Genomic DNA, 57,671 nt, shown 5'->3' with positions numbered 1-57,671 from the left:
CATGGGTACAATTGCGAGATTTAGTTAGACTTCAAGAGGTCGGCAACACTAAATTAAAGAGAAAGTTGTCTGAAGTAGCAAGAGCTTTGGAAGATGAATACGAGATTGAATTTGAACTGGTTACAACAGGTGCACTAACTGATGCTGCGAAAACCGACTTAGGCACATTTCAAGCACAGCTTGTTGATCTGAGTGAAAATAACGATTTTTTTGCGACGATTAAAGTCGTTGACAATAATGAATTAAAGAGAAGGTATGATATAGCTCTTGAAAAAGATAATCCAACTATTAATCACAATGTAGATTTATCAAATAGCAAGGCCATGGAAATTGAAATAGCTGGAAATAAAGTGGTAGTCGCAACTCTGCCATTAAGAGAATGTATAAGAATGCCAGGTATAAAAGATGGAACATTATTTCAAAAAAACGTTAGACAGAGCTTAGGGATGAGTAACAGAGTAAATAAAGGGATAAAAAGCACTATATATTCACCACAGCATAAGGATTTCTTTTTTTATCATAATGGCATCACAGCAATTTGCAACAAATTATCGTTGAACAATAGTGAGCTAAAACTCCATGGTTTGAGTGTTGTAAATGGATGTCAATCATTAACCACAATATTGAATTGTAGCGAAAAAGTTAAACAACTGGATGAAACATATATTCTATTTCGTTTCTATGAGATACCCCAAAGGGAAAGAGGCGATAAAATAAGCGTAAATACCAATTCACAAAGTGCTGTAAAACCGAGAGACCTCAGAAGTAATGATAAAAGAGTTTTAAATATTAAGAAATCTTATGAACAGAAATATCCTAACGGGTATTTTGTTAGCAAACGCGGTGAGGTCTCCCCAGCGTCTAAAGACAAAGACTATGTATTGGATTTGCTTAATATGGGCAAGTATCTCATTTCGTGGCACTCCCAAAGACCAAACATCGCCTATAGTGAAACAAAGATTTTTGACAAGTATTTTGATCAGCTTTTTAAAAAGGATTATTCTCCAGAAAAGGCACAGGCTTTAAATTTCTGGATGAAAAAAGTTTGGGAAAAATGGAACAAAGATAATCCGTTGGGCCTAAATGAAAGTTTGCTCGCTATGCGTGCTTATGCCCCATATCACCACCTTTATGCGATTTCAGTATGTTTTGGAGTTTCAAACTCCATGCCTATGGAAAGTGTTCCAGATCCAAACCTGGCGATGAATAGAGCGATTGAAGACAGCTTGGCTGATCAGATCGTAGACTTAGCAGGTAGGTCTTTAAGTTTTGCTTTAGAATCTGCGGCAAATGAACCACAGCCATCAAATCGGGTTTTTAGCCCGCAAAACTGGATAAAAACTAAAACATGCTTGGCTGGAATACGCGCTGCGGTAAGCCAGAGCTTGAATATGTTACCTATGATGAATGCTGAGATTGCCAATAAGATAAAACTGGGGCTTAAAATGGAACGTGAACACTTTGAGGCAAGATGGACAGCAGACTGAAAAACATAACAATGGTATTAACTCGGATTTGAAAAAGCTGACGCTTTTTCAAACCGGTTATACCAAGCGTTATATGAATTCCACTAATAAAGGAGTAGCGTGAAAAAATGAATAATCTAAACGAGGCTTTAGTACCGATAGTAGAAAAAATAAAGAAATTTCGTTCTCTTTATGAGCAGAACGAGATGGCGGTGAGGGACCAAATAATAAATCCTATTTTGCGGAATCTCGGATGGGATCCTGAAAACCCCGAGGAAGTACAGCCTAATGTATCCACAGAAGAAGGTGTGCCAGACTACTCCTTGATTAAGAACGGAAAGAAAATCCTCTTCGTTGAAGCAAAAAAGTTGGATGTTGACATTGAACAAAAAGAAGTCGTCCGCCAATTAGCAAAGTATTCTTTTGGCGAGGGCACAAAATACGGTGTATTGACCAACGGCGCAATATGGGTGCTGATTAGGTCATTCGAAGAGGGAACCACTTTAACTGAGCGAATCATTTGGAAAACAGACATAGAAAATGAAGAACTGCCAGCGGTACTCAGAAAGATATCTACAATCTCAAAAACCAACATCGAATATATAGAAGTTTTAGTGAAGAAATCTCAAATATTAGATGAAATATGGCAATCTCTCTTGGATGAGCCTGAAGAGATGATAAAGGGGCTCATGCCAGTAGTTAAATCGATTATCACGCAAGGTTATCTAGACTATCAGTTTGAAGACACAGAAATTGAGGATTTGTTGAAAGAAAGGGTTAAGGAAATAATTTCAGGTGAATTTGGGGAGAAAACTTCCTCTGATACATCCATGGAATCAATACCATTTCGAGGTGAAAGGCCACGAAAGATGAAACTAAAAGGTGAAGTCTTTGAACTCCGCAATTCTTATGAAATTTTAGTCACCACTGCTAACTGGCTCGTAAAGAACGGCAAGCTAAAACCCTCTGACTGTCCAGTAGTAATTGGACGAGGTAAAAGAAACCTTATCAATAAGGAACCGAAGCAAAAGTATGGTGATGATTTTCGTGCTCCCAAAAAACTTTCAAATGGGCTATGGATAGACGCACATAATAACACTGCTGGTTTAATAAACTCTGCTAAACGGCTATTAGAAAAATTTGGAGTTTCATCCGATATACTGACAATTGAGTAATTAAGATGGAGAGAATTCATATAACCTATAAGGATTGAGTCGATCCGCGAGGCGGTCGAACTCAATCCATTGTTCAATAAATATGAAACATGGGGGACACCTCCCCTATTTTACTAAAGAATTTTTGTTGAATGATTGCAAAAATCCGAGAAGGGCAAAACGTTCGCCTCGCCTGCGGCGTGGCGAACGCCGAGTTCAGCTACACTCTCCGATTTGACGCGCCGCAAGCGGCGCGAACAAATCGTTCGAGCGGAAATCCCGCTCTGCGGGACTCCGCCCCTTGATTGACGCGAAAGGAAAGTAAAAATACTTTCCTTTCACGCCAAGTCGGGGTTCCGCTCAACTCGGCGTTAGCTGTAAAAATTAATAGATTTTGGAGTCAAACATGTTTTTTTGGAATCACAGGGTTATCCATAGATATCATGAGGAAAATGATACTCATACATATCATATTCACGAAGTATATTATGATGAAAATGGATCAATTGAAGGATGGACTGAATCAGCAATGGAACCATTTGGAGAAACACCTTCCGAACTTCGTGAGGACATCAGGCATTTTATAAAGGCCTTTCAAAAACCAATATTAATAGCGAAGATAATGGATGGTAAAGAAATCCTGGTCCCGGATGAAGAGGCTCCAGAAATAAATCAAGGCCATTATTCTGAATTCTTGGATCGATCATGGGTGGCCATAGATTATATTTACCAATTTCTTGGATGCCATCCATTACTGAGAAAGGAAAAAAGACTTCAGGATATATATTTTAAAGCAGAAAGCGCTCTATCTGATTTATATCAGGAGGCTGGAAAACTCGAACATGAATCAGAACAAAACCGCAGCTAACAAGGCGGTTGCCTAAAATACCTCTTGACTGCTTGGCCTGGAATGGCTATACTTGGGATATACACAAGGAGGTGGTTACATGCATACGAAGATTCAAAAATGGGGTAATAGTCAGGGACTACGTCTTGCCAAGAACGTGCTAGAAGATGCTCGCCTTGGAGTTGGGGACGAGGTGGAGGTTGCGGTACGAGACGGTATCATCGTTATCGCGCCAATCAGGAAAATCCGCGGACGGTACCGTCTCGAGGACCTCGTGGCGCAAATTCCCGAAGACTACCACACCAGCGAAGTCGATTGGGGGGAGCCGGTCGGTAAGGAGGCATGGTAGATGGCGGTCTATATCCCCAGACAAGGCGACATTATTGCCATCACTTTCGATCCCCAGTCCGGTTACGAACAGAAAGGGCGTCGGCCTGCTCTGGTTGTGAGCAAGGACTTGTTCAACCGTAGCACTGGCTTGGCCATTGTGTGTCCCCTAACGAACACAGAACGCGGGTTTCCCTTCCACGTACCTGTTCCGGAAAATAGTAGCCTGACGGGGTTCATCATGGTTGAGCAGGTCAAGTCAGTCGACTTCCGTACTCGTCAAGCGAAGCGCATCGAACGTGCCTCAGATGAACTGCTGGCAAACGTGCTATCGATATTAGATGCCTGCATCTACTAACCGGTCAATTCAAAGGGGTCAGGTCTTGCTTTTTGCCATCATGTATGATACCTGTTGTTCATGGCACGGCCGATACGCATAGAATACGAAGGTGGTTTTTATCATATAACCTCCCGGGGAAATGCCCGGCAGGATATCTTTGCAGATACTGAAGACTACCGGACGTTTCTCATGATCCTTGCCGATGTGGTTGAACGTTATCGCTGGATTGTCCATGCGTACTGCCTCATGGGCAACCATTATCACCTCCTGGTGGAAACTCCCCAGGCTAATCTATCCCAGGGCATGCGCCAGCTCAATGGCGTTTACACCCAGAAGTATAACAGGCGTCACGATCGTGTAGGCCATCTCTTCCAGGGCCGCTATAAAGCATTTGTCGTCGAAAAGGATGCCTACCTTCTCGAACTCAGCCGATATATTGCGTTGAATCCTGTACGGGCGGGACTGGTTCATTCACCGGAAGAATGGTCTTGGTCGTCATACGGTGCAACGGCTGGTATGAGACAACGAGAATCGGTTCTCCACACAGACTGGCTCCTAGCTTTATTCTCCCCTTCGAAGGTTCATGCCCGTGAACGGTACATTTCCTTTGTGAAGGAGGGATCGGATAGTGAAAGTCCTTTGAAAGAAGCCAGAGGCGGGCTGATATTAGGGCGAGGAGAATTTATTGAAAAAGTCCAAAAGTTAATTGATGAGTCGGAAACGGATGAGGCTGTGCGAATGGAGAAGTATGCCGCACGTCCCTCCCTTACGGAGATATTCGAGGGCACGCAAAGAAACGAAGGAATCTACGATGCTGTGTACCGTTGGGGATATAAATTGAAGGATGTTGGCAACCACATTGGACTTCATTATTCACGGGTCAGTAAAATCGCCGCAAGGGTGGCAAAAAGCAAGACCTGACCCCCGATTTCTTACCCGAACGTTCCGAACTCCTTCAGCAGCGCTCTGGCCTGCTCGTCCATCAGGTCGAATTTTTCCAGAGTTTCAGGCAAAGGAATCCCGTCGGACGAGAACCCTTTTTCCTTATATACGGCATCACAAAGGCGTTGGTAATCCTGTATTCTAATTTCCATCAGAAGCTTATGCCTTTCGTTCGGATCATCCGGCATCTTCTCCTTACCGAGACGTTCCTGCAGCCATTCATCGTAATATTCGGTTCGAGATTCATGCTCGTTAGAATACACGGGGCCCATGGCTCTTAACGGAATCTGATCGCTTGAGCGGGTTCCCTTTCCCTGGCGGAGATTGATCATCTTCTGCAGTAATAACAGCCGTTCTGAATCGTCCAGTATATCCTGCAGGGTTTTGCTGCTGCCCGTTGTCGAGTTGAGATATTTGACATAATATTCCAGCGTGGGAAAGTTCTTTGCGGGGGCTTCCGTACTTGCCGCATCGGGATGACGCACGTCGATCCACGGAAGCTTGCACAGCCCTGTGGCATTGAACCATGTGCGGATCTGGGGGAACCACCGGAGCGCATTGGCTTTAAGTTCAAAAGTCGGAAGCTCTTTGTTGACCTGGTCGATAAAGATCAGCCATGCCTCATCATGCTGCGGTCCTTTCAGGGCAAAGCCGTACCCGCCCTGCTGGGCGAGTGACTCTTTGGTGATGTACATCGAAAATTCAAGCCCTTTAACCTCCATTCCGAATTTGTTCAACTCCTCCATCACATCATCTTTGGATACGTCTTTTCCGGCTGAATATTTTTCAGCAACCCATCTCTTGCCCCTTGCTACCCCCTGGCCGACAATCTTACCAAAACCTTCTCCGTCGGCGATTTCATGCAGTAGGCGGTCTGCGGCGTCTATGTTACCGAATGTCAGGTCATAACCGATATCAGCTGTACTCAGAAAGCCGCGCTGGACACACTCCATAAAGAACGATATTGTCACACCTGTGGAGATTGTATCGAGGCCGTATTCATCACAATACCAGTTATATTCCATAATATAATGGGGATCAAAGATACCCATACAGGAAACAGACCCTACGGTTTCATACTCAGGGCCGTCAATACAGACCTTTCGTCCTGCCTCCGGCCCCCTTGTCAGCTCAACGTCTTCAGCAGTCTTGGCACATGCCAGATTACAGCCGTAATAGCACCCGTCTTGCATCTTTTTACTGAAATACTTGTCGAGAAAGACATATGAAAAGATCTTTTTAGACTCCGGACTCTGCCCGTATTGATAATTATTAATCGGGAAAATGTGAAACTTATCCATATACTCGGAAAGGCCGGTGGTGCCCCATGCGGATAAACGGAGCTGTTCCGGGTCGTACTGCCTTAAAACTTTTTTTAATGCGGAACCTGCCTCGCGTACGCCTTCAGGATCTATTGCATTGTTGCCATTCGCTTTTGAAAGACCGGAGCGGGCAATAATTCCCCTCAGACCTTTGAACCGCATGACTGTTCCAGTGCCGCCTCTGCCGGCCTGCTTGGAGCGGATGCGTTTACGCTTCAGGTCGAAAAAGAGGCTGTTAATGATACCAAACCTGGCATTGCACGCGCCTTTCCCCGCGGTTACCGCAGCTATATCGTTGCTGAACTCTCCACTGTTAACGTCTTTTAGAAGGGCTTCGCCAAAGGAGAGGGCACCTTCATCTGTTTTTTTATCGTAGGCTGGCGCGGCGGCGATGCTGATGGTTCCGGCATCTCCATCAACAATAATGACAACATCCTCTCCGGAAATTCCAGAGACGGCCATTGCGTCAAAACCGGCAAGTTTTAGCAACGGCGCAAAGTGACCACCGATATTTGAATCTATGAATGTATCTGTAAGGGGCGAGATAGTGCCAAAGACAAATTTGCCGGTGCCCGGGAAACCGGGTTCGTTGCCCAGCGGGCCGCTGGCCATGACGAGAATATTTTCCGGGCTGTCATAACGGGTCTCCCTGCTTGTTTCATCCCAGATTAGCTTTATGGCATATCCTCGGCCGCCGACATATTTATTCTTAAATTCCGGCTCCAGTTCCACAATGGTAATATCCTGTGTGCCGAGATCCACTTTCAGTATCCGGTCAGTATATCCGCCTGTAACTATGGCAGGCTTATAGTTGATCTGCTGCAGTATTTTCATGTTCTACCTCTCTAACATTAATATGTTCATCAGTTAATTCAAACAGTTAAAGATACACAGTCTTATTGACCGTTGACTATGCATTAAAGCCGATTTAGTGTCAACAAAATTGTGGAGGGGTAGGGCAGAAGTGATTACCCTTGACATATCCCTTCTAATTACTCATAATACTTACAAAAAAGTGGAACGAGGACTGAGATGCTTAGAGTGGGATTTTTTCAGTTTGACCCTAAGTTTGGGGAAGTGGCGGTTAATCTTTCGAAGGTAGTGTCTGCTTTGCGCGGCGCCGAAGCAGATATCATTGTTTTACCCGAACTTGCGTTCACCGGATACTTCTTTGAGGATCGTTCAGAACTTGCTTCACTGGCAGAAGATCCTGCTAAGTCTCCAACTGTTTCCAGCCTGATTGCATTATGTCGCGACCATGATTTCTTTTTGGTTACCGGATTTGCCGAAAAAAGCGCTGACAAGATATTCAACAGCGCCCTGGTCATTGGGGGTGATGGCATTCTCCATACTTACCGAAAGTTACATCTCTTCAACACAGAAAAAGAGTATTTTGATCCTGGCGACACTCCCCTCGATACGATTGAATTGCGCGGTGTAAAAATTGGCGTAATGATCTGTTTCGATTGGACATTCCCCGAGGTTGCCCGGGTACTTACCCTGCAAGGTGCTGATCTTCTGTGTCATCCATCTAATTTGGTTCTTTCATACTGCCAGCAGGCCATGCTCACCCGCTGCCTGGAAAATTTTGTTTTCGCTGTCACGGCAAACCGCTTTGGTTCGGAAATTCGTCCGAGGGGCACTTTGACTTTTACCGGTCAAAGCCAATTGGTGGGGCCGAAGGGCGAATTGGTTTATCGCGCGAAGCCCGAGGAAGAGGAACTTTTCATAGCTGAGATCGACGTGAGCAAGGCCCGGGATAAATCAATAACTCAGAAGAACAATTTGCCTGAGGACCGGCGTCCCGAATACTACAAAAGAATCGCATCTTGAACTGAAAATTAGAGACTCTCGAACAATTCATCAAGTATGATGCATTCGTAAAAAGTCATAAACTGCACCATTTGTCATGCTGAACTTGTTTCAGCATCTAATTATTTCAGCAAGTTAGAGACCCTGAAATAAATTCAGGGTGACAAAAAAAGACTTTTTACGAGACCATCAAGTATAATAGTTGAAAAGTTATTGATAATAGGAAATAGGCAAATTTGCCGGAAAACTCATCTAATACAAACTTATCAGGGCAACTCGGCATTGTCTTTTTGAAGGGTTTGCATAATACCCATAACTGCTATGACATGAAAGGAGGTGATTTAAGGTAAAATTAAAACTGACGTAATTGAACAAATAGATTTCAGACGAGTAACCAAAAATGCCAAAAGACAGAATTTAAAGAATAACTAAAGAAAGGAGGAAAATCATGCCCGATAGAGTTTACAAGATTATTGAATTGATAGGAACAAGTGATGTTTCCTGGGAGGAAGCTGCCAAACATGCGGTGGAGACTGCCAGCGAGAGTCTTCAAGATTTGAGAATCGCAGAGGTTAGTCAGCTTGACATGAGAGTTGAGAAAGGTAAAGTGGTCGAATACCGTGCCAAGGTAAATCTTTCCTTTAAATATGAACCTGGCTCTTAATGATTTAAGTGCGGTTGCGGCTGACTGAGCTATGTAGTCAGCCGCAACTATCAAGGGGTTATGTCTGCTCTTGATTCATTTAAGTATAAGGGGTCTATAAGATGCGACCCCGAGACTCCTATGACATTATGACGTTAAATGAGCTTTTTGACATACTCGATTTAAACAAAGATGGTGAACTTTCAAGATCGGAGCTTCACATTGCCGCGAAACGATTGGGGTGGCACTGGTACGAGGCCCCCATTTTCGCCGTTTTTGATCTCCTTACCATTCTGAAACCTGTCCAAAAGATTGAATTCGTTGTTTTTATGAGGGAGATTACAGAAGATCCTCTTGGCCCGTACGGCAAAGTTCTTCTCAATGCGCCGCATTTTTCGTCTCCGATTGGATCAAAGAACGTTCTGCCTTCGACACAGAAGCACGGAGAGGGCAGTAACACCTTAAAAAAACGGCAAGGGGCAACACCGAATGAGAATATGTATGACAACGGGGTTTCACTTTTAGAAGATACCGCCGGTACCAATGTGGCAAATGATTATCAGAGGCTTTTGAACAGTCTTGAGAGATTTCACATTTCAGTTGATGATGCTGCCGTGCTGCTCATCGACCCGCAACAGTCCTTTACAAGCGGCGCCTGGATGCAGTCTATCGGGTCTCAAGCTGAAGTTGAGGTTAAACCGATTCACCTTGCATTCAATAATTGCGCTCAATTTTTAAATGAAAACTATCGTTACATTGAAACTATGTTCAGCAGATGCCCGTTTCCGCCTGATAGTTACGGCTGGGATGATCGACTGACAGGAATAATCGACAACAGACAGCTTTACTTCATAAAACCTGGAAACAGCATTCTGTTTCCATCGACGAATGGGTTCCGGCAATGGGTTACACGCTCTATCAATGACGGCAGAAAAACCTTGGTTATGGGGGGATGCACTCTGAACAGTTGTCTTAGAGTATCTTCAATTGAGACACAAGATCTTTTTAATGACCAGAAACTTCGAGTGGTTGTCGATTTGAATTTATCTGGAGCGCGTACGAGGAATTTCATTCGTTCTTCAATGTATGGCGGATTGTCCGCTGTTGAGTATGCTGTTCGCGAAATGACAGCGGCAGGTGTCACGGTGGTACGGCGTGTAGAATGGAAATAAATCGATTGAGCCGTCTCATGTTTATGGGGGAGAAGAGAGTGACCGGGAGCGCACCCGCAAGCCTCGCCCTGTGGGCGGGGAGACTCACATTACAATAGGTGTTCTAGCTATGGATCATAGGGTTGCAGAAAAGTATTCACGTGTTGCAAAGCGCTATGACATGTCCGAATACCCGTTTGAACGGTTGCTATTTCGGGAACTGAGAACTGAAGCGATTTCGTATGCCCGAAAGAACACGTTGGAAGTCGGGGTTGGAACAGGCAAAAATTTCCCGTACTACGCCTCTGACATAGAACTTACCGCGATCGATTTTAGCCCGGGGATGCTGAAAATCGCTCAAGAAAAAAAGAAAAATACCCATGTCAAATCCCTGCGATTGCATGAGATGGATGTCGAACACCTTACCTTTGATAAGGACTCGTTTGATACTGTCGTCAGCACCTTTGTCTTCTGTACCGTTCCTGATCCGATTGCCGGCTTGAAAGAAATTCGTCGTGTCTTGAAACCTTCTGGAACAGCGATTTTTCTCGAACATATGAAAAGCCGCCACCGTGTGGCGAATCTCTTTCTCTACTCCATGAATATCTTTTCGACACGTCTTCTTGGAACATCGATGGTGCGTGAAACGCAGCGCAACATTGAATCGGCAGGTTTCACCGTGGAATCTGCTCATAATAAATTTCTGGACGTTATTCGGCTTATTATTGCCAGAAAACGATTGTGATGAACAATCTATGATCTTCAGAAGGAGAAAGCAATGGAGTCATTAAACAAGTATGGAAGTAACGTGATAATTTCTGCGGTAATATTTACTTTTATTTTTGTTTGTCCGTTTTGCATCTCTGAGATCCGTGCCGGCGATGAGGCAGCGATCATTGAACTGTGGGACTGTGTCAAGCCACCCGCACCGGTTGAATTGAAAGCCGTCAAACTTAACCCGAAGGAAACAGCCTTCTTAATTTTGGACATAGAGGAACTGACATGCAATTCCAAAAGAAGACCACGGTGTATTGCCTCTGTCCCTAAAATCAAGAAATTTTTAGGTCAGGTCCGGGATAAACGAGTTGCTGTTGTGTACAGTCTTACAAGGAATGCCGAACGAGAAACCATTTTGCCCGGTGTAAAACCCGTGGGGAATGAGCCGATCGTCAAATCAAGCGTCGATAAATTCTTTAACACCGATTTGGAAAACATTTTGCGTGAAAGGGGAATTAAAACGGTAGTTATCGCCGGTACGACGGCCGAAGGCGCTGTATTGCACACTGCAACCGGTGCCGCCATGCGAGGCTTACAGGTTATTGTCCCGATTGACGGGATGTCTGCCGGTACTCTTTATGCTGAACAATATACTGCCTGGCATCTTGTAAACGCACCGGGGTCCAGGCGGAGGACAACGCTGACCAGATTCGACATGATAGAGTTCTAAATTTATCATTTAACGTGGTGAAAAAAGGTAAAGAAGAATAAAGAGGAAGAAATATGCAGGCACGTGCATTGCTCATGGAAGAGCACCGCCTTATCGAACGCATAATCGTGCTCATCCAGCAGGCGTTGAACCAGATCAAAGCAACCGATGAAATCGATCTTTCCTTATAAAAATACGACTTTTTGACGGATACACCTGTCCATGATTGAAAAAATCTGCTGGAGATGGCGAAAGGATATCATTAGGATTACTATGAGTGGTGCCGGAAAACGATGTTATCGGTAAAGTTTCAGCAGCGGGGCGGGCTGCCGTCCTTTTTGTTTATATCGATTGGAGGTATTAAAAATGAGTGCATCATCTGCAAACTGTAAAACCATTGTACTTTATACTCTGTATGTTCTCTGTTTTTGTTTTTTCATTTCGGTCGTTTCAGTAACTTCTGTCGGTGCCCAGGCGAATTATCCCGAAACTATTTCGGCTTTGCGTACCGCCTACCAGAATGAAATGACAGCCTTTCATGCCTACATCGCTTATGCCGAAAAGGCAGAATCGGAAGGTTATCCGAATATCGCTCAACTGTTTATGGCCATTGCAAATTCCGAGTCCATCCATGCCCGCAATTTCAAGAGGATCTTGACTGAATTAAAGGTCGATGTAAAAGAGATGCCGCCACCGAAGCTCACAGTATTAACTACTAAGGAAAACCTCAAATACCTGACAGAAAAAGAGATCAAGGAAATTGATCAAACGTACCCCTCACTGATTGAACGAATCAAACCGGAAAAACATGAAGCCGCCATTCATAATATGTCGTGGGCATGGAAATCAGAAGAACAGCATCGAGATCTTCTTAAGAAAATTCATTCGGGTACCGGGATGCTTTTTAGGGCCATGGCAAAAATAATAGAGATAACCCCTATGCGCTCCTTTGTTTGTCAGGTTTGTGGGTCAACGATTCTTAAGTTACCCACCAAGGCATGCCCTATCTGCGGGAACCCGGTTTCAAACTATAAAAAAATCGGCAAGTAAAGACTCATTTATAAAAAGGGGTCTTCTCCAATTTAGTTGGAGAAGAGGGGCCAAGGATTCAAGGGGTCAAGGATTCAAGGGTTTGTTTTCTAAAGACTTTATCAGCGCTTTTAACATTCTTTCGCTTTCTGCTATGTCTTTTTTTAATTTACCCAATACACCTTTTTCAATTAAATCCAAATCCCCTGCTGATAATATTTGCGTTTCCAGTTCGCAAACAGAACCATAAAATATATAAAGCATCCTAATGTAATCCAGGGTTGTCTTTTTTTCTTTCACTCGAATCCTTGACCCCTTGACCCCTTGACCCCTCTGGTATTAATTATAGATAACGCACTTATTTTGCCTTAATTAACTTCAACTAATCGGGAGATGATCCATAAAAAGGAATATGTTTGTTTTATGTTGCGCCCCTTACCCCGCCTACAAGGCGGGGCTTGCGGGTGCGTTCCCGGTTGGGATACAGGTCGTTTCGAAAAGTGGTTGACAAGTAAACCTGTTCGATGTCATCGTGGCTTTTCTGTTACTGTTGCCGTGAATGCATGAGAAACGGGAGGGCAACAAATAAGTGCTTGCAAAATAAGCGTTTACCGGTAGTTCGCCGCGGCAGGACATCCGGGATAGTAGGACGCGGGGAGAGATGGAAAGCGAGCCTACGCTATTTACAACAGGATAATAAAATGTTCTTTTTCTTCGTCTTCACCATCTGGGCGGCAGTGTTAACACATATCTTCTACCGAACGAAGGTGCTGCTTGACCTTCGATGGCAGGTTATTGCAGTGTTCGGCATGGCGCTCTACCTCGTGGGGTTCGCTTATGTTCCCACTCGAGTAATGATTGCCAAGAACATAGCCGAAGATTTAGCTCCAGTACTGGAATACACGGCTGTGTTGTTCATCGGCATCGCAGCGATCCTGTGGACGCTACTGTTCGTTTTCGAGATAGTAGCAGCAACTGTATGGCTGGCAACACGTTGGCGTATTCGGAACGCTTCGTTGCGAACGCGGCGTACGATGGCGGCAGTATTATGGAGCGTGGCAGTGGTGCTCAGCGTGATAGGATGCACGATAGCATCCTCTACTCCGTCGGTAACCAGGTTACAGGTTACGGTTCCCGGTGCGGAGGCGAAGAGATTTGTATTGATCTCCGATTCTCATCTTGGTGCAAGTTCCTCCGAGAAACAGTGGCGCCGAACCCTGAAGGCGGCACGTGAACTGGGACCGGATGCGGTCTTGATTCCGGGGGATTTGGTCGATGATCACAGCCGTCACACCGAACCACAGGTAGCATTAATTCGTGAGTTTTTCCCTGGAATGCCGGTTTATATTACGACCGGCAACCACGAGTTCTACTCCGGGGTGAATCAATTCAAAAAACTTTGTGAGCGGCTGCAGTTCCGGCTGCTGCGCCAGGAGGTTGAAACACTTTCTCCGGGGCTTTCAATTGCGGGTGTTGACGACAAGCATTTTGTTCCGGCACATACGGCAGTCGAAGAAATCCTGCCTAAGATCAAGGGAGCAGTACTATTCTTAACGCATCGTCCGGAGGTTGCACATTTTCTGCATAACCGGCCGATGACGCTGGCGTTAGCGGGACACACGCACGGCGGTCAGAGCCTGCCGATGGTTTTTCTCGTGGGACTTGGGAATGGTGGGTTTAAGGCGGGCTACTACAAGGTCGGCGAGGCACACCTGTATGTGTCGAAGGGGACCGGTGTATGGGGACCGCCAATGCGGTTGCTTGCGTCGCCTGAACTCGTACTGATTGAAGTACGACCGGGCCTGCGATTCGAAGTGAAATGTAGCTCTATGTGAGGTTCCCTGGACCCCTGGCAGGTTCGGAAAGGTAGCAATAAAGAAAAGTATTATATATAATATGCCATTATCTGCATATTGCAGATTAAGGCGACACACGCTGCACGCCGCCTCAACGGGGAGGCAAAAAATGAAAAAGCTGCTCACCATATTTATTTATCAGAGCGGTACTGACACATTGCTGGTTATGTTCCTTCTGGTGGAGACGCTATGCTGTAAAAAATCGGTATAGAGGATCGATGATGATAGATCCCGAAATGGCAAAAAAGATAGATTCAGTTCTTGAAAGGGTGAAAGATCCGGAAAGCGGTCTCTCCGTTGCCAGGCTGGGAATAGTGCAGAAAGTCCGCTACAACGAAGAAAAGAAGGAAATGTATATTTTTACCGATTTTCTCAGCCACCGGCCCAAGTGTCTTACCTGCGCGGGCATCGCTATGGCTATCATGTCCACCATCCGGACAAGCCTTGAAGGGGAATTCAAAAAAGAGTTTCCCCACCTTGTCATCAAATTTGTCTGAGGTATAATTGATAGAAATGATAAAGGTACTACCCCAAGATAATCTAAGATAGTAAGAGGTGCTTTATGAAAATCTTTATTTGGCGGCACAGTAAGAGATTCTCCAGTTGGTCTATGTTCGATGAACCCCACGTTTACAAAGATAACTATATCGAGGCAGAAGTTATAATACTGGCGAATTCCAAAGACGAAGCCCTGGAATTGCTGAAAAACGATGATAAGTGGGATATTGGAGAATTAAAGAGAATAGAGCCTAAGGTTGTTTTATTGGACCAGCCTGCTGTAGTTGATCAACTTATTGATTTTATATAGAAAGCAAAGAAGAAAGGGGAGGATGCTATGCCGTACGTAAATATTAAGATAACGGATGAAGGAGTTACACAAAAGCAGAAAGCTCAGCTTATTGAAGGAGCAACCAGGTTACTTTCGGATATCTTGGGAAAAAATCCTCAAACTACAGTAGTTGTCATTGATGAAGTCAAAACTGATAATTGGGGGATTGGCGGGGAAACTGTTACAGCAAGGCGACAGCGAGGGTAGCGATATCTTTATGTTGTGGTACTGAAAGGAGTGTCTTTAGATGAAACTTCAAGAAAATATTAAGGAGATGTTTCCGGAAGAGAAAGATATACCAGCCGACTTTAATTTTGAAACACCTTATGATCAAACGGAATATCTGATCAATGGAGACTTGCGTTACTGGGATGGCCCGATGCGGGAAGTTTTTTCTCCGGTTTGCATTAAAACGTCGTCAGGACTATCCCGGAAATTGATAGGCCGATACCCGCTTTTGACGGAAGAGATAGCGGAGGAAGCGCTTGATTCTGCAGTAAAAGCTTACGATAACGGAAGAGGGCTCTGGCCTACAATGTCCACAGGAGAAAGAATCCGGCACATTGAAGAATTTGCATACCGGATGAAGCAAAAGAAAGCCGAGATTGTTAACCTGTTGATGTGGGAGATTGGGAAATCTTACAAGGATTCTGAAAAGGAATTTGACAGAACGGTTGACTACATACGGGATACTGTAGATGCATTAAAGGATTTGGATCGCACTTCCTCCAGGTTTCAAATTGAACAGGGAATTGTTGCACAGATCCGCAGAGCCCCCATGGGCGTTGTCCTGTGTATGGGGCCTTTTAATTATCCCCTGAATGAAACCTTCACCACGTTTATTCCCGCTCTAATAATGGGGAATACGGTAATTTTTAAACCTCCAAAATTAGGAGTATTGCTTCATCGGCCGCTGCTGGAGGCATTTAAGGAATCGTTTCCAAAGGGGGTTGTAAACACTGTTTATGGTGATGCCCGCAGAGTTATTGCTCCATTGATGTCTTCCGGGAAAATAAATGTTTTAGCTTTTATTGGGACAAGCAAGGTGGCAGATATATTAAAAAAACAGCATCCAAAACCTCACCGGCTGCGTTGCGTTCTCGGATTGGAGGCAAAAAATGCAGGTATCATTCTCCCGGATGCTGATTTGGAATTGGCCGTCAAGGAGTGTATTTCAGGAAGCCTTTCATATAATGGACAGCGTTGTACTGCGCTTAAAATATTATTTGTGCATTCCGGGTTGGTAGATTCGTTTCTTGATAGATTTACAGAAGAGATTGGCAAATTAAAATTCGGTATGCCATGGGAAGATAACGTTAATATAACGCCTCTGCCGGAATCCGATAAGCCGAAATATTTAACGGAACTGATTGAAGATGCCACCCGTTTAGGAGCCAGGGTCGTTAATGAAGGGGGCGGCACTGTAAATGAATCATTTTTTTATCCGGCGGTTTTGTATCCTGTCAATCCTGAGATGAGAGTTTGCTGGGAAGAGCAATTTGGACCGGTTATTCCTGTTCTTCCTTTTGATGATATTGAGGAGCCGATAAAGTATATTATTGACTCAAATTATGGACAGCAGGTGAGCATTTTCGGCAGGGATCACGAAACGATAGCACACCTTATCGATCCCCTGGTCAATCAGGTATGCAGAGTCAATATTAACAGCCAGTGTCAACGAGGCCCTGACACGTTTCCGTTCACGGGAAGAAAAGATTCCGCTGAAGGCACTCTTTCTGTGTCGGATGCATTGCGGGTATTTTCAATCAGGACATTAGTAGCAGCAAAGGGAGTGGATATTAACCGGGAAATCATTACACGTATTGTACGGGAACATAAATCCAACTTCCTTTCAACCGATTTTATCTTTTGATGAAAGGTGACCGGGAGCGCACCCGCAAGTCCCGCCTTGTAGGCGGGGCAAGGGGCGCAATATAAAACAAACATGTTCCTTACCGGGAAGCCTCGCCCTGTGAGCGGGGAGCTTCACTTTGTCCGGTACTTTTTATCAGAGAAGGGATGAAAAGCGAGGAAGTTGTTATGGAAAATATTATTTTGTTTTTGATTTTAGTATTTGTTGGAATCTTATCCGGGGGCGCATTAACCTTTCTTGTTCTTAAACAAAAGAACCAGGGTACTATTGAAAGGGTAAAACTGGAGGGTCAGGTCGAGAAGTCTACTATTACTGAGCGGCTTCAAAACAGGGAAGAACAATTGCAAAACCTCGAATCAGTTATGAGGGCGAGAGAAGAATTTGCGATAAAACTCCAAGGTGAAAATACGGAACTCAAGACAAAACTGTCAGAATTTGAAACAAGACTTCATGAAGAACGTAAGGCTGCTGAAGAAAAGCTTGCCCTTCTTAATGAAGCGCAGCAGAAATTAACCGATGCTTTTAAAGCACTATCGCTGGACGCGCTTAGAAGTAATAATCAATCCTTTTTAGAACTGGCGAAAGAAACACTTGAAAAGTTTCAGGAAGGCGCCAAAGGTGATTTACAAATGCGCCAGAAGGCAATAGACGAACTCGTTAAACCATTGAAAGAATCCCTGGAAAAGGTTGACAGCAAAATTCACGAAATAGAAAAATCCCGTACTACCGCCTATTCCACCCTGACCGAACAAGTAAGATCACTCGCCACCACACAAATCCAGCTTCAGAGTGAAACGGCTAATCTTGTAAAGGCACTTCGAACTCCAACGGTTCGTGGTCGTTGGGGTGAAATACAGCTTAAACGGGTGGTTGAAATTGCCGGAATGATTGAATACTGTGATTTTATTCAGCAGGAATCGGTTACAACTGAAGACGGCCGACTGAGGCCGGATATGGTCATTAAGCTTCCCAACAGCAAAAATATAGTGGTAGACTCCAAAGCTCCATTGCAAGCCTACCTTGAAGCATTGGAGACGCAAGACGAAACGGCTAAGCTGAAAAAACTTAAAGATCACGCACGCCATATCCGCACGCATCTATCGCAGCTCAGTACAAAAACGTATTGGGAGCAGTTTGATCCGACTCCCGATTTTGTAGTTCTCTTTTTGCCGGGTGAAACTTTTTTCAGTGCGGCACTTGAACAAGACCCGAGTTTGATAGAGTTCGGTGTGGATCGGCGCGTGATTTTGGCCACTCCGACGACACTCATTGCTCTGTTGCGGGCTGTTGCCTATGGATGGAGGCAGGAACAGATTGCGGAAAATGTTCAGGAGATAAGCAATCTTGGGAAAACATTGTATGATCGTATAGCCACCCTTGCCGGTCATTTCTCAAATTTAGGAAAAAATCTGGATAGAACGGTTGATAATTACAATAAGGCAGTCGGTTCTTTTGAAGGGCGGTTTCTCGTTGCTGCACGCAAGTTTAAAGAATTGGGGGTTTCAACTGGAAGCGATATTGATACGCTGGAAAGTATTGACAGGTCTTCACGCCCAGTGCAATTATCAGACAGAAACACTTTTGCTATAGAAAATGCCGAAGAAGAATAGCAGAAGGATGGAGGGTTGCCCCCTTATATCCTGTGCTTTATTTCCCTGGATTACTCACTCAGATGTAACTACTCAGGAGTCAGAAGCAAGAATTCAGTAGACAGAAGAAAAAATAAAAACCGTCCAGCAAAAGGCTTTAAACATCGAATGACGTAGAGTCTGTTCCCCAAATTCTGCCGTGCAGGATGTTGCTTCATAATTGAAGAAATCAGTAATTTGTCAGCGTTACATACTGCTTTTATTCTGACTACTGACTACTGGATACCTGAGTAGTTACACTCAGATAATAATGGCTCTTACAATCAGGGCATTCCAGAAAATCCCCTTTATCATTCTGATGTAGACAGCCTTCCCCAATCTGTTCTGTTATTTCACCCTTTTCGTTTTCCATCCTGGAGTTCATCTCGGGGCAATATATCCACGTGCCGCAGTTGCCACAATAAAGATTTTCCTTTAAGGCTTTAGTCCTGCTGACAGTAAATTCTTTCATAATGCACACCTCTTTGATAGAGAATTATCCATATATTATAACACGAAACCTATTTTTTGTTTGACAAACGGAAAATGAAATTATATTGTGAAATATATTTAGAAGCAGAGGATAAAAAGATCAACATGTTTAAAAATACTATTGCCATTATATGCGGGATAATTAGGCCCAATGCATGGGAGACCTGATAATGGTGTAGTGTTTTAACTGTTTAGCATAAAAATCCGTTATCAGGTTCACTGGTAACGGATTTTTTAGTTTGAGGGAGGTTAATACTAATGAAAAAATGGGATGTGCTGATTTATGATACAACCTTGAGAGACGGAGCGCAGGGAGAAAACATCCACTTTTCCGCAAAGGATAAATTGCGGATCGCTTGTAGACTGGATGATATGGGCTTTCATTATATCGAAGGTGGATGGCCGGGGTCAAATCCGAAAGATATACGCTTTTTTCAGCTTGCACGGGATGTGGAATTTAAAAATGCCCGCCTTACGGCTTTTGGAAGTACCAGGAAGGTCAATTCTTCTCCTGAGGATTGCCCGAACCTGAAAGCCCTGCTTCATGCAGAAACACTGGCTGTCACAATTGTTGGAAAAAGCTGGGATCTTCACGCAACTGAGATTCTCGGGGTATCGTTAAAGGAAAATCTTTTAATGATACAAGAAACCATTGAATATCTGAAATCGAAAGGAAAAGAAGTAATCTACGATGCCGAGCATTTCTTTGATGGATATAAAAATAACTCTGAATATACCCTCAAGACCGTTCAAACGGCTCTCTCTGCCGGTGCCGATATAATTGTCCTCTGTGATACCAATGGAGGTACCCTTAATGGAGAATTGGTTAAAATAATAAGTGAAATTGTCCCGTCCATCCCTCCTCACCTCTTAGGCATTCATGTACATAATGATTGCGACCTTGCGGTGGCCAATTCCCTGTCGGCTGTTGAGGCAGGAGTAAGAATGGTCCAGGGAACGATAAACGGTTATGGAGAAAGGTGTGGAAATGCCGACTTAATTTCTATAATCAGTAACCTCCAGTTAAAAATGAATAAGAGGTGTCTGCCCGAGACGTCGATCAGACAGCTTACGAATCTCTCACGTTATGTAAGTGATGTAGCGAATATTCCCCCTCTTAATTCAAGTCCTTTTGTTGGTAAAAGCGCATTCGCTCATAAAGGCGGTATTCATGTAAGCGCCATTTCAAAAAATCCTGTAGCCTATGAACATATTGAACCTGAACTCGTGGGAAACCACCGGAGGGTATTAATTTCAGACCTCTCCGGAAGGAGCAATGTAGAATACAAATCGAGAGAGCTGAATATCTCTTTAGGAGAAGATGTCTCCAATAGCAATAAAATTGTTCAGGAGATAAAGAACATGGAAGATCAGGGATACCAGTTTGAAGCTGCTGAAGGATCACTTGCTCTACTGATGAAAAAAGTGACGGGTGAGTTTAAGGAACCTTTTGTCCTGGAGTCCTTCCGTGTCATCGACGAAAAAACAAAAGAAAGCTCATCCAAATCCCAGGCAATGATTAAGATATCGGTCGGAGAAAAGGAAGAGATAACAGCCGCAGAGGGGAATGGTCCCGTAAATGCCCTTGATAGTGCCCTGAGGAAAGCGTTAAGAAAATTTTATCCTGAAATTGACAAGATGCACCTGGTGGATTTCAAGGTGAGGATCCTGGAAGGAACCGATGGAACGGCGGCAAAAGTAAGGGTTCTGGTGGAGTCGAGGGATGAAGATGAAATCTGGAACACAATCGGGGTCTCCTCAAACATTATTGAGGCGAGCTGGCATGCCCTTGTGGACAGCATACAATATAAATTGAGTAAGGGAAAAAAGTAAAAAAAACAATTGACATCCATATTCTTTTATTTTAATCTGCTGAGACTTTTATGTCGGGGGATTTTTATAAGATGATGTGTGGTGTGAAGAGAGACCTATCTAACTTAAACGGCCTTCTGCTTTTGTGCTTGTTGAGCCTTACAGGTGTCTTATACCCGCCGCCCGCCGTTTGTATAAGAGGATGAACTAATAAAAACAAGACAGTACTAAAAGGCCATGGGCGGCAAAGCCCATGGCCTTTTTATTTTTAGATGGAGGTAAAAATAATGAAATCGGACAAAGATAAAGTTTTCATATTCGATACGACTCTCAGAGATGGAGAACAGTCCCCTGGTTTCAGTATGAATATGGAGGAGAAACTGAGATTTGCCAGGCAATTAGAAAGGCTCGGTGTAGATATTATTGAAGCTGGATTTCCGGTTGCCTCGGAAGGGGACTTTGCGTCGGTTCAGCAAATTGCCCGGGAGATCAGAGGCCTTCAGATTGCAGCACTTGCCAGAACACATCTTGCAGATATTGATCGGGCATGGGAAGCAGTTAAAGATGCGGCGAATCCCAGAATTCACACATTCATATCTTCATCTGACATACATCTCGAGCATCAGTTAAAAAAGACACGTGAGCAGGTTCTAAAAGATGCCCGTACCGCCGTGGAACATGCCCGTGCCTTTACGAAAAACGTGGAGTTTTCGGCCATGGATGCAACGAGAACGGATAAAAGCTATCTTTGTGAGATGGTGGAAACTGTTATTGCTGCAGGAGCTACCACAGTTAATATTCCCGATACTGTTGGATATGCCATGCCTGATGAATTCGGCGAATTAATAGCATATCTTTTTCAGAATGTAAAAAATATTGGCAATGCAATCATATCGGTTCACTGCCATAATGATCTCGGTGTGGCGGTTGCGAATTCGCTGTCTGCTCTGAAGCATGGGGCAAGACAGGTAGAGTGTGCTATAAACGGTATAGGGGAGCGGGCAGGAAACGCTTCCCTCGAAGAGATTGTTATGTCTCTGGAAACGAGGAAAGACCTCTTCGGACTTTATACAAATATCAAGACTGAGCAAATCTATCACTCGTCAAGGCTGTTAATAGATATAACCGGTATACCTGTTCAGCCGAACAAGGCAATTGTGGGAGCAAATGCCTTTGCTCATGAATCCGGTATTCATCAGGATGGCCTGCTCAAGGAAAAGGCTACTTATGAAATTATGACCCCGCAATTAGTGGGAGTATCAGATACCCAAATTGTTCTGGGGAAACACTCGGGTCGCCATGCGATGAAAGAACACCTTAAAAAGATGGGGTATGATTTTGACGACGAGGAAGTTGGCAAAATTTTTAAACGATTCAAAGAGCTTGCAGACGTCAAGAAAGAGATATTTGATGAGGATATTGAAGCTATTATTTCTGATGATATATTCAGAAAACCTGAGAAATACAAATTGATTTATCTTAACGTTGTCAGTGGTAGTGCGACAATTCCAACGGCGACTGTTCAGATGGAGATAGACGGAGAGGTGATACAGGAGGCAGGTTTTGGAGTGGGCCCTGTTGATGCGACCATCGCTGCCATAAGGAAAATTACGAAGACAAGCCACCCTCTCCTCAGATACGCGGTAAATGCGATAACAGGGGGAACAGATGCCCAGGGAGTGGTTACTGTTCAACTCAAATACAATGGACGTTCAGTTGTAGGACGTGGTACAGATCCCGATGTCCTTGTGGCATCCGCCAAGGCGTATATAAACGCTTTAAACAGACTTGAATCCCTTAAAGCGTATAACCGTAAAGATGTTAAAGCTGAGTAAGGTATCTTTTATCTTCTGACGTTGAAAATCGGTTGACTTTTTTTATCCTTTTGATATGAGTCGAACCTCCATAAAAATAAGCAGGAGAGAAGGGAACAGACATGCCAATGACGATTACAGAAAAAATTCTGGCGCTCCATGCAGGGGTAGATAAGGTTTCTCCTGGAGATTTAATAGAAGTAAAAGTCGACATGGCGCTTGCCAATGACATTACAGCCCCCCTTGCAATCGAAACATTCGAGAAGATTGGAACAAAAAAAGTCTTCGATAACGAAAAGATAGCTCTGGTAGCCGACCATTTTGTTCCGAACAAAGACATCCCATCGGCCCAGCAGGTAAAGCTGATGCGTGACTTTGCCGGACAACATGAGATAAAAAATTACTTTGAGGGTGGTGAATCAGGGATTGAACATGTCATACTCCCTGAGAAGGGACTCGTCTTGCCCGGACAACTGATCGTCGGTGCTGATAGTCATACGTGTACATACGGAGCTCTGGGTGCATTTTCTACGGGGGTCGGCAGTACCGATCTGGGTGCCGTCATGGCGACGGGCGAGATATGGCTGAAGGTGCCTCCAACCATCAGGGTGGAATACGATGGCAGCTTGCCGCCCAATGTAGTGGGCAAGGATCTGATCCTCTATACTATCGGTTTACTGGGTGTGGAAGGCGCTCTTTACTGTGCGCTCGAGTTTGCGGGTGAAGTAATAAAAAAACTTCCGATGTCTCAAAGGTTTACAATGGCCAATATGGCTGTGGAGGCCGGGGGGAAAAATGGGATTATAGAGCCGGACGAAATAACTTTAGAGTACGTTGCGGAAAGATCTTCTGAAAAACCCTTAATCGTAAAAGGGGACCGTGATGCAAAGTATGAAAAAACAGTGAAGATAATGGTGGATGAAATTGAGCCGCAGGTTGCATTTCCCCACTCACCGGCAAATGTTTATCCTGTTTCAAAGGTGGGGCACATTTCGCTCGATCAGGTATTTATCGGATCCTGTACGAACGGCTGGCTGGAAGACTTGCGTGATGCGGCAAGCATTTTAAAGGGAAGAAAAGTTGCCCGCGGCCTGAGGCTTATAGTTATACCGGGGTCTCCCTGGATATACAAGAAAGCGATACAGGAAGGGATTATTGAAGCGCTCCTCGATGCCGGCGCCGTGATTGGTCCCCCCTGTTGTGGGCCCTGCCTGGGAGGACATATGGGTGTCCTGGCTGAAGGTGAAAAGGCACTATCAACAACTAATAGAAACTTTATAGGAAGAATGGGTCATCCGAAGAGTGAAGTATATCTATCGAATCCTCTGATTGCGGCCGCATCTGCTGTTCTGGGCAGGATTGGCGCCCCGGATGAGCTATAATTGAGGCAAAAGGTAAAAGGCTAAAAGTGTATTGAACTGAACAGCGAGCGCATTCCCCGCTGCTTGCGGCGGGGTTAGCGAGCGAATAAAAATAACAATCTTCCTTAACAGTCGGAGATTCCCCGCAACTTGTTGAGGGGAGCTTCAATTTTCCTCTCCCTCGATGGGAGAGGGCTGGGGTGAGGGTAAATAAAATGAAATTTCAAGGAAAGGTCTGGAAGTTTGGCGACGACATTGATACTGACCTGATTATTCCGGCAAGGTATCTCAATATTTCAGATGGGTCTGAGTTAGCTCGGCACTGTTTTGCTGATATTAGACCGGATTTTGCGAAGGATGTCTCTTCCGGAGATATTCTCGTTGCGGGCAGAAACTTTGGTTGTGGTTCATCTCGTGAGCATGCGCCGCTTGCTATCAGAGAAGCCGGTGTCAGCGTGATCATAGCTAAAAGTTTTGCGAGAATATTTTACCGGAATGCGTTTAATATAGGGTTGCCACTGCTTGAATCGGAAGAAGCGGCTGAAGGTATATTGGAAGGAGAACAAGTAGCTGTTGATCTTACGAGAGGTGAGTGTAAAAGTATTGTCAGCGGAAAAATTTACACAGCACGCCCGATACCTGATTTCATGAGGCAACTGATAAAAGCAGGAGGATTGGTGGATTATATAAGGGGAGGTGAAAGGAAATTATGAAGACATACGATATTGGTGTAGTACCCGGAGATGGAACAGGGGCAGAGGTGACTGCCGAAGCCGTTAAGGCATTGAATGCTCTTTCAGAGACTGGAGGGCCTCAATTTAATTTTACTGAATATGACATTGGCGGAGAAAGATACCTCAGCAAAGGAGAACTTCTTCCGGATTCCGTTCTGTCTGAATTGAGAGATATGGATGCTATTCTCCTGGGCGCGATCGGTCATCCGGAGGTTAAACCAGGAATACTTGAAAAAGAGATTCTCTTAAAGATGCGTTTTGAACTGGACCTTTACATAAATCTAAGACCGGTCATTCTCTTTCCAGGTGCGTATACGCCCCTTAAAGACAAGAATCCTGAGGATGTCGACTTTGTGGTTGTGAGGGAAAATTCCGAGGGGCTTTATACAGGAGGCGGAGGTTTTTTAAAGAAAGGAACTCTTGATGAAGTGGCAATTCAAGAGTCAATAAATACGAGAAAAGGGGTTGAACGCTGTATTCGCTATGCTTTCGAATATTGCAGGAAAAGAAATAAAGAGAAGAAGCTGACCCTGTGCGGAAAAACAAACGTACTTACCTATGCATTCGACTTGTGGGAAAGGGTTTTTAATGAATGCGGCAAGGAATATCCTGACATAGAGCTCGACTACGCACACGTGGATGCTACGTGTATGTGGATGGTAAAGAATCCTGAATATTTTGATGTGATTGTAACCGATAACATGTTCGGAGATATTATAACTGATCTGGGAGCGATGATACAGGGTGGAATGGGTATCGCTGCCGGCGGTAATATAAATCCGGGCAATATAGCAATGTTTGAACCGATAGGTGGGTCAGCCCCAAAATATACCGGTATGAATGTAATAAATCCCCTGGCGGCAATAGGTGCGGCGCAGATGATGCTCGAATATCTCGAAGAAGAGGCTGCGGCTAAAAACTTACTTGAAGCGATCAAGAAAGTCGTGAAAAACGACATCAAGAGTCTCGATGCGGGTAAAATGGGTTTCGGAACGCGTGAGATAGGGGACTTGGTGGCTCGCTATATTAAGGGGTGAAAACCACGTCAAGGAACCTTCGGTGCATTGCAAGGTGTTTTGCTTTATATCCCTATGAGGTCTAATCTTCAGGATGCTTGACCGACCGTCGAAGGCGCTTGATCGTGCCGTGGCGGCGCTTAATCTCAATCCTCCGTTTTTTTGATGCGAGAGTTGGTCTTGTCTTGCGGCGGGGTTTGGGTTTTACAGCTGCCGTTCGGATTAACTCAACCAATCTCGTGATTGCATCCTGCCGGTTTCGCTCCTGTGTACGGAACCGGCGGGCATCGACAATCAGCACTCCATCTCCTGTAACTCGCCGGCCTGCCATATGAATCAGACGTTCGCGAACGTCATCCGGCAGAGAAGGTGAGTTGTTTACATCGAAGCGGAGCTGAACGGCCGTGGCGACTTTGTTGACATTCTGACCGCCCGGCCCCGAAGCACGTATAAAATCCAGTTGGATCTCACTCTCATCAATTTTTATGGTGGGTGTAATGTTAATCATACTTCAATTGACACCTTATACATCTTTAAGACAGTTCACCCGCCTTACGGAGCAGGAGTTCCCAGTCCTCGTTGACCATTTCCTGAATCTGCGCTAAATCATTGTCAGTGAGATGCTGGAATCGTCCCTGGAGTTTGAAATACTCTCTTACCGGATACTCCTTGGGAGTGTAGTTTATCGTGTATTTTACACCGCCTTCGACTTCATAAAGGGGAAAAATATTGGTCTGGACAGCCATTCGGGCAATCTTGACGGATATTTCAGATGGAATACGCCAGCCGGTAGGGCAACTGGCAAAAATATGGAGAAAGCGCGCTCCCTTTATTTCTTTGGCTTTTTGAACCTTTCGAATCATATCTTCCGGGAAGGCAATATTAGCCGTGGCAGCATAAGGAATGCGATGGGCTACCAGAGCCTCTACAATATTCTTTTTCCGCATCTTTTTCCATTCCTGTCCCGGTGTTGTGGTGGTCCACGCACCGTAAGGGGTAGAAGAACTGCGCTGAATGCCGGTATTCATATAGGCTTCATTGTCATAGCATACATAGATAAAATCTTCATTACGCTCAACGGCGCCGCTGAGTGCCTGAAAGCCGATATCAAAAGTTCCTCCATCGCCGGCCCATGTAACGACGGTGGTTTCGGTATCTCCCTTAATATCCAATGCCGCACGCACACCACTGGCCACGGCGCCTCCGGTTTCAAAGGCACTATGGATTATCGGAACCTGCAATGTAGACTGAGGATAGGCGCCCGCTATAATGGACCAACAACAGGCAGGAAGGACAATTATGGTCTTTTCACCCATCACCTTCATGAACAATCTCATGGCAATTGCGGCCCCGCATCCGGGACAGGCCACATGTCCCGGGTACATGTACTCACGTTCAGGAACTTTCAGTTGCATGATCCACCTCCTGAAGTCCCATCCATATACTTTCTTTTTCCGGAACCTCATTCTTTTTGGTTTGCCAGTATATGTTCTCTAATATGTCCGTTGTCACGTCACGTCCGCCGATTCCCGCAATATAACCGAAAACCGGAGGATGGCCGGGAAGGTTGCAAAGAGCGGCTCGCAATTCCTGGGCAAATATACCACTTGCCCCGAATGAGAAATTGCGGTCAATCACGGCGACTTTTTTTGCCGGTCTGAGTATCCGGCGAAACATCTCCGAGGGAAAGGGACGGAAAAGTTTTACTTTCAGGAGCCCGACTTTTTCTCCCTTTGCACGCAAGCCTTGAATTACCTGACGGCTCGTACTCGTGACCGTTCCGGACGTTACCAAAATGATTTCCGCATCATCACAGGCAATCGGTTCTACTGACCCATAACGACGCCCAAATATTCCGGCAAAATCTTCCTCGATTTCTGGAAATATAGACAGAACTTCCTCCATCGCCATTGCAATATTATGGCGCATTTCCATGTAAGCATTCGGCAGAACTAATGAACCAAACGCACGCGGATCTTTTGTGTCAACCTGAAATTTTGGGTCGTACGGAGGGAGGAAGCAGTCGACCAGTTCCTGTTCCGGTACATCAACCGGTTCATAAGTGTGTGAGAGATAAAACGCATCTAAAACTACCATGACCGGCAGATTAACCATCTCCGCCAGGCGGAAGGCCTGAAGAGTGGTATCCAGAGTTTCCTGACTGTTTTCACAATAGAGCTGTATCCAGCCCGTGTCCCGTTGTGCCAGGCTGTCGGTCTGGTCGGTCCAGATATTCCAGCCGGGAGCAAGTGCCCGATTTACTTCGACCATTACAACCGGAAGCCTTGCACCCGATGTCCAGTGGAGGAGTTCGTGCATCAGGGCCAGCCCCTGTGAGGAAGTGGCGGTAAATGTCCTCACCCCGCTGCTCGCTGCTCCAATCAGAGCAGCCAGAGCAGAATGTTCACTCTCCACACGCAAAAAACGTGCGCCCAATCTGCCATCTGAACAATACTCTGAAAGGAACTCGACGATATGGGTTTGCGGAGTGATAGGATAAGCAGAAATAACGCTGACTTTTGCCAGGCGAACCGCTTCAGCTACTGCCTGACTTCCCTCCAGGACTTTCTTCATAACTTTCCTCCTCGAGTACCATGGCGTTGCGGGGGCATTCCACCACACAGACACCGCACCCCTTACAATAATCATAATTGATATGACGTCCCTGGGAACTGTTATCACGTATTACTGATAAATCCGGACAGAACACAAAGCAGTTCTCACACTGACTACAGAGACCGCAGTTAAAGCAGCGTCCTGCCTCTCTGGTGGCCAGATGCGCCGAAATTTTGAGGTCTACTTCTTCAAATGTCCGGAGGCGTTCTTCTATTAAAAGACGTGGTTGAGAGACTTTGCCGGTGAGCTGAAAGTAGTCGGTATTAATTTCTTCATAAGTGACAATATGGGGGCTTCTTAAACGGCGAGGTCCCCCCATGTAAACTTCCATAGAGAGAGGGGAAGCGCCATTTCCCACCATACAGGTCTTTAGCGTCGGCCTGATGGCATCAAATCCTTCCCTAAAGAATATATCAAGAGCTATAGCTGCCTCCTTGCCGGAAGCCACAGCATGGACGACACTCTTTGTCTCATTTGTCAGGTCGCCCCCAAACACGAGAGTGGGACATTGATGCCGGTATGCCAGAACAGAGTTGTTCATCCTCAAAATTCCTTCCCCTTCTTCTGGGGGACTATGCCAGGGTTCGGCTATCCCTTTACCAATAGCCTTGAAAATTCGTTTAACCCTGATTTCTTCAGGGTTTTTACCGTCGGGTTCAACAGAAGCTCTTCCCTGAATATCTTCACCAACAACTTTCATCTGCCGTAAAGTCAAAACAAGCTCTTCATTATCATATATGATCTTTGCGGGTGTAAGAAGTTCTTTAATCTCAACTCCTTCTTCAAGTGCCATCTGCACATCCTGTTCGAAGGCAGGCATATCCTGACGCCTGCGTCTGTATATTATAAGAGCCTTTCCGCCAAGTCGCACGATGCTCCGGGCTACATCAATAGCTGTGTTGCCGCCTCCAATAACAGCTATCGATCCATTGGATGAAGGGTTTTTATTCTGACGGATACTTAGCAGAAATTTGAACCCATCCTCAACACCCTCAGTATCTTCTCCCGGGATGTTCAACCGGGCCGTACGGGAATGTCCGCAACCCAGAAAGATGGCATTGTAATTATTCCGGGCCTCTTCCAGAAAGTGCCGTGAAATGTGCTTCCCGGTATGTATCCGGACGCCATGATCTTCAATCAGGGCAATTTCGTTTTAAAGAACAGAAAGGGGAAGGCGGTAAGGAGGTATTCCCCACCGGAGAATTCCACCGGGTTCAGGCATAGCCTCGAAGACATCGCAGGTATAACCGAGGAGGGTCAAGAAATAGGCCGCCGCAAGGCCGCTGGGACCGGCACCTATTACCGCTATTTTCTGCTTCCTGGCAGGATTACGTTCCAGAAGGGGTTTTAAATCGTTCCGAATGGCAGTATCGGCGAGAAAACGCTCGATACTATGAATGGCAATAGCTTTATCAAATTCTTCTCGATTGCATATTTTTTCACAGGGATGATAGCAGACACGTCCACAGACGCCGGGAAAGGGGTTTTCTCTGAGTATGGTTTCCCAGGCCTCCTTGAATAAACCCCGGGCTGTCAGCATTTCAATTTGCCCGATGTCCTCACCGGCAGGACAGGCAGTGCTGCATGGAGAAGTCTTTTCTTCATAACGGGGCTTTAGAAAGCGCCACGAGCCCGTCTTATTGCTTTCCGTAGTTAGGTAGGAGTGTGGTACTAACAATGGAATTGCTTCAATAATTTCCTTCTTTTCTGTCACTTTTCTGATCCTTACTCAATCATTCCGAGAATTCGGACTTCCCTGTATGCATCTTCCGCTGCCTGGATGTTTTGTTCGGCCTCAATCGTAATTTCTTCTCTGATGGCGGAAACGACAGTTTCCATCGGTGGCATGTCTAAAATGCTGGCAAAAGCGCCAATCATCGATGTGTTAACGATAGGAGAGGTACGGGTTCCCAGTTTATGATTTCTTGCAATATGGCTGGCATCGACGAAAGCCAACCGAAAACCCGCAAAGGGGGTCAAATTAGCAGGGGGAGCCGGACTGTTGATCAGGATCCATCCTCCTGGCTGAAGTCCTCTTGTAAAATCAATGCTCTGGATAAGAGTTCGGTCCTGAACAACGACGTGATCGGGATTGTAAACATTCGACCTTATTAAAATATCTTTTTTGTTCAGTCTTAAATATGCCTCGACCGGAGCCCCCCTTCTTTCTATTCCAAAAAAAGGGAAGCTTTGGACTTGATAGCCTGCCTCAAAAAAGGCCTTGGCCAGCAGGATTGTGGCTACAACGGTTCCCTGTCCACCACGTCCATGAAAACGGATTTCGAGCATAATTATCAGTTCCTTTTTATGTTTTACTCCAGACCACAACAACAGCCCTTGCCTGTTTTTCATCCAGAGCACGAAAGCTGTGGTTTATATCCGATTCAAAATAGAGGGAATCGCCCGGCTGGAGTACCTCCATTCGATCATCGGTGCGAAATTCAAGTGTTCCTTCGATGAGATATAAGAATTCTTCTCCCTCGTGGTTCGTAAAAATCATGTCACTTCTATCCATGGGCTGAAACTCTACCAGCAAGGGTAACATACGCTTGTCAGGTTTTTTCGTTTCAAGGATTTCGTAAACGTAATCGACTTCCCCTTCATGATGGTGCGGTCTGCGTTTGAGCTGTATCCGCTCACCAGGACGGGTAACAGAAATTTTTTCACTGATTTCCACGTCCTCAAAGAAAAAAGTCATTCCTACACCAAGAGCTTTGGCCAGCTTGAGCAGAGTTGCCACGGGTGGAACAACCTCATCATTTTCTATTTCAGATAAAAGAGTTTTTGACAGATCGGTTTTTATAGACAGGTCCTTCATGGTGTAATGTCTTTTTTGCCTGAGTTCTCTTACTTTGCCGCCAATTTTAAATCCCTTTACGGCTCCCGATTTGATATCTTCGTTTTGTGTCATTTTGTCACCTCAAAGACGGGACAGATTAGAATGTTTTTGTTAAAAATACTAATATTCTAATCATGAATCATACGTCAGTAGTCGGGTTTGTCAAGATTATTATTTTCAGCACTGCCTTCATTTGAGCATGGCCATTAAAGAGAACCGATTAAAAAAAAGCCGAAAAATGTTTGACTTTATGTTTCATGAGGAGTAAATTTTCTGCAAGGGATTAAAGAACGGACATTTTTTGAAAGGTTTGCATAATTGGTTTTCTGGTCATTGCGAGGAGCGAAGCGACGTGGCAATCTATTTGTAATTACAGATAATTTGAGATTGCTTCACTACGTTCGCAATGACAATATGTGTATTATGCAAACATCTCTTTTTATGATCTCTAATTTCACATATATTAGAAAGGAGGTAAAAAATGACAAGTTTAATTATTCTTGCTGGTTTTTTGATTTATTTAACACTTTATTTTACCTACGGCAAAAAGCTAGAAAAAGATGTCGTAGGAGCGTCGGATCTCATAGAGGCGCCCTCCAAGCGCCTATATGACGGGGTGGATTATATCCCGGCGAGGAAAGAGGTTCTCTTCGGGCATCATTTTGCGTCAGTTGCCGGTGCCGCGCCGATAATCGGCCCCGCAATAGCGATATGCTGGGGCTGGCTTCCCGCACTTCTCTGGGTCTGGTTCGGCAATGTTTTCATTGGAGCCGTTCATGATTATCTGGCCTTAATGGCATCTGTCCGCTATGACGGCAAATCAGTCCAGTTTGTCGCCTCAGATCTAATTGGAAAGAGAACGGGAGTGGCATTCTACTGGATCGTTTTCTTCCTTCTCATTCTCGTTGTAGCAGCCTTCGCAGCTATTGTCGGCGGTATGTTTGTCCGGACTCCGGCCATTGCATCGGCATATCTATGGAAGATACTTGCCGCTCTGATCCTGGGTGTACTTTTATACCGGGTAAAGATGAATTTTGGCCTTGCTACCATTATCGGCATCGTTATGCTGACAATCGCCATCTGGCTGGGCACGGTAACCCCTATAAAACTAAGCTACATGATCTGGATGTGGGTATTCTTTTTCTATATTGTTATTGCCGCTGCTATTCCCGTTAATGTACTCCTGCAACCGAGGGATTATCTCAATTCATGGCTTCTTTATTTTGGACTCGCCCTGGGTTTTATAGCGGCCGTCTTTGCATTTAAGGGATTTGAAGTCCCTGCATTTTCCAGCTTCGCTCCCATCCTGATGGGAGGCAAACCGACGCCTTTCTGGCCTGCGATACCGTTGATTATCGCCTGCGGTTCCCTCTCGGGTTTCCACTCTCTTGTCGCTTCCGGTACAACATCGAAACAGCTCGAAAAAGAAAGTGACGGTTTGTTCATAGGGTACGGCGCCATGTTTACCGAGGGGTTCCTGTCGACCATCGTCATTGTATCCATAGCGGGTTTCGGTTATACCGCACTAAAGAATGCGGGAGTGACAACAGAGATGTTGAATTACGGTAACTGGGGGGCAATGTTTACAAAGGTATCCGCTTCCGTTAAGCTGTCTGCGGCAAATCTTTTCGTCCAGTCTTACTCGGATATGGTTGCCTCGACCTGGCTGGGAGTTATCCCGGCTAAATACGTCAAGGTAATCGCCGGCATGTGGGTCGCTTCATTTGCCATGACGACCCTTGACACCACCAACCGTCTGGCCCGCTACTGCCTGTCCGAAATGGCTGCTCCGCTGAAAGACAGCGCCACGGGACTTTACAACGTCCTGACAAATCGCTGGATTGCCTCCATTATTCCGGCAGCGATCGGAATCTGGTTGGCCGCGACAGGAAACTGGCTTATCATCTGGGGGTCCTTCGGTGCGGCAAATCAGTTGGTCGCATCCATCGCCCTTATGACCGGCGCAGCATTTGTCGCCAAAAAACTGAAATCGCCGTTTGCCAATATCGCCGTAATTCCGGCCTGGCTGCTCTGGATTACCGTTACCTGCGCTATCATCTGGTTCCTTGCGGTTGTTCAGCCGGGTGCCATAGCGGCGAAGCCCGTTCCTGGATGGACAGTGACGATTATCTTGTCTATAATGCTGATACTGAATTTTGTCTTCTTCTGGGATTTCATTAAATCGAAGGCATACAAGGTAGAATAAAACAGCAAATCAAACTCAACCAAACGCAATTCCAGAAGTGAAGCTCCCCGCCCACAGGGCGGGGAGCTTCCCGGTAAGGAATATGTTTGTTTTATATTGCGCCCCTTACGGACGCGCTCCCGGTCATCTCGATGAATCGATCAATCGTTAGTTTTTTCCGTCGCATCTTATCCGGCCTGCATACATCGCATCGTGAAAAAACCGTTGCTCTCACTATTGTTGAAATGGAGGAGCTCGAAAACATCTTTGCACTTCTTCTTTTGGGTTCCTTTGTCGGATTTCCCTCGCCACCAACATTTCTGGCTGTCGAGCTTCTGCCGTTTATGGAAAAGGAGCTGAAAGTTTTAAATAGAAGGGCAGGGGAGGCCAACGATATGCTGGCGGAGATGTGCGGAATACTGGGTATAGATTAAATGAAGATAATTTTTTTTACAGGAAAAGGAGGGGTGGGTAAATCCACCATGGCGGCTGCTGCGGCATGGCAGTTTTCTCAAAAAAGCCGTGTATTGATCGTTTCTCTGGATCCGGCACATAACCTGGGAGACATCTTCGGGATAACACTGAAGAACAAAGAAAAGCAATTTACAGAAAACCTTTTTCTTGAAGAGGTCAACATTCAGAAACTTTCACGAGATTATCTTCAGAGGGAAATCAATGTCTTCTCAGACACTTATAAATATCTTCAAGCACTGAATCTCGACAATTACTTTTCCGTACTGAAATATTCACCCGGCATAGAAGAGTATGCGCTACTGACCAGCATCGAAGAGACGATAAGGAACAAAACAGATTTTGACTACATCATATTCGATACACCACCGACCGGGCTGACACTCAGGTTTCTTGCCCTGCCAAGGATTACAATAACTTGGATTGACCAACTGACCCGGATCAGAAAGCAGATTCTGAAAAAACGCTATACGATATATAGAATAAGAGGCACTTCAAGCAAAGAAGAGACGGTGCTCGATTACGATGAAGAAGACGATAATGTTATGAAAAGGCTAAGGAGGTTAAGTGAAAACTATCATGCTTTGAACAAAACCCTGCAGGGAAAGGATTGCTCCGTTGTCGTGGTTTTTAATCCCGATGTTCTTTCCCTGAGGGAGTCCGAGAGATTGATTGAAGGTCTTCATGATCTGAACCTGCCACTTCGCCTCTTCATAAACAATAAGATAACGGAAGAAAACAGTGAACTGTCCGCAGAGACTGAAAAAAGTATAAGCAGGATGGCCAAAGATATTCCGTTCGAGCGGGTTTCCCTGTCGAAGACACTCCTTGACGGAGAAAAGGGGAGTCTATACAATATAGCGGAAATTATCATATCCAGACTTCAGGAAAGATAAAAAATGTTCGATAATGTGCAGATTGCGACGCAGCCCGTTTTCTTTCTTTTCATTGCCTTCTCATTTTTCCTTACGCTCGTCTATTTCTGGGGCAGAAAAAAGAATAAAACGTTATCTCTTTCAGTGTTTGATGACATCATAGATGTTATCAAGCCGGATGATCAAACCTTCACCAATATCGGAGGTGCAATCGGCTATCATGCTAATTTCTTCATTAAAAAGAAAAGCCCCATCTCTCAAGTTGATGTTACCGTCACATTTCTTCCAAGACATTCATTACTTTATTTTCCTATATCAAAGCTCATAAAAAGGTATGATAGATTATTTATAACGTTGTACCTGAGGCACGATCCTTCCGAGGAATGTCATCTGATTGAGGCGAAGTATGACGGGTTTCGGCGGTCGAAAATAACAAACGCACATCTGTTAAATAGAGAAGATGTGAAGTGGGGAAACTATAAGTTTTATCTGTATTACGAAAGCGTAAAGATGCGCGATAACTTTATGAAATTTATGGATAGTAACCCTGAGCCGGGTGTTATCAGGCATATCGCAATCGTTCCTGATCAGAAAAAGTGTTTCATCTTTATGATCCCTCGAAAAAAACAGGTGGCAAGATACCTGGCGCCGGTTTATCGGTGGATACCCTCTGTGATTTAATCCACAGATTTAGCAGATTACCCAGATTACTCTAATCACTTATATCTGGTTTCTCAATCTTGCCCAGGCAATTCCCAGATATTCATATATCGCTCTTTGAGCCTTGACCAACGCTCCCGGATCAGGGTAAAAATCGTGGGGACTTATGCCGTCACCCTGTTTTTGTTTAACACGATGACCGGCAGGGGCTGGAATTGGATCCATTCCCAACTTTCTGAATAGGGCAATCGAGCGAGGCATGTGTGAAGCGGAAGTTACCAGGATAAATTTGTTGCTTCCAAGAATTGACTTGATGTGTTGAGCTTGATCCTTTGTGTCCCTGGAACCTGTTTCTAAAAGCAAATCCTGTTTATTTACACCGATTGCCTGGGCGACACGCGCCATAGTTTCAGCCTCGGGAACCGGATCAAAACTCCTTCCGCCTGAGAGGATAAGCTTGCATTCAGGTAGTTCTTTGTAAAGACGAATAGCCTCTATAAGACGAACAAGAGACTCGTCTGAAATCTGACTGGTAACTGGAAGTCTGGGATCAGATGTGTGCCCTCCACCCAGCACAACGATCCACTTTGCTGAAGACGAAATGTCAGATACTGAATTTAAAGCAAGTGGTGGGTATTGATACTCCAGGGGCTTTAACAATCTGTCGGAAACAACTCCATAACTGAGTGATGCAAACAATAGCACCCCTATCAGCATAATGACTTTTCCCGCCTTCTGCTTTTTTGTAAAAAAAAGCAGGTACAGGCCCAGTATCATAATCTCCAGACATAAAGATACCGGGAAAAATAAAGGTGCGAAAATTTTTTTAAAGAGAAACATTATTTGTTCGAAGCCCCCTTCCTCTTTTCATTTTCTTCTTCGTTTACATGAAAGTTCCGAGTTCAGAGTTCAAGGTTCCGAGTTGTGGGGTTTCGCAAGCTCAACCCAACCTACAATCTTTTCTTTCTTTGTGCCTCTGGTACCTTGTGCCTCTGTGCCTCTATCCCTTTGTGCCTCTGTGCCCTTATTTCTATATCACAAACTCGATTCTGAAAAAAGAATTCCGTAGGACCATCTTTTGTTCGATAAAAAAGATTTTTTAACAACAGACATATTGACAATAATTGGTTTAACTGATAGCAACATTCAGACTTAAAAATCATACTGTTCCTATAAGTAAATTGACGATTGAAAAGGAAGGGTAGCTGAATATGCCAAGACGAGATGACATAAAAAAAGTAATGATTATAGGGTCTGGCCCTATTGTTATAGGCCAGGCCTGCGAGTTTGATTATTCCGGAACCCAGGCGTGCAAGGCGCTTCGAGAACAGGGTTATCAAATTGTTCTGGCAAACTCTAATCCGGCGACCATTATGACCGACCCTGATATGGCGGATGTAACATACGTGGAACCGCTCACCTTTGAGGTTATGAAAAAGATTATAGAAAAGGAGCGACCTGATGCCATACTGCCGAATCTGGGTGGTCAAACAGGACTGAATCTTGCTGCTGAGCTGGCCAGGAGGGGAGTACTCGATGCATACGGTGTTAAACTCATCGGCGTAGAGGCAGATGCCATCGAGCGTGGGGAAGACCGGATCGCCTTCAAGGAAACAATGAAAAGTCTTGGCATCGATATGCCCAGAAGTAAGCCGGCTTTCAGTGTTGAGGAAGCGGAAAAGGTCGCCGCTGAACTTGGCTATCCTGTAGTAATACGTCCTGCTTACACACTTGGAGGGACGGGAGGCGGGCTGGTATACAATATAGAAGAATTAAATATAATTGCCAGTCGAGGCATTTCAGCAAGTCTTGTCGGTCAGGTGCTGGTGGAAGAGTCTGTCCTGGGATGGGAAGAGTTGGAACTGGAAGTGGTACGGGACGCAAAAAACCAGATGATAACGGTCTGTTTTATTGAAAATGTGGATGCCATGGGAGTTCATACAGGCGATTCTTTTTGCACGGCACCCATGCTCACCATTGCCCCCGAACTCCAGAAACGCCTGCAGAAATATTCTTATGACATTGTAGAGGCGATTAAGATTATTGGTGGAACCAACGTACAGTTTGCCCATGATCCCAAAACTGGTCGTGTAGTGATCATAGAGATCAACCCGAGAACTTCGCGCTCTTCCGCTCTCGCTTCCAAGGCTACCGGTTTTCCCATTGCCCTCATTTCCGCAAAGCTGGCTTCCGGGCTCACCCTTGATGAAATACCTTACTGGAGAGAGGGAACGCTTGAAAAGTACATACCCTCGGGTGATTACGTGGTGGTCAAGTTCGCAAGGTGGGCTTTTGAAAAGTTCGAAGGGGCTGAGGACAAACTCGGAACGCAGATGCGTGCCGTGGGTGAGGTGATGAGCATCGGAAAGACCTACAAGGAGGCCTTCCAAAAATCTATCAGGTCTCTGGAAATCGGCCGGTACGGGCTGGGTTTTGCTGGAGATTTTAATCAAAAGTCCCTTGACCAGTTGATGGAACTTCTGGTTGAGCCGTCCAGTGAACGTCAGTTCATAATGTATGAGGCCATAAGGAAAGGGGCAACCGTAGAGGAACTGTTTGCCAAGACTTACATTAAACCCTGGTTCATTGAACAGATGAAGGAGCTCGTGGAATTAGAGGAGAAAATCCTTCAGTACAAGGGACAACCCTTACCTGATGACCTGCTGATACAGGCTAAAAAAGACGGTTTTGCAGATCGTTATCTTTCACAGCTTTTAGGGATTCCCGAGATGGAGATCCGGAAGCGCCGCATTGCATTGGGAGCTGTTCAGGGTTGGCATTCTGTTCCTGTGAGTGGAGTAGAAAATGCGGCCTATTATTATTCCACTTATAATGCCCAGGATAGAGTTCCAACCAGTGATAGAAGAAAAATTATGGTACTTGGCGGCGGGCCAAACCGTATTGGCCAGGGTATCGAATTTGATTACTGCTGCGTGCACGCCGCTTTTGCTATTCGGGATGAGGGCATTGAAACCATTATGGTTAACTGCAATCCGGAGACTGTGTCGACAGATTACGACACCTCGGACAAATTATATTTTGAACCCCTTACTGTAGAAGATGTCCTGTCCATCTATGAAAAGGAAAAGCCCGAAGGTGTCATTGTGCAGTTCGGCGGTCAGACTCCGCTGAATATTGCCGGCGAACTGGCCGAGGCGGGGGTAAAAATCATCGGTACCTCTCCTGAAGCGATCGACCTTGCTGAGGATCGGGATCGGTTCCGCCAAATGATGGAAAAGCTGGGCATTCCCATGCCTGAATCGGGTATGGCCAGCAATCTTCCGGAAGCCCTTGAGGTGGCAGAAAGAATCGGTTATCCGCTTATGGTGAGGCCATCCTATGTTTTAGGGGGACGTGGCATGGAGGTGATCCATGATGAAGAGATGCTTGAGCACTATTTGGCTGCTGCTGTCGGGGTAACTCCGGACCGGCCGATTCTTATCGATAAGTTTTTGGAAAATGCCATTGAGGTCGAAGCTGATGCCGTTGCTGATAGTACCGGTGCCTTTGTTCCCGCAGTAATGGAACATATTGAACTTGCCGGCATTCATTCCGGAGACTCGGCCTGTGTGATCCCGCCAATAAGTGTCACCGACAAACACCTGAAGACCATTTATGAATACACAAAAAAGATTGCGGTGGCACTCAATGTTGTTGGGTTGATGAATATCCAGTATGCTATTTACAACGATACGGTTTACATACTTGAGGCCAATCCGCGAGCTTCCAGGACGGTGCCTTTGGTGTCCAAAGTCTGCAATATTCCTATGGCGCGGATTGCTACCCAGATCATGCTGGGCAAAAAGCTTTCCGACGTAAATTTAAAACCAAAATCCATCCCCCACTATGGAGTAAAAGAAGCGGTCTTTCCCTTCAATATGTTTCCCGAGGTAGACCCGGTTCTTGGTCCTGAAATGCGATCTACGGGAGAAGTTCTGGGGATGGCGGATTCCTTTGGACTTGCCTTTTACAAGTCACAGGAGGCGGCCCAGCAAAAACTTCCCGCTGAAGGAACTGTCCTCATAACTGTCATAGATCAAGAAAAATCAATGATCCTCGAGGTCGCCAGGCGTTTTAAAGGCCTTGGTTTTAAAATTATGGCAACCCATGGAACATGTCAGTTTCTGTCTGAAAATGGAGTTCACTCGGAACCTATTTTCAAAATGCACGAAGGTCGTCCCAACATCGTGGATGCTATAAAGAATGGGGAAATCCAACTGGTGATTAACACACCAGTCGGAAAGCTGGGAAAGTATGACGATTCTTACATCCGGAAGGCAGCAATCAAGCATAGAATCCCTTACATCACAACAGTAGCTGCGGCTACTGCCACCATCCGTGGTATTGAGGCTTTTCATCAGGGGGACAGTGAAGTTAAATCCCTCCAAGCCTATCATGCCGATATTAAGTGAAAACTATTCTCAGTAAAGATATATTCCGGTCAATAAATACCCGGCTTACACTGATACTGATTTGCCACTATTCAGAGTTAGAGTAAGGCCTTCAGGGCATTCAATATGTGCTCCACATTTTCCTGACTGCAGGAATGTCCCATAAGTCCAATTCGCCAGATCTTTCCTTTGAGGGGTCCAAGGCCACTGCCGATTTCAATGTTATATTCTTCGAGAAGCCTTTTCCGAACTGCCGCATCATCAACATCCGATGAAAAAACCACAGAATTGAGCATCGGTGTCCGATATGATTCTTCTACGAGCATATTTAAACCCAGCTTTTCGAGACCTGCAACGAGCTCGCGATGGTGCCTGGTATGTCTTTCCCATCTGGTCGCTAGGCCTTCTTCCAATATAATCCGCAATGATTCTCTCAATGCGTAAATCATGCTGATCGGCGCCGTATGATGGTAGACTCTGTCCGGCCCCCAGTATTTTTCCAGCATGGTCATATCCAGATACCAGGACTGCACCTTTTGAGAGCGCTTTCTCAGCTTTTCAATGGCCGGCTCACTGAAGGTAATAGGAGCAAGCCCCGGTGGGCAACTGAGGCATTTTTGGGTTCCCGAATAACAGATATCAATGTTCCACTCATCTATCTTGACGGGAGCGCCTCCGAGAGACGTAACTGCATCCACTAACAGAAGAGCACCTTTTTCGTGGACAATCTTTGAAATTTCTTCAAGAGGCTGCAACACGCCGGTAGATGTTTCAGCGTGGACTATGGCCACAATTGTTGCTGGAAAGTCTTGAAGTGCGGCGGTAACGTCATCGGGATTAATCGGAGTCCCCCATGTTGCTTCAACCCTTTTAAGGATACCTCCGCACCGTCCGACGATATCACTCATACGTTCGCCAAAAACACCGTTGACGCAAACGAGCACATGATCACCTTCTTCGATCATATTTACAAAAGCGGCTTCCATACCGGCACTTCCCGTTCCCGAAATGGGAATTGTAAAATGATTGTTCGTCATGAAAACGACCCGGAGCATTTCCTGGACTTCTTCCATGACGGCAAGAAATGCCGGGTCGAGGTGTCCCACGACAGGGCTTGCCATGGCTTTGAGTACACTATCCGGTACATTGCTGGGACCGGGACCCAGTAAAATTCGCTGTGGAAGCGAGAGGTCTTTGTATGGTGTGTCCATAAGGTTATCCTTCCTTTCTCAAAAAATATTAAAGAAACCGTCACCCATAGATCATAGGGTGACGGATATTTCTCCTAAAGCGGCAAAGCCGCAACCCCAAAAGTGCCTAAAGTTTGAAGTGCCTAAAGTGAACTAAAGTTAATGTACACGCCTTCGGCGCGGTCAAATTCAAAACAGGCTGCGCTGAAAGCGCATTTTTTAACTTTAGGCACTTTAGCTCACTTTAGTTCACTTTACACTCTTAACTAAATCTTGCTGTTTGAACTGGTACCAACATCTGCGCAAAAAACGCAGTTGTTGATAATAAAGACTCTAACAGGGTGATTCAGTAATTAAGATAGCCAGAATAAGTAAGATGTCAAGTTTATAAATGTTGCAAAAAGGCTTTTTATATTCTTTCAAGGGTGATATTGTTCAGAAATTATTAAAGGGAGGTGATCTTTTATGTCAGATTTATCATTATACGAAGATATCGGATGCCGTTACTTTAAAAAGCCAGGCATACAGAATACCAGCGAGGTTCTTGAAGCGGTTGCGCGCAGGGCAGAGGAACTCGATATCAGAAAAGTTCTTATTGCAACGAATACCGGAAAAACTGCTTTCGATGCACTGGAAATTCTGGATAAGGGCATCAAAATTATTGCTGTAACCCACGTTACGGGGTTTGCAAAACCCAATTTTCAGGAGTTGAGTGAGGAGTCCCGTACGGAATTGGAGTCGAATGGTGTAAGCGTCCTGACCTGTATGCATGCCCTGGCCGGGATCGGCCGCGGCATAAGGAATAAGCTTTCTACCTACCAGGTGGATGAAATTGTCGCTTATGTCCTGAGGATGTTCGGTCAGGGGACCAAAGTGGCTGTTGAATTGGCCCTGATGGCCGCCGATGCAGGTCTGGTACGGACGGATGAAGATGTAATATCAATAGGAGGAACAGCAAGAGGCGCTGATACTGCTCTGGTTATTCAACCTGCAAACAGCTCCAATGTCTTTGATCTTAAGGTGAAAGAGATTATATGCAAACCATCGGTGATTTGATTTCTGTCTGAAAATCCCCCTTAATCCCCCTTTATAAAAGTGGGATGACATAAGGGTTTCCCCCTTTTATAAAGGGTAACGTCCTCTCTTTGCCCCCCTTTTTTAAAGGGGGGGACGGGGGGATTTTTATGTAAAAATGGAGGGTTGAAATGGCACTTACAGATATACAGATTGAAAGATATGCTGATGTCCTTATATGGGGATTGAAAACCGCAAGAACGTCAAAATACAGAAAGGGCGATGTTGTCCTGATTCGATATGATATTGATGCCATAAAACTTGCGGAAATCCTGCACGCAAGGTTTCTTGATATGGGGATGAATCCGGTTCTAAGATCGGGTCTGACGTCTGAAATGGAACTCAATTTTTATGCAAAAGCGAATAGCAGGCAACTTGTTTTCCAACCTCCCGGAGAAAGGGAACTTTGTGAAAATCTTAACGGGAACATCTATCTTCATGCACCGCAGTCCCTTACCCATCTTAGCGGTATTGATCCAAGAAGGATGGCTAAAGCACTGGTTGCCAGAAAACCGTTAAGGGAGATATTAGAGAAACGTGAAGAGGTTGGAGTGTTCGGCTGGACACTCTGCATGTTTCCGACTCCTGAACTTGCTAAAAAGGCTAAACTCTCCATGAAGCGGTACACCGCGCAGATTAGCAAGGCCTGTTACCTTGACAGTGATGACCCTGTTCGTGAATGGAAAGCTATTTACAGAAATGCCGGAGCTATAAAGAAATGGATGAATAGCCTGGACGTCAAGTTTTATCATATCCAGTCAGAAAATATTGACTTGAAGATTACACCGGGAAAGCAAAGAAGATGGATTGGGATTTCCGGGCATAATATTCCAAGTTTTGAGATGTTTCTTTCACCCGACTGGAGAGGAACTGAAGGTATCTATTATGCAAATCAGCCTTCTTTTCGAAGCGGCAATTATATCGAGGGCGTGAGGCTGGAGTTCAAGAAGGGTTATGCTGTCGGTATAGAAGCTGATGCAGGAAAAGAGTTTACACAAAAGCAGATGTCAATGGACAAAGGAGCCTGCAGGGTAGGGGAGTTTTCTTTAACTGATAAGAGGTTTTCAAAGATTGACAAATTTATGGCCAATACCCTTTATGATGAGAACTATGGCGGTCGCTTCGGGAACTGTCATATTGCAGTTGGTGCGTCATATTCGGATACTTACAATGGAAATCCCGCTGAGCTGACAAGGGAAATGAAGAAAAAGCTGGGCTTTAACGATTCAGCCCTTCACTGGGATCTTGTGAATACAGAAAGAAAGACGATTACCGCACACCTTGCTTCCGGCAAAAAGATGGTAATTTACGAAAACGGAATGTTTAAATATTAGACCCGGGGTAATCCCACTGTGGAACTATTAGGAAGAAGCTGATTTGTTTATTGTCCCATTCGGGGAATGGAAAAAAGCCTCGCCCTTTAGTAGGGTAAGGCTTTATTAGCCTTGCTGTTGTTCATGCAGGGCTAAAGCCCTGCCCTACGGTTTAATTTATGTGATAGAGGCACAAAGTACCAAAGGCACAGAGGAAGAGAAAAAAATAATATTACTTTGTGCCTTTGTAACTATGTGCCTTTGTGCCTCAAGCTATCGGCTTTAGCCGGTAGTAGTTTTCTTGTCCCTCTTGCCCAGTTTCTCCATTATCACTGCATGTGCAGCCGCAAGCCGAGCGATCGGTACCCTGTAGGGAGAACAGCTCACATAATCAAGCCCGATTTCATGGCAGAAGACCACAGACGCAGGATCGCCTCCATGTTCGCCACAGATCCCTATTTTCAGGTTTTTTCGTTCCGAGCGGCCGCGGTTCACCCCGATCTTCATCAACTCGCCGACGCCCGTTCGGTCAATGCTCTGGAATGGATCACCTGCCAGTATCTTACGGCGAATATAGTCCGGTAAAAAACTTCCGGCGTCGTCTCGCGAATAGCCAAATGCCATCTGGGTAAGATCGTTTGTGCCGAACGAGAAAAATTCCGCATTTTCGGCTATCTTGTCCGCAACGAGGACAGCCCGCGGGATTTCAATCATAGTCCCTACCATATATTTAAACTTTGTCCCGCTCTCGTCCATAACCTCTTTTGCCACTCTATCAATGATAGCCTTTTGATTCGTAAATTCACCCACAGTTCCTACCAGGGGTACCATAACCTCGGGCAGTACATTTATTTTTTTCTTCTTGCACTGCACAACAGCTTCAAAGATTGCCTGTGCCTGCATTGCCGTAATCTCGGGATGCGTCGTCCCCAGACGGCATCCTCTGTGACCGAGCATCGGATTAAATTCTGACAAAGACTCAACTTTTTTGACGATCTCTTCGACTTTAATCTTCAAACGGGCAGCCATCTCTTTCTGTGCGGCCTTTTCATGGGGGACAAATTCATGCAGCGGGGGATCAAGAAGCCGAATAGTAACAGGACGTCCTTTCATCTCTTTGAAAATTCCGTAAAAATCTTCACGCTGCATCGGCAACAGTTTGGCCAGGGCCTTCTCACGTTCTTCAAGAGTGTCGGCCATGATCATCTCGCGCATTGCCCATATACGGTCGCCAAAAAACATGTGCTCAGTTCGGGTGAGTCCTATACCTTCCGCACCAAACATCACAGCAGTAGCAGCGTCCCCGGGAGTGTCGGCGTTGGTACGAACGTTAAGCTTGCGGACCTTATCGGCCCATGACATTAGCTCTCTGTATGGTTTGTTTTTTGCTGGATCAAGGGCGACTAAGTCGAGTTGACCCTTATAAATAATACCCTTGGTACCGTTCATGGTTATCCAGTCCCCCTCTTTGAGGACTGTATCGCCAAATTTTGCGGTTTTTGCCTTGAGATTAATGCTGAGGTCTCCACACCCCACGATAGTACATTTCCCCCAACCGCGGGCTACAAGCGCTGCATGGCTGGTCATCCCCCCTTTGGCGGTCAGGATTGCCTGGGAAGGTTTCATCCCATGTACGTCTTCCGGTGAGGTTTCTTCCCTGACGAGAATAACCTTTTCACCTTTGGCGCCAAGCTCTTCGGCCTTGTCTGCGGTAAGGACAATCTTGCCTACGCCACTACCCGGCCCGGCAGGGAGGCCCTTTCCGAGTTTGACCGCGGTTTTTTCCGCTGCCGGGTCAACCATTGGATGAAGGAGCTCATTGATCTGTTCGGGCTCCACCCGCATCAATGCGGTCTCCCGGGAAATCAATCTTGAATTAGCCATATCGACTGCTATTTTTATAGCGGCAGGTCCGTTTCGTTTTCCTGTCCGGGTCTGCAACATGTAAAGAATACCACTTTCGATAGTGAATTCTATGTCCTGCATATCTTTGTAATGCCGTTCCAGCCTGTTTCTGATAGCATAAAGCTGTTTATAAAGTTTCGGCATGTCCTTTTCCAGCGTGGGAAGATGTTTGTTGGTATCAACCTTTGAAACCGCATTCAATGCAAACGGGGTACGAGTACCTGCCACCACGTCCTCTCCCTGTGCATTGATCAGCCACTCACCGTAAAAGGCGTTCTCTCCGGTGGCTGGATTCCGCGTAAAGGCAACACCGGTGGCACAGTCATCTCCCATGTTACCAAAAACCATGGTTTGAACGTTGACTGCTGTCCCCCAGTCATCCGGAATGCCTTCAATGCGGCGATAGGCAACAGCGCGTTTTCCATTCCACGAAAGGAAGACCGCATTAATCCCGCCCCAAAGCTGCTCCATCGGATCATCAGGAAATTCTTTCCCCAATACTTTATGAACTGTCTTCTTGTACTGTTCACACAGTCCCTTGAGATCATCGGCCGTAAGATCTAAATCACTCTTATACCCCCTTTTTTTCTTCACATTTTTCAGGAGGCGCTCTAACTGACTCCGTACTCCTTCATCTTCTTCCGGTTCAAGACCGGCGGCCTTTTCCATAACAACATCCGAGTACATTGCAATAAGACGACGGTAGGCATCGTACACAAAACGAGGATCGCCCGACTTTTTAATGAGGCCGGGAATGGTCTTTGTGGTAAGCCCTATATTAAGAACAGATTCCATCATGCCCGGCATGGAAGCACGAGCGCCGGAACGGACACTCAAAAGAAGCGGGTCATTTTCATCACCGAATTTGCGCTTCATGATTTTTTCCACCTGTGCCAGGCTTGCCTTCACCTGCGCCTCTACGCCCGCAGGATAATTTTTCTTTCTCTTATAGAATTCACTACAGACCTCGGTCGTGAGGGTAAATCCCGAAGGGACCGGCATTCCGAGATTCACCATTTCGGCGATGTTCGCACCTTTGCCGCCCAGCAAGTTTCTCATATCCGCGCCGCCTTCGGCTTTTCCGTCACCGAAAAAATAGACGTACTTTTTCTTCATGACCACGCTCCTTTCTCAACCCAAAAGATTTGTAGCTTTAAAGAAAAACTATATAACATTGGCAACCTTTAAAAATCAAGGTCGATTTTTTACTCTTCTAACAATCCTAAATGTGAAGCTCCACGGCCGCAGGGCGGGGCTTCCCGGTAAGGAATATGTTGTTTTATATTGCGCCCCTTGCCCCGCCTACAAGGCGGGGCTTGCGGTATGCGCTCCCGGTCAAAAAACCTTTACCAGTCATATGATTTGATGATATAACGCGAACCTTAAATATTTTCCTTTCCAGTAATGGCAAGCATTGCCTGAATCTAAGGGAAAAACAGATTATATCTACTGATCCTGCTTCTTCTTTAGCTCATATCTTTGAGAAGAAATTAGATGATAAGCCTGCTAAGGTTCTGGAGAATCTTTACTTCGATGAACTTGACAGATATGAAATTGAAGTCAAAGAAGTAGACAGGTCGATAAGGGAAAACACTGATAACATTTTACCAGGCTGATCAATACCTATAAACATTGGAGGGATTTTATTGAAAAAAACATTTATGCCGAAATTTACGAACAAAGAAGAACTGGAAGCTCTGCAGTTGTCAGGATTGAAGTGGACGGTTAACCACGCCTATTATGGATCGGCATTTTATCGCAAAAAATTTGAGGAGGCAGGTGTTAAACCGGATGACATTAAGAGCCTTGAAGATCTCAAGAGGCTGCCATTTGTAACCGCGAAGGACCTGCAAGACAACTATCCCTGGCCGCTCATATCCGTGCCGTTTGAAAGTGTTGTAAGGATGCACGCATCGACGGGAACGACGGGAAAAAGAAAGGTTATGGTTTACACAAAAAAGGATGTGAACGACTGGGCTGATATGTTTGCGAGGTGTTACGAGATGGCCGAGCTGACGGAAGAAGACAGGGTTCAGATATGCGTAGGATACGGCGTATGGACCGCGGGTGTGGGTTTTCAGCTCGGCTGTGAGAAATTCGGGGCGTTTGCCATACCGGCCGGGCCGGGAAACATTGATATGCAGCTGCAATTTTTGATCGATTTTCAGACAACGGTGATATGTTCCACCGCATCGATGGCATTGTTACTGGCTGAAGAGGTGGACAGACGGGGGCTCAATGATAAGCTCAGTGTAAAAAAGGTCATTTTTGGGGCTGAACGGTCAAGTGATGCCACAACAAAAAAGATTAAAGGGCTGTTGGGTGTGGAGCATGCCTTCGACATTCCAGGCCTGACGGAGCTTTATGGTCCGGGGACCGGTCTGGATTGTGTTTATCATACGGGAATTCATTACTGGGCTGATTATTATATCATGGAGCTGCTAGCTCCGGAAACTCTGGAACCTGTTCCTGAAGGTGAGGTCGGAGAGATGGTGTACACGACACTTAGAAAAGAAGGGGTGCCTCTTATCAGGTATCGATCAAGGGATCTGACGAGATCGGTAGAAGGAGAATGTCCATGCGGATCTCTCCTGCCCCGTCATGATAAGATATTGGGGCGCTCTGATGATATGTTTATTATCCGAGGGGTCAACCTCTACCCCAGCAATATAGATGAGATACTTTCCAGGCAGGATGGTATCGGCAGCGAATATCAGATTCATCTCGACCGTGGGGATGACGGGAAGGACTACCTGACCGTAAAGGTGGAAAGAGAGATGGGGAGAGACTCAAAAGGAGATGACGTGCTTGCCGGGAAGATAGAAAGCAATATCAGGAAGAAAATACTGGTAAGTGGAAAGGTAGAAATAGTTGACTATCATACTCTTCCCAGAACAGCGAAAAAAACCAAGAGACTGTTCGATAACAGGGACTGATCGGGAGTGCACCCGCAAGCCTCGCCTTGTAGGCGGGGTAAGGGGCGCAATATAAAACAAACATATTCCTTACCGGGAAGCCCCGCCCTGTGGGCGGGGAGATTCACAAAAGTTTTGCTTGACTTTTTGTTTGAAGTTAATATATTTCTGAAGTACTGAGAGAACAAGGTAATAGTAATCCATAATAAGAACATGGCAAATAATAGTTTAAAATTCTGGTGGTGGCAGTGGATATATATAAGGGGGAGGTTTGTTCGCCGGCCGCGAGAATTTTAAATAGACAGAGCGTACATGAAAAGCCGTGGACAACCTTCGATGTCCACGGCTTTTTTTTGTGGCGAAAATGAGGATTGAGCATGGGTCAAAACACGGATCGAACAGAGCAGAGAATACTCATGGGTAATGAAGCGATCGGCAGGGGGTTGGTCGAAGCCGGATGCTCACTCGCCGCTTCTTACCCGGGTACGCCGGCCTCCGAGATTCTCGCATCAGTCATCAATTTTTCCAGTGAGACAGAAACCGGGATGCACATAGAATGGTCGGTCAATGAGAAGGTAGCTTATGAGGTGGCGTTGGCAAACAGCTATACCGGTAAGAGATCTGCCGTAGCCATGAAGCAGGTCGGTTTAAATGTGGCATCCGATCCCTTTATGCGTTCCGCTTACATTGGAATTAAAGGGGGTTTTGTTGTTATTGTGGCTGATGATCCAGGCCCTCACAGCTCCCAGACGGAGCAGGACAGCCGCTTTTTTGCGCGCTTCGCCAAGATACCCGTCCTTGATCCTGCCAGTCCCGGAGAGGCAAAAGAGATGGTCAAAAAGGCCTTTGAGCTGTCTGAAAAATATGAACTTCCCGTAATGATCCGCCCTACTACCCGTATATGCCATGCCAGACAGAATGTCCCCTGTTTCACCCCTGAAAAATTGGAGAGGAAAGTTAGTTTCGAGAAAAATCCGGGACGCTGGGTTGCGACACCGCAATTTCTATATGAGCTCCATCGCCTCTTAAATGAAAAAATTGAAGACATATCGGATGAAGAAGCTTTTTCGCCGTTACTCATTGCCGGTGATGGATCGCTGGACAAACACTGCATCATATCTTCCGGTGCAGCCTTCGCACATACCTGCGATCTCCTGGAAGATATGGGCTTTCTGGGGAAAATAGACCTTTTCCAGGTTACCATGCCGTATCCCTTAAACAGGAGTTTCATTCAAAAAATAAGTTCCGAATACGGAAAAATACTCGTCATTGAGGAGACCTATCCCACAATAGAGATGCAACTGACGAATACGGGGATTTATGGAAGAAATTCAAAGCTAATTCCTGGCCAGGGGGAGTTGACGCCGGATATCATTCAGGATGTGTTGAAGAAATTTCTGAGTATACCTCTGGAAACAGGCGGTTCTCCAGCGCAGATAAAAGGAAAGAGACCGACTCTATGTCCGGGGTGTCCTCACCGGGCGGCATTTTACGCGATCAAAAAAACGTTTCCCAAGGGAATTTTCCCCAGCGATATAGGTTGTTATACGCTCGGCATGAATCTTGGTGCCGTAGATACCTGTCACTGTATGGGTGCATGCATAAGCCAGGGGGCGGGTTTTTACCACGCGTACGCCCGGGATGGCGGAGAAGTTCCCGCTATTGTTGTGACCATAGGTGATTCCACCTTCTTCCATGCGGGCATTCCCGGTCTTATCAATGCCGTATTTCAGAAAGCACGATTTATCCTGGTCATTCTGGACAATTCCACCACAGCAATGACCGGTAATCAACCGACACCTGAAGTCGGAATTATGGCCGATGGGACAAAAGGAACGCCTGTGCGTATCCATGATCTGGTGAGGGCCTGCGGTGTCAGATTTCTCAAAGAATGCGATCCTTATGACTTTGAGAAGTTTACTTCCCATCTCAAGAAAGCCGATGGATACTGCCGCGGTGAGGATGGAGGCGTTGCTGTGATTATATCCAAACACCCGTGCATCCTGAACAGAGAGACGGCAAAGAAACAATCTGTATATTCCATGAAAATAACGGAAGATTGTACAGGCTGCGAGTATTGTCTGAAAAACTTTGAGTGTCCGGCCCTTATTTGTGATTCAGAGGGGAAGCGGTTCTCAATCGATCAGAATATCTGTATCGGGTGTGGTGTGTGTAAGCACGTGTGTCCTGCGGGGGCAATAGTCGCGGAAGAAGGAGACAATAAATGAAACAACAGATAATAATAAGCGGCACCGGCGGTCAGGGAGTGCTCTTTCTGACAAGGATTCTTGCACAGGCGGCCGTGGAAAAAAATATGGATGTCCTGACTTCGGAGACGCACGGCATGGCCATGAGAGGGGGAACAGTTGTCTCCCATATTAAGGTTGGGTCTTTCAGAAGTCCTTTGATCCGCATGGGTCAGGGCGATGTGGGATTATTTCTTGACGGTTCAAGCTTTGATATCTACAGGAGTTTCATAATGCCCGGAGGCAAGTCATTTGTAAATACCGACATCTCCGGAGAGTATTACAGCATTGATGCGACCGGGATGGCAAAGGAGCTGGGATCACTTCTCATCATGAATCTTATCCTTTTAGGATATACGGTGAAAGAAGGCAGCCTCTTTTGTGATGAGGAAGTGATGGAAACAACCATTAGAAAGTTGTCTAAGCCGGACCGCCTTGAAATGAACTTAAAAGGTTTTGAAATGGGATTAAAATATTATGGAGGTGAAGAATGAAAGAGAAAAGGTTTTTAGGGATTACGGTACTAATAGTTATGCTGTTGTTTGTCTGTTCTTTATTTCCGGTGTCTGTGAAAGCGGGGCCAATAACTTTAAATTATGCTAATTTTCCGCCGGCTCCTACATTCCCGTGCGTGCAGATGGAGAGATGGAAAAAAGAGGTGGAGCAGCGCACCGGCGGAAAAGTTATAATCAATACTTTTCCGGGCAGCACCCTGTTGGGTGCCAAGAACATGTACGATGGTGTCGTCGCCGGTCAGGCGGATATCGGTTGTCTGTGCATGGCCTATCAGCCGGGCAGGTTTGTGGTAACCAATGCGACCGCGTTGCCCGTTGGCTTCCCGGATGCAAAAGCAGCCAGCCTCACTCTATGGGATATTTACAAGAAATATAAACCGGAGGAATTCGCAAAGGTTAAAGTACTTACCATGTTTACCTGTGCACCGGCAAACATCTACGCAAAAAAACCGGTAAGGAACTTAGACGACCTGAAAGGACTGGAGCTGAGGGCATCCGGAGGGGTTGCCCAGGTTTTGAAGGCATTGGGAGCTACTCCGGTTGGCATGCCCCAGTCGGAAACCCCCGAAGCCCTTCAGAAGGGTGTTGTGAAGGGCGCTGCATCTTCCCTTGAGACCCTTATGGATTTCAAGTATGCGGAAACCTGCAGATACGTGACGGTATTTAATGGACCTGTTTATCCCTTCGCCGTTGTAATGAACATCGAAAAATGGAACTCCCTGCCAAAAGACGTACAGAAGGTGATGGAAGCTCTGGGAGAAGAACAGGCTTTTTGGACGGGCGACTACATGGATAGGCACGTAAATGAGTCCATTGAATGGTCTAAGAAGAATTATAATATCGAGATCATTGAATTGACGGAAGAAGAGATGGCAGAGTGGAATAAATTGCTGAGTCCGATAACCGAAAGGTGGATCAAAGATGCCGAAGCTAAGGGCTTGCCGGCAAGGGCGATTCTGCGAGACATACAAGCGGCCAAGGAAGATCGCGGTTCAAAAAAATATCAAAAGTAGAAGGCGGATATGGAGTCTCTGGATAAAATCAGCAGATTTTTGAACCGGATACTTGTCTGTATGGCCGGTATATTTCTGGTGGGGATGGTACTTCTAACCTGTTCCAATATATTTTTGAGGCTTGTATGGGTACCGGTTAAGGGCACCTTTGAACTCATGGGATTATTCGGAGCAATCGTTGTTGCATTTGCCCTTGGCTATACACAGGTTAAGAGAGGTCATGTTGCAGTAGATATACTGGTGAATCGATTCTCGGAAAAGACCCGAAAGATATTGAGCGGTATCAATTACTCCATATGTATGATCTTCTTCGCCGGTGCCGCCTGGCAGATCGCTACGGTGGCCTCGAACCTTTGGGAAACGGGGGAGGTAACGGAAACCTTGAGAATCATCTTCTATCCTTTCACTTACGGGGTTGCCCTGGGTTGTGTTGTCCTTGCACTGGTTTTGCTGATTGATCTCTTGAAGTTGTTCGTTGAGGAAAAAGGAGCCTGATAGTTGGACTTGGCAATTGTTGGTATAATTGGGATTGTTATCCTCCTCCTTATGTTGTTTTTTCTGGGGATGCCCGTCGGGTTTGCAATGGCAGTTACGGGTTTCTGCGGGTTTTGTTATATCGTCTCCTTTGAAGCGGCTCTTAATATGGTAGGTGCCGACCTGTGGGCTACGTTTTCCAAATATGGTCTGACCGTAATACCCCTTTTCATCTTTATGGGCGAGATAGCGTTTTATTCCGGGATAAATGAAAAGCTGTATAAGACGGCCTATACATGGATGGGGCATATCAGGGGAGGTATTGCCATGGCTACGGTTATGGCGTGTGCCGGATTTGCCGCCATTTGCGGGTCCAATGCGGCGACCGCCGCTACCATGACCGCCGTAGCGCTTCCTGAGATGAATAAATACAAGTACGAACCGGTTTTGAGCACAGGTGCCATTGCCTGTGGCTCTACACTCGGCGTAGTTATTCCTCCAAGTGTGGTTTTAATTGTTATCGGTTTGTATACGGGCCAGTCTATTGCCAGGCTTTTTTACGGGGGCATTTCGGCAGGTATTATTCTCGCCGTACTTTTTATGGTAACCATCTATATCATATGCCGGGTAAATGGTGACTGGGGGCCTGCCGGACCCAGAACAAACTTCGGAGAAAAGATTAAATCACTCCCCGGTAGCTTTGAGATGGTAACACTTTTTCTTCTGGTCATGGTTGGTCTCTATTTCGGTTTCTTTACACCGACGGAAGCGGGGGCGGCAGGCTCTTTTTTTGCCGTGGTGATAAGTCTCATAGGGCGGCGGCTCAGCTGGAATGGTTTTGTCGCCTCAATAACCGATACGATAACGATATCATGTATGGTTATCGTTATTGTTACGGGCGCGGTTATTTTCGGCAGATTTCTTGCGGTGACCAGAATACCCTTCGACATTGCAAACTGGGTTGCCTCACTGCCCGTGGCCCCGGCTGTGATAATGACAGTAATCTTTATTATCTATATTATAGGCGGTGCAGTGATGGATGCTCTTGCATTGTTGCTTATTACTATTCCCATCTTTTATCCCGTTGCCATGAATCTCGGTTATGACCCTATATGGTTTGGAGTTACTATAACGGTCGTAACGACCCTGGGTGCGGTAACGCCGCCTGTAGGGGCAACTACCTACGTGGTAGCCGGAATGGCGAAAGATGTATCTCTGGGCAATGTCTTTCGGGGGGTATTTTACTTTTTGCCTGCTTACATTATATGCATAATAATTCTGATGTCTTTCCCTCAGATCGTGACTTTCCTGCCCGACCTCCTGAAGTGAAAATGACGCCGAAACAACAATTCTTAACTAATCAACTTTCTATTTCCCTGAAACAGAATTGGTAAATTTGTCCTGATTTTCAAATCTCTCAAGCTATCGACCTTTGCCGATGGTAATTTACTTTTTCAGAGTAATAGCAGGATCGAATCTCCCTGCTACTGTAGGGCTTTGGGCGTTTTTGGTTGCCCGTCTTACCGATTGAGAGAGATAGGGGATTAACTCACCCAGAGTCACCAGATTATCATTGTTGTAATCCGCTTCCCCTTTCAGTCCATTTAATAAATGGTAGGTAAAGACGCCGTGTCCACCTCCCCACTGTTTACCCTCCTGCGACAGTTGTTTATCGTCGGATGCCGTGATTACCGCGATACCTTTTCCTGCGTTTGAAAGGCTTTGAAGGGCAGTGGCAGTGGTCGGTTTAATATTAATTGCGCGTGTTCCCTGTATAAATGCGGATCCAACTCCGCCGGCGTGGCAGGCATCCGCGATAACCACAACTCTTTCAGCCTTTATGAATCTTTTCAGTGCGGTTTCCACATCCCACATAGGGAAACCGGTGGATGAAATCATGTCAAAATCGGTGTCGTATGATAGTAAGAACAGATTTTCAGGCTCATCAGGTGACGGAGGAGAGCCATGGCCGGCAAAATAGATGATTACCATGTCTTCCGCGATTGCCTGTTTCAGCCACCCGAACAGGGCGTTTTTGATATTCCGGGTGGTGGCGGACTCGTCGGTAAGCAGTTTTACACGTGATGGAGAGTATCGGCCTCCATTTTGTGAGATCAGCCAGTTATAGAGCGATTGTGCGTCCTTTGAAGCGTATCTCAAACAGGGGATACGGGAGTCTTTATACTGTGACACGCCGATAATTACCGCCCATTTTTCACCCGCAAATCCCGGTCTTTCTATTATTATGGTTTTTGGTTCGACTCTTTTCACCAATCTGAGGTTCATCTGGATTGTGGCAGCGTGAATCCTGTCCTGCCGCAGGAACTTCACATCTGCCTCATCGGTATTGGGAATAAGCTCTTCAATAAATTTCTTTATGTCGATTTCAGACAAGGATTTACCGTTAAATTCCGTAAGGATATCTCCCCGTTTGAGGCCGGCCCGATCAGCCGGAGCATTCTTATGCATGTCAACTATATTGAATCCTTTTTCATGTTTTTGTATCTGTACTCCAAGAATTTGTCTTCCCTCAAGTAGCTGAGACGCTTTTCCGTCGTCTCCTTTTGCAAGGTAGCACATGGCAAGTTCGAATTTAAAATCTCTTTTTTGTAAGTCAGGTGATATATTCAATCCCCTTTCCAATAACTCAATAGCATGATCATATTTCCCTAATTTATAATAACACTGCCCGAGAGCACGGAAGTTGACGCTATCCTTTTTTATGGCATTTGCTTTCTGGAGTTCGGCAATCGCTTCATCATATCTTTTCAATTGGAGATAGTTGCATCCCAACCAATGGTGTGAGATCCAGTTAGTATTATCAAGTTCCACCCACATCCTGAAATATCCCAACGCTTCATCGTATAAGCCTTTATGGTAATAACATTGCCCGAGACCATTGAAGTTGCCACTATCCTTTTTTATGGCATTTGCTTTCTGGAGTTCGGCAATCGCTTCATCATATCTTTTCAATTGGAGATAGTTATTTCCCAACCAGTTGTGTGAGATCCAGTTAGTCGGGTCTGTTTGTACCCATCTTTGCAAATGCGGCAGCGCTTCCTGGTATTTACCCTCCTTGTATAAGGAGGGGCCTTTGACTGATGCCACATCCTTGGCAAATTGAGTGCGGGGTTGGATTCCGGTATGCTTCGGGGGAGATACGCAGCTATAGCAACTCATGGACATAAGAATGACAGCGATGAATGTACAGAGATATTGTGTCCTCACAGCGCTTCCTCCAGAGATTAAAATATTTTTCAGAATTTTAAATTCACTATAATTTTTCAGCCATTAACTTGTCAACCTGTTAAATTATTTATTTGCCAGTTATGTGATTTGATGGTATTCCTATATATTACTTGGAAAATCCCGATTTTCCTTTATGCTTGCTGCTGGTTTTAGTCTGTAAGATCATCTGTTGTAGTTTAATTGCACTCAAATCGCCTGCAACGTTGCAAGAGTTTAAATTTTTAGTTTGTGCTGGTACGCATTGGATATATGCGGCAACAGAAAACTTCTAACAATTAAAATTTCTGACTACGGGCAATGATATAGGCAGGACAGAATGCTATATGGCAAGTACCTTTTTTCCAGCGTATTCGAGGATGACGCTATCCTTCCTTATTATAAGGGATCTACCTTCCGGGGAGTTTTCGGTCATGCCTTAAAAAAGGTCGTCTGTGCTCTTAGAAGGCAGGATTGCAAGGATTGCCTTTTAAGAGAAAAATGTGTCTACTCCTTCGTTTTTGAAACTCCCACCGCAAGAAATGATCACGGTAGTCGGAAGAGAATAGCCTCCCCACCTCATCCTTATGTGATTGAGCCACCCGATACCACAAAAACCGATTACAAAAAAGGCGAAGCTTTTAATTTTACCCTCCTTCTTTTCGGCAGAGCGAATGACTATCTGCCCTATTTCATTTATGCCTTCGAGCAGATGGGGAAAATGGGCATAGGACGACGAATTGATGGAAAACGTCCGGCGTTTAAGTTGGTGAGTGTTGACGCGGATGACAATCCCGTCTATTCCAGTCAGGACAATAAAATCAGAGAAGGCGAGTTTACACAGGACCTGGTTGCTGAGGATCATCTGCCTGAAGAATATAAGACAATTCACAGCCTCGAGCTGACCTTACAAACCCCCCTTCGGCTTAAGTTTGAAAACTCCCTTCATGCAAACCTTCCTTTCCACATACTTGTGAGGGCAATGTTGAGACGGGTATCATCACTTACCAATTATCATGGAGACGGGGAACCTCCGCTCGATTACAGGGGGATGGTCAAACGTGCAGAGTCAGTTGAGATTAATGATTCCTCACTTAAATGGTTTGACTGGAAACGATACTCAAACAGGCAGGACCAATCGATGCTTATGGGAGGGATAACCGGAGAAGTACGCTATTCGGGAGACCTTGGCGAGTTTATACCGCTCATAAGATTCTGTGAAAAAGTACATATTGGGAAGCAGACCTCCTTTGGTCTCGGGAAGATCAAGATTACAGGGATGTGACGATGAAGAACATTCTTCTTGCCGTTGTTGGTTTAAGCCCTCAGGTGATTACCGAAACACTCTTTGCCCTGCATCAGCAAAATCGAAGAGTTGATGCCATTCATATTATCACAACGCGGCAGGGAAAGGAGAAGATAAACGCACACCTTCTTTCCCCCGGCGATGGTAAGTATTACCAGTACCTCAAGGAATATAATATCGATCCTGAATCCCTAAAATTCGGTTTTGATAATATTCACGTAATAAAAGACAGAAATGGAATAGAGATAGATGATATTGACGGTGAGGAAGAGAACGAATCTCTGCTCAGGAAATGTCTGGAACTGAGCTTCAGATTTACGAAAGATTCAAACACTGCCGTCTTCTTCTCTGTGGCAGGCGGCAGAAAGACCATGACCTCCTGTCTCACGCTGGCCGCCCAGCTTTACGGGAGGCCGCGGGACCGTGTTTATCACGTGCTTGTATCACCGGAGTTTGAAAGCAACAGGGATTTTTACTATCCGCCTCAAAAATCCGTGCCCATTGAACTCAGAGACAAAAATGGAGAGCATTACTTAAAAGAAACCCGGTACGCTAAGATCAACCTTGTCCCCGTCCCCTTCATT

At 45.5% G+C, this 57,671-nt stretch carries 52 protein-coding genes (1 of these 52 running past the window's edge); 38 read left to right on the top strand and 14 right to left on the bottom strand.

Annotated elements, in window-relative coordinates; translation table 11 throughout:
• From Q7J27_08435 to Q7J27_08410, 6 genes are all read left to right on the top strand, one after another.
• A protein-coding gene (locus Q7J27_08435) for an AIPR family protein (GenBank protein ID MDO9529173.1) crosses the window boundary here: on the top strand, window positions 1-1,487 show its 3' portion. It extends 271 nt beyond the left edge of the window; 1,487 of the gene's 1,758 nt are visible here — the last part of the coding sequence; the start codon falls outside the window, past its left edge; its stop codon occupies window positions 1,485-1,487.
• A 107-nt stretch (window positions 1,488-1,594) separates the two neighbouring features.
• On the top strand, window positions 1,595-2,641 hold the full coding sequence (locus Q7J27_08430; GenBank protein ID MDO9529172.1) for a type I restriction enzyme HsdR N-terminal domain-containing protein: 1,047 nt from the start codon (window positions 1,595-1,597) through the stop codon (window positions 2,639-2,641).
• A gap of 385 nt (window positions 2,642-3,026) precedes the next feature.
• The gene (locus Q7J27_08425; GenBank protein ID MDO9529171.1) at window positions 3,027-3,488 is read left to right on the top strand and encodes a hypothetical protein; all 462 of its coding nucleotides are present in this window, start codon (window positions 3,027-3,029) and stop codon (window positions 3,486-3,488) included.
• Window positions 3,489-3,567: 79 nt separating this feature from the next.
• Window positions 3,568-3,816 carry an AbrB/MazE/SpoVT family DNA-binding domain-containing protein gene (locus tag Q7J27_08420; GenBank protein MDO9529170.1) on the top strand — a complete coding sequence of 83 codons (249 nt, stop codon included), beginning with the start codon at window positions 3,568-3,570 and terminating at the stop codon, window positions 3,814-3,816.
• Window positions 3,817-4,152 carry a type II toxin-antitoxin system PemK/MazF family toxin gene (locus tag Q7J27_08415; protein ID MDO9529169.1) on the top strand — a complete coding sequence of 112 codons (336 nt, stop codon included), beginning with the start codon at window positions 3,817-3,819 and terminating at the stop codon, window positions 4,150-4,152. It abuts the gene before it with no gap.
• 60 nt (window positions 4,153-4,212) lie between these two features.
• Window positions 4,213-5,055, top strand: a complete 843-nt coding sequence (locus Q7J27_08410) for a transposase (GenBank protein MDO9529168.1) — start codon at window positions 4,213-4,215, stop codon at window positions 5,053-5,055.
• 11 nt (window positions 5,056-5,066) lie between these two features.
• On the opposite strand, the gene Q7J27_08405 is transcribed toward Q7J27_08410, so the two are convergent.
• Window positions 5,067-7,232: an aldehyde ferredoxin oxidoreductase C-terminal domain-containing protein gene (locus Q7J27_08405; GenBank protein MDO9529167.1), complete on the bottom strand. Its 2,166-nt coding sequence runs from the start codon at window positions 7,230-7,232 to the stop codon at window positions 5,067-5,069.
• A gap of 198 nt (window positions 7,233-7,430) precedes the next feature.
• Between Q7J27_08405 and Q7J27_08400 the strand changes: the two genes are divergently transcribed.
• The 6 genes from Q7J27_08400 (at window position 7,431) to Q7J27_08375 (ending at window position 12,480) form a co-directional block, all read left to right on the top strand.
• A complete protein-coding gene (locus tag Q7J27_08400) occupies window positions 7,431-8,231 on the top strand; it encodes a nitrilase-related carbon-nitrogen hydrolase (GenBank protein MDO9529166.1) in 801 nt (266 codons plus the stop codon).
• 427 nt (window positions 8,232-8,658) lie between these two features.
• Window positions 8,659-8,874 (top strand): dodecin family protein, encoded by a 216-nt coding sequence (locus Q7J27_08395; GenBank protein MDO9529165.1) that lies wholly within the window; start codon window positions 8,659-8,661, stop codon window positions 8,872-8,874.
• Window positions 8,875-8,975: 101 nt separating this feature from the next.
• The gene (locus Q7J27_08390; protein ID MDO9529164.1) at window positions 8,976-10,025 is read left to right on the top strand and encodes a hypothetical protein; all 1,050 of its coding nucleotides are present in this window, start codon (window positions 8,976-8,978) and stop codon (window positions 10,023-10,025) included.
• Between the two features lie 109 nt (window positions 10,026-10,134).
• Window positions 10,135-10,749 (top strand): methyltransferase domain-containing protein, encoded by a 615-nt coding sequence (locus Q7J27_08385; GenBank protein ID MDO9529163.1) that lies wholly within the window; start codon window positions 10,135-10,137, stop codon window positions 10,747-10,749.
• A gap of 33 nt (window positions 10,750-10,782) precedes the next feature.
• On the top strand, window positions 10,783-11,451 hold the full coding sequence (locus tag Q7J27_08380) for a cysteine hydrolase (GenBank protein MDO9529162.1): 669 nt from the start codon (window positions 10,783-10,785) through the stop codon (window positions 11,449-11,451).
• A gap of 345 nt (window positions 11,452-11,796) precedes the next feature.
• The gene (locus Q7J27_08375) at window positions 11,797-12,480 is read left to right on the top strand and encodes a rubrerythrin family protein (protein MDO9529161.1); all 684 of its coding nucleotides are present in this window, start codon (window positions 11,797-11,799) and stop codon (window positions 12,478-12,480) included.
• Window positions 12,481-12,546: 66 nt separating this feature from the next.
• Here Q7J27_08375 and Q7J27_08370 read toward each other — a convergent pair whose 3' ends face one another.
• A complete protein-coding gene (locus tag Q7J27_08370) occupies window positions 12,547-12,759 on the bottom strand; it encodes a four helix bundle protein (protein MDO9529160.1) in 213 nt (70 codons plus the stop codon).
• A gap of 734 nt (window positions 12,760-13,493) precedes the next feature.
• Here Q7J27_08370 and Q7J27_08365 point away from each other — a divergent pair.
• From Q7J27_08365 to rmuC, 6 genes are all read left to right on the top strand, one after another.
• Complete coding sequence (locus Q7J27_08365) at window positions 13,494-14,294, top strand: metallophosphoesterase (protein MDO9529159.1); 801 nt, start codon at window positions 13,494-13,496, stop codon at window positions 14,292-14,294.
• Between the two features lie 239 nt (window positions 14,295-14,533).
• Window positions 14,534-14,812, top strand: a complete 279-nt coding sequence (locus Q7J27_08360) for an iron-sulfur cluster assembly protein (GenBank protein ID MDO9529158.1) — start codon at window positions 14,534-14,536, stop codon at window positions 14,810-14,812.
• A gap of 65 nt (window positions 14,813-14,877) precedes the next feature.
• Window positions 14,878-15,123 carry a hypothetical protein gene (locus tag Q7J27_08355; GenBank protein MDO9529157.1) on the top strand — a complete coding sequence of 82 codons (246 nt, stop codon included), beginning with the start codon at window positions 14,878-14,880 and terminating at the stop codon, window positions 15,121-15,123.
• A 27-nt stretch (window positions 15,124-15,150) separates the two neighbouring features.
• Window positions 15,151-15,351: a 4-oxalocrotonate tautomerase family protein gene (locus tag Q7J27_08350; GenBank protein ID MDO9529156.1), complete on the top strand. Its 201-nt coding sequence runs from the start codon at window positions 15,151-15,153 to the stop codon at window positions 15,349-15,351.
• A gap of 40 nt (window positions 15,352-15,391) precedes the next feature.
• Window positions 15,392-17,017: an NADP-dependent glyceraldehyde-3-phosphate dehydrogenase gene (locus Q7J27_08345; GenBank protein ID MDO9529155.1), complete on the top strand. Its 1,626-nt coding sequence runs from the start codon at window positions 15,392-15,394 to the stop codon at window positions 17,015-17,017.
• Between the two features lie 167 nt (window positions 17,018-17,184).
• The gene (gene rmuC / locus Q7J27_08340) at window positions 17,185-18,627 is read left to right on the top strand and encodes a DNA recombination protein RmuC (protein MDO9529154.1); all 1,443 of its coding nucleotides are present in this window, start codon (window positions 17,185-17,187) and stop codon (window positions 18,625-18,627) included.
• A gap of 247 nt (window positions 18,628-18,874) precedes the next feature.
• On the opposite strand, the gene Q7J27_08335 is transcribed toward rmuC, so the two are convergent.
• Window positions 18,875-19,117 (bottom strand): hypothetical protein, encoded by a 243-nt coding sequence (locus tag Q7J27_08335; GenBank protein ID MDO9529153.1) that lies wholly within the window; start codon window positions 19,115-19,117, stop codon window positions 18,875-18,877.
• A 278-nt stretch (window positions 19,118-19,395) separates the two neighbouring features.
• Between Q7J27_08335 and cimA the strand changes: the two genes are divergently transcribed.
• The 5 genes from cimA to Q7J27_08310 all read left to right on the top strand — a co-directional run bounded on the left by cimA (window position 19,396) and on the right by Q7J27_08310 (window position 25,895).
• Entirely contained in the window at window positions 19,396-20,970 is a 1,575-nt protein-coding gene (gene cimA / locus Q7J27_08330; GenBank protein MDO9529152.1) for a citramalate synthase, read from the top strand.
• A gap of 266 nt (window positions 20,971-21,236) precedes the next feature.
• On the top strand, window positions 21,237-22,784 hold the full coding sequence (locus Q7J27_08325) for a 2-isopropylmalate synthase (GenBank protein MDO9529151.1): 1,548 nt from the start codon (window positions 21,237-21,239) through the stop codon (window positions 22,782-22,784).
• Window positions 22,785-22,891: 107 nt separating this feature from the next.
• A complete protein-coding gene (gene leuC / locus Q7J27_08320) occupies window positions 22,892-24,145 on the top strand; it encodes a 3-isopropylmalate dehydratase large subunit (protein ID MDO9529150.1) in 1,254 nt (417 codons plus the stop codon).
• 194 nt (window positions 24,146-24,339) lie between these two features.
• The gene (locus Q7J27_08315; protein ID MDO9529149.1) at window positions 24,340-24,837 is read left to right on the top strand and encodes a 3-isopropylmalate dehydratase small subunit; all 498 of its coding nucleotides are present in this window, start codon (window positions 24,340-24,342) and stop codon (window positions 24,835-24,837) included.
• A complete protein-coding gene (locus Q7J27_08310; GenBank protein ID MDO9529148.1) occupies window positions 24,834-25,895 on the top strand; it encodes a 3-isopropylmalate dehydrogenase in 1,062 nt (353 codons plus the stop codon). The genes Q7J27_08315 and Q7J27_08310 overlap by 4 nt, the downstream gene beginning before the upstream one ends.
• Window positions 25,896-25,956: 61 nt before the next feature.
• On the opposite strand, the gene arfB is transcribed toward Q7J27_08310, so the two are convergent.
• From arfB to Q7J27_08275, 7 genes are read right to left on the bottom strand one after another with little or no spacing between them, the layout of a single operon-like run.
• Window positions 25,957-26,382 carry an alternative ribosome rescue aminoacyl-tRNA hydrolase ArfB gene (arfB, locus tag Q7J27_08305; protein MDO9529147.1) on the bottom strand — a complete coding sequence of 142 codons (426 nt, stop codon included), beginning with the start codon at window positions 26,380-26,382 and terminating at the stop codon, window positions 25,957-25,959.
• Between the two features lie 25 nt (window positions 26,383-26,407).
• A complete protein-coding gene (locus tag Q7J27_08300) occupies window positions 26,408-27,289 on the bottom strand; it encodes a 3-methyl-2-oxobutanoate dehydrogenase subunit beta (GenBank protein ID MDO9529146.1) in 882 nt (293 codons plus the stop codon).
• The gene (gene porA, locus Q7J27_08295) at window positions 27,270-28,448 is read right to left on the bottom strand and encodes a pyruvate ferredoxin oxidoreductase (protein MDO9529145.1); all 1,179 of its coding nucleotides are present in this window, start codon (window positions 28,446-28,448) and stop codon (window positions 27,270-27,272) included. The genes Q7J27_08300 and porA overlap by 20 nt, the downstream gene beginning before the upstream one ends.
• Window positions 28,411-29,607: an FAD-dependent oxidoreductase gene (locus Q7J27_08290; protein ID MDO9529144.1), complete on the bottom strand. Its 1,197-nt coding sequence runs from the start codon at window positions 29,605-29,607 to the stop codon at window positions 28,411-28,413. The genes porA and Q7J27_08290 overlap by 38 nt, the downstream gene beginning before the upstream one ends.
• Before the next feature lie 36 nt (window positions 29,608-29,643).
• Window positions 29,644-30,204 (bottom strand): NAD(P)-binding protein, encoded by a 561-nt coding sequence (locus tag Q7J27_08285; protein ID MDO9529143.1) that lies wholly within the window; start codon window positions 30,202-30,204, stop codon window positions 29,644-29,646.
• Between the two features lie 11 nt (window positions 30,205-30,215).
• Window positions 30,216-30,842 (bottom strand): 2-oxoacid:acceptor oxidoreductase family protein, encoded by a 627-nt coding sequence (locus Q7J27_08280; GenBank protein MDO9529142.1) that lies wholly within the window; start codon window positions 30,840-30,842, stop codon window positions 30,216-30,218.
• Window positions 30,796-31,401 carry an XRE family transcriptional regulator gene (locus Q7J27_08275; GenBank protein MDO9529141.1) on the bottom strand — a complete coding sequence of 202 codons (606 nt, stop codon included), beginning with the start codon at window positions 31,399-31,401 and terminating at the stop codon, window positions 30,796-30,798. The genes Q7J27_08280 and Q7J27_08275 overlap by 47 nt, the downstream gene beginning before the upstream one ends.
• 409 nt (window positions 31,402-31,810) lie before the next feature.
• On the opposite strand from Q7J27_08275, the gene Q7J27_08270 reads away from it, so the two are divergent.
• The 4 genes from Q7J27_08270 to Q7J27_08255 all read left to right on the top strand — a co-directional run bounded on the left by Q7J27_08270 (window position 31,811) and on the right by Q7J27_08255 (window position 35,541).
• Window positions 31,811-33,535 carry a carbon starvation protein A gene (locus tag Q7J27_08270; protein ID MDO9529140.1) on the top strand — a complete coding sequence of 575 codons (1,725 nt, stop codon included), beginning with the start codon at window positions 31,811-31,813 and terminating at the stop codon, window positions 33,533-33,535.
• 131 nt (window positions 33,536-33,666) lie between these two features.
• Window positions 33,667-33,948, top strand: coding sequence for a hypothetical protein (locus tag Q7J27_08265; GenBank protein ID MDO9529139.1), 282 nt, complete (start codon window positions 33,667-33,669; stop codon window positions 33,946-33,948).
• A complete protein-coding gene (locus Q7J27_08260) occupies window positions 33,949-34,881 on the top strand; it encodes an ArsA family ATPase (GenBank protein ID MDO9529138.1) in 933 nt (310 codons plus the stop codon). It begins immediately after the preceding gene.
• A gap of 3 nt (window positions 34,882-34,884) precedes the next feature.
• Window positions 34,885-35,541, top strand: a complete 657-nt coding sequence (locus Q7J27_08255) for a hypothetical protein (GenBank protein MDO9529137.1) — start codon at window positions 34,885-34,887, stop codon at window positions 35,539-35,541.
• A 39-nt stretch (window positions 35,542-35,580) separates the two neighbouring features.
• On the opposite strand, the gene elyC is transcribed toward Q7J27_08255, so the two are convergent.
• Window positions 35,581-36,360 (bottom strand): envelope biogenesis factor ElyC, encoded by a 780-nt coding sequence (gene elyC / locus Q7J27_08250; GenBank protein ID MDO9529136.1) that lies wholly within the window; start codon window positions 36,358-36,360, stop codon window positions 35,581-35,583.
• Between the two features lie 371 nt (window positions 36,361-36,731).
• On the opposite strand from elyC, the gene carB reads away from it, so the two are divergent.
• The gene (gene carB, locus Q7J27_08245) at window positions 36,732-39,932 is read left to right on the top strand and encodes a carbamoyl-phosphate synthase large subunit (protein MDO9529135.1); all 3,201 of its coding nucleotides are present in this window, start codon (window positions 36,732-36,734) and stop codon (window positions 39,930-39,932) included.
• A 77-nt stretch (window positions 39,933-40,009) separates the two neighbouring features.
• Here the strand turns inward: carB and Q7J27_08240 are convergent, their stop codons facing one another.
• Entirely contained in the window at window positions 40,010-41,122 is a 1,113-nt protein-coding gene (locus Q7J27_08240) for an alanine--glyoxylate aminotransferase family protein (protein MDO9529134.1), read from the bottom strand.
• Between the two features lie 444 nt (window positions 41,123-41,566).
• Between Q7J27_08240 and Q7J27_08235 the strand changes: the two genes are divergently transcribed.
• Entirely contained in the window at window positions 41,567-42,157 is a 591-nt protein-coding gene (locus Q7J27_08235) for a pyruvate kinase alpha/beta domain-containing protein (GenBank protein MDO9529133.1), read from the top strand.
• 149 nt (window positions 42,158-42,306) lie between these two features.
• Window positions 42,307-43,509: an aminopeptidase gene (locus tag Q7J27_08230; GenBank protein ID MDO9529132.1), complete on the top strand. Its 1,203-nt coding sequence runs from the start codon at window positions 42,307-42,309 to the stop codon at window positions 43,507-43,509.
• Between the two features lie 261 nt (window positions 43,510-43,770).
• On the opposite strand, the gene ppdK is transcribed toward Q7J27_08230, so the two are convergent.
• The gene (gene ppdK, locus Q7J27_08225; protein MDO9529131.1) at window positions 43,771-46,509 is read right to left on the bottom strand and encodes a pyruvate, phosphate dikinase; all 2,739 of its coding nucleotides are present in this window, start codon (window positions 46,507-46,509) and stop codon (window positions 43,771-43,773) included.
• A 530-nt stretch (window positions 46,510-47,039) separates the two neighbouring features.
• Between ppdK and Q7J27_08220 the strand changes: the two genes are divergently transcribed.
• The 6 genes from Q7J27_08220 to Q7J27_08195 all read left to right on the top strand — a co-directional run bounded on the left by Q7J27_08220 (window position 47,040) and on the right by Q7J27_08195 (window position 53,885).
• Window positions 47,040-48,329: a phenylacetate--CoA ligase gene (locus tag Q7J27_08220; protein ID MDO9529130.1), complete on the top strand. Its 1,290-nt coding sequence runs from the start codon at window positions 47,040-47,042 to the stop codon at window positions 48,327-48,329.
• A gap of 356 nt (window positions 48,330-48,685) precedes the next feature.
• Entirely contained in the window at window positions 48,686-50,536 is a 1,851-nt protein-coding gene (iorA, locus tag Q7J27_08215) for an indolepyruvate ferredoxin oxidoreductase subunit alpha (GenBank protein MDO9529129.1), read from the top strand.
• On the top strand, window positions 50,533-51,048 hold the full coding sequence (locus tag Q7J27_08210) for a 2-oxoacid:acceptor oxidoreductase family protein (protein MDO9529128.1): 516 nt from the start codon (window positions 50,533-50,535) through the stop codon (window positions 51,046-51,048). Before iorA ends, Q7J27_08210 begins: the two co-directional genes overlap by 4 nt.
• The gene (locus tag Q7J27_08205) at window positions 51,045-52,082 is read left to right on the top strand and encodes a TRAP transporter substrate-binding protein (GenBank protein ID MDO9529127.1); all 1,038 of its coding nucleotides are present in this window, start codon (window positions 51,045-51,047) and stop codon (window positions 52,080-52,082) included. Before Q7J27_08210 ends, Q7J27_08205 begins: the two co-directional genes overlap by 4 nt.
• Before the next feature lie 9 nt (window positions 52,083-52,091).
• The gene (locus tag Q7J27_08200) at window positions 52,092-52,577 is read left to right on the top strand and encodes a TRAP transporter small permease subunit (GenBank protein MDO9529126.1); all 486 of its coding nucleotides are present in this window, start codon (window positions 52,092-52,094) and stop codon (window positions 52,575-52,577) included.
• Between the two features lie 3 nt (window positions 52,578-52,580).
• Window positions 52,581-53,885: a TRAP transporter large permease gene (locus Q7J27_08195; GenBank protein ID MDO9529125.1), complete on the top strand. Its 1,305-nt coding sequence runs from the start codon at window positions 52,581-52,583 to the stop codon at window positions 53,883-53,885.
• Window positions 53,886-54,002: 117 nt separating this feature from the next.
• Here Q7J27_08195 and Q7J27_08190 read toward each other — a convergent pair whose 3' ends face one another.
• Window positions 54,003-55,784: a tetratricopeptide repeat protein gene (locus tag Q7J27_08190; GenBank protein MDO9529124.1), complete on the bottom strand. Its 1,782-nt coding sequence runs from the start codon at window positions 55,782-55,784 to the stop codon at window positions 54,003-54,005.
• A 337-nt stretch (window positions 55,785-56,121) separates the two neighbouring features.
• Here Q7J27_08190 and cas6 point away from each other — a divergent pair, with 337 nt between their 5' ends.
• Together cas6 and csm6 are read left to right on the top strand one after the other, a co-directional pair.
• Complete coding sequence (gene cas6, locus Q7J27_08185) at window positions 56,122-57,066, top strand: CRISPR system precrRNA processing endoribonuclease RAMP protein Cas6 (protein ID MDO9529123.1); 945 nt, start codon at window positions 56,122-56,124, stop codon at window positions 57,064-57,066.
• 2 nt (window positions 57,067-57,068) lie between these two features.
• A partial coding sequence (gene csm6, locus Q7J27_08180) for a CRISPR-associated ring nuclease Csm6 (GenBank protein ID MDO9529122.1) occupies window positions 57,069-57,671 on the top strand: 603 nt, incomplete at its 3' end.

This window comes from Syntrophales bacterium, assembly GCA_030655775.1.
Taxonomy (GTDB): Bacteria; Desulfobacterota; Syntrophia; order Syntrophales; family JADFWA01; genus JAUSPI01.
This window is presented reverse-complemented; position numbering and strand designations above follow the sequence as displayed.

Bases quoted from the DNA above. Each gene is read 5' to 3' on its own strand.
- Q7J27_08420 (MDO9529170.1), top strand. From the start codon at position 3,568: ATGCATACGAAGATTCAAAAATGGGGTAATAGTCAGGGACTACGTCTT.
- Q7J27_08240 (MDO9529134.1), bottom strand. From the start codon at position 41,122: ATGGACACACCATACAAAGACCTCTCGCTTCCACAGCGAATTTTACTG.
- cas6 (MDO9529123.1), top strand. From the start codon at position 56,122: ATGCTATATGGCAAGTACCTTTTTTCCAGCGTATTCGAGGATGACGCT.
- ppdK (MDO9529131.1), bottom strand. From the start codon at position 46,509: ATGAAGAAAAAGTACGTCTATTTTTTCGGTGACGGAAAAGCCGAAGGC.
- Q7J27_08335 (MDO9529153.1), bottom strand. From the start codon at position 19,117: ATGAAAGAATTTACTGTCAGCAGGACTAAAGCCTTAAAGGAAAATCTT.
- Q7J27_08380 (MDO9529162.1), top strand. From the start codon at position 10,783: ATGGAGTCATTAAACAAGTATGGAAGTAACGTGATAATTTCTGCGGTA.
- cimA (MDO9529152.1), top strand. From the start codon at position 19,396: ATGAAAAAATGGGATGTGCTGATTTATGATACAACCTTGAGAGACGGA.
- Q7J27_08315 (MDO9529149.1), top strand. From the start codon at position 24,340: ATGAAATTTCAAGGAAAGGTCTGGAAGTTTGGCGACGACATTGATACT.
- porA (MDO9529145.1), bottom strand. From the start codon at position 28,448: ATGAAGAAAGTCCTGGAGGGAAGTCAGGCAGTAGCTGAAGCGGTTCGC.
- Q7J27_08275 (MDO9529141.1), bottom strand. From the start codon at position 31,401: ATGACACAAAACGAAGATATCAAATCGGGAGCCGTAAAGGGATTTAAA.
- Q7J27_08395 (MDO9529165.1), top strand. From the start codon at position 8,659: ATGCCCGATAGAGTTTACAAGATTATTGAATTGATAGGAACAAGTGAT.
- elyC (MDO9529136.1), bottom strand. From the start codon at position 36,360: ATGTTTCTCTTTAAAAAAATTTTCGCACCTTTATTTTTCCCGGTATCT.
- Q7J27_08350 (MDO9529156.1), top strand. From the start codon at position 15,151: ATGCCGTACGTAAATATTAAGATAACGGATGAAGGAGTTACACAAAAG.
- Q7J27_08210 (MDO9529128.1), top strand. From the start codon at position 50,533: ATGAAACAACAGATAATAATAAGCGGCACCGGCGGTCAGGGAGTGCTC.
- Q7J27_08415 (MDO9529169.1), top strand. From the start codon at position 3,817: ATGGCGGTCTATATCCCCAGACAAGGCGACATTATTGCCATCACTTTC.
- Q7J27_08260 (MDO9529138.1), top strand. From the start codon at position 33,949: ATGAAGATAATTTTTTTTACAGGAAAAGGAGGGGTGGGTAAATCCACC.
- Q7J27_08300 (MDO9529146.1), bottom strand. From the start codon at position 27,289: ATGCAACTGAAAGTTCCTGAACGTGAGTACATGTACCCGGGACATGTG.
- Q7J27_08385 (MDO9529163.1), top strand. From the start codon at position 10,135: ATGGATCATAGGGTTGCAGAAAAGTATTCACGTGTTGCAAAGCGCTAT.
- Q7J27_08255 (MDO9529137.1), top strand. From the start codon at position 34,885: ATGTTCGATAATGTGCAGATTGCGACGCAGCCCGTTTTCTTTCTTTTC.
- arfB (MDO9529147.1), bottom strand. From the start codon at position 26,382: ATGATTAACATTACACCCACCATAAAAATTGATGAGAGTGAGATCCAA.
- Q7J27_08390 (MDO9529164.1), top strand. From the start codon at position 8,976: ATGCGACCCCGAGACTCCTATGACATTATGACGTTAAATGAGCTTTTT.
- Q7J27_08425 (MDO9529171.1), top strand. From the start codon at position 3,027: ATGTTTTTTTGGAATCACAGGGTTATCCATAGATATCATGAGGAAAAT.
- Q7J27_08345 (MDO9529155.1), top strand. From the start codon at position 15,392: ATGAAACTTCAAGAAAATATTAAGGAGATGTTTCCGGAAGAGAAAGAT.
- Q7J27_08325 (MDO9529151.1), top strand. From the start codon at position 21,237: ATGAAATCGGACAAAGATAAAGTTTTCATATTCGATACGACTCTCAGA.
- leuC (MDO9529150.1), top strand. From the start codon at position 22,892: ATGACGATTACAGAAAAAATTCTGGCGCTCCATGCAGGGGTAGATAAG.
- Q7J27_08200 (MDO9529126.1), top strand. From the start codon at position 52,092: ATGGAGTCTCTGGATAAAATCAGCAGATTTTTGAACCGGATACTTGTC.
- Q7J27_08230 (MDO9529132.1), top strand. From the start codon at position 42,307: ATGGCACTTACAGATATACAGATTGAAAGATATGCTGATGTCCTTATA.
- Q7J27_08205 (MDO9529127.1), top strand. From the start codon at position 51,045: ATGAAAGAGAAAAGGTTTTTAGGGATTACGGTACTAATAGTTATGCTG.
- carB (MDO9529135.1), top strand. From the start codon at position 36,732: ATGCCAAGACGAGATGACATAAAAAAAGTAATGATTATAGGGTCTGGC.
- Q7J27_08365 (MDO9529159.1), top strand. From the start codon at position 13,494: ATGGCGGCAGTATTATGGAGCGTGGCAGTGGTGCTCAGCGTGATAGGA.
- Q7J27_08355 (MDO9529157.1), top strand. From the start codon at position 14,878: ATGAAAATCTTTATTTGGCGGCACAGTAAGAGATTCTCCAGTTGGTCT.
- Q7J27_08360 (MDO9529158.1), top strand. From the start codon at position 14,534: ATGATGATAGATCCCGAAATGGCAAAAAAGATAGATTCAGTTCTTGAA.
- Q7J27_08405 (MDO9529167.1), bottom strand. From the start codon at position 7,232: ATGAAAATACTGCAGCAGATCAACTATAAGCCTGCCATAGTTACAGGC.
- Q7J27_08265 (MDO9529139.1), top strand. From the start codon at position 33,667: ATGAATCGATCAATCGTTAGTTTTTTCCGTCGCATCTTATCCGGCCTG.
- Q7J27_08430 (MDO9529172.1), top strand. From the start codon at position 1,595: ATGAATAATCTAAACGAGGCTTTAGTACCGATAGTAGAAAAAATAAAG.
- Q7J27_08270 (MDO9529140.1), top strand. From the start codon at position 31,811: ATGACAAGTTTAATTATTCTTGCTGGTTTTTTGATTTATTTAACACTT.
- rmuC (MDO9529154.1), top strand. From the start codon at position 17,185: ATGGAAAATATTATTTTGTTTTTGATTTTAGTATTTGTTGGAATCTTA.
- Q7J27_08410 (MDO9529168.1), top strand. From the start codon at position 4,213: ATGGCACGGCCGATACGCATAGAATACGAAGGTGGTTTTTATCATATA.
- Q7J27_08375 (MDO9529161.1), top strand. From the start codon at position 11,797: ATGAGTGCATCATCTGCAAACTGTAAAACCATTGTACTTTATACTCTG.
- Q7J27_08310 (MDO9529148.1), top strand. From the start codon at position 24,834: ATGAAGACATACGATATTGGTGTAGTACCCGGAGATGGAACAGGGGCA.
- Q7J27_08280 (MDO9529142.1), bottom strand. From the start codon at position 30,842: ATGAAAAACAGGCAAGGGCTGTTGTTGTGGTCTGGAGTAAAACATAAA.
- Q7J27_08400 (MDO9529166.1), top strand. From the start codon at position 7,431: ATGCTTAGAGTGGGATTTTTTCAGTTTGACCCTAAGTTTGGGGAAGTG.
- iorA (MDO9529129.1), top strand. From the start codon at position 48,686: ATGGGTCAAAACACGGATCGAACAGAGCAGAGAATACTCATGGGTAAT.
- Q7J27_08235 (MDO9529133.1), top strand. From the start codon at position 41,567: ATGTCAGATTTATCATTATACGAAGATATCGGATGCCGTTACTTTAAA.